Origin of the sequence: Dactylosporangium darangshiense (assembly GCF_039537565.1) — a bacterium.
GTDB classification, from domain to species: Bacteria; Actinomycetota; Actinomycetes; order Mycobacteriales; family Micromonosporaceae; genus Dactylosporangium; species Dactylosporangium darangshiense.
Genome location: NZ_BAABAT010000015.1, coordinates 1 through 55,901 on the forward strand (window position 1 = coordinate 1; position 55,901 = coordinate 55,901).

At 72.8% G+C, this 55,901-nt stretch carries 54 protein-coding genes, 3 pseudogenes and 2 riboswitches (1 of these 59 running past the window's edge); of the genes and pseudogenes, 26 read left to right on the forward strand and 31 right to left on the reverse strand.

What is annotated here, in order from left to right; translation table 11 throughout:
• A pseudogene (locus tag ABD901_RS26140) lies at positions 1–301 on the forward strand (discoidin domain-containing protein); the annotation flags it as partial.
• 53 nt (positions 302–354) lie between these two features.
• On the opposite strand, the gene ABD901_RS26145 reads toward ABD901_RS26140, so the two are convergent.
• Complete coding sequence (locus ABD901_RS26145) at positions 355–990, reverse strand: acVLRF1 family peptidyl-tRNA hydrolase (RefSeq protein ID WP_345130089.1); 636 nt, start codon at positions 988–990, stop codon at positions 355–357.
• A 23-nt stretch (positions 991–1,013) separates the two neighbouring features.
• Here ABD901_RS26145 and ABD901_RS26150 point away from each other — a divergent pair, with 23 nt between their 5' ends.
• Positions 1,014–1,340 (forward strand): TfoX/Sxy family protein, encoded by a 327-nt coding sequence (locus tag ABD901_RS26150; RefSeq protein ID WP_345130092.1) that lies wholly within the window; start codon positions 1,014–1,016, stop codon positions 1,338–1,340.
• 2 nt (positions 1,341–1,342) lie between these two features.
• On the opposite strand, the gene ABD901_RS26155 is transcribed toward ABD901_RS26150, so the two are convergent.
• The 8 genes and pseudogenes from ABD901_RS26155 to ABD901_RS59125 all read right to left on the reverse strand — a co-directional run bounded on the left by ABD901_RS26155 (position 1,343) and on the right by ABD901_RS59125 (position 7,309).
• A complete protein-coding gene (locus ABD901_RS26155) occupies positions 1,343–2,119 on the reverse strand; it encodes a hypothetical protein (protein WP_345130095.1) in 777 nt (258 codons plus the stop codon).
• 31 nt (positions 2,120–2,150) lie between these two features.
• Entirely contained in the window at positions 2,151–3,590 is a 1,440-nt protein-coding gene (tnpB, locus tag ABD901_RS26160; RefSeq protein ID WP_345130097.1) for an IS607 family element RNA-guided endonuclease TnpB, read from the reverse strand.
• Positions 3,530–4,027, reverse strand: a complete 498-nt coding sequence (locus ABD901_RS26165; protein WP_345130099.1) for a hypothetical protein — start codon at positions 4,025–4,027, stop codon at positions 3,530–3,532. Before ABD901_RS26165 ends, tnpB (ABD901_RS26160) begins: the two co-directional genes overlap by 61 nt.
• Positions 4,028–4,085: 58 nt before the next feature.
• On the reverse strand, positions 4,086–5,201 hold the full coding sequence (locus ABD901_RS26170; RefSeq protein WP_345130101.1) for a hypothetical protein: 1,116 nt from the start codon (positions 5,199–5,201) through the stop codon (positions 4,086–4,088).
• The gene (locus ABD901_RS26175) at positions 5,198–5,533 is read right to left on the reverse strand and encodes a PadR family transcriptional regulator (protein WP_345130481.1); all 336 of its coding nucleotides are present in this window, start codon (positions 5,531–5,533) and stop codon (positions 5,198–5,200) included. The genes ABD901_RS26170 and ABD901_RS26175 overlap by 4 nt, the downstream gene beginning before the upstream one ends.
• 103 nt (positions 5,534–5,636) lie before the next feature.
• Complete coding sequence (locus tag ABD901_RS26180; protein WP_345130103.1) at positions 5,637–6,083, reverse strand: Rieske (2Fe-2S) protein; 447 nt, start codon at positions 6,081–6,083, stop codon at positions 5,637–5,639.
• 227 nt (positions 6,084–6,310) lie between these two features.
• Positions 6,311–6,715: pseudogene (locus tag ABD901_RS59120) on the reverse strand (substrate-binding domain-containing protein); the annotation flags it as partial.
• A gap of 81 nt (positions 6,716–6,796) precedes the next feature.
• On the reverse strand, positions 6,797–7,309 hold the full coding sequence (locus tag ABD901_RS59125) for a LacI family DNA-binding transcriptional regulator (protein WP_380132074.1): 513 nt from the start codon (positions 7,307–7,309) through the stop codon (positions 6,797–6,799).
• A 134-nt stretch (positions 7,310–7,443) separates the two neighbouring features.
• Here ABD901_RS59125 and ABD901_RS26190 point away from each other — a divergent pair, with 134 nt between their 5' ends.
• The 5 genes and pseudogenes from ABD901_RS26190 (at position 7,444) to ABD901_RS26210 (ending at position 14,577) form a co-directional block, all read left to right on the forward strand.
• Positions 7,444–7,878, forward strand: a complete 435-nt coding sequence (locus tag ABD901_RS26190; protein ID WP_345130106.1) for an ABC transporter permease subunit — start codon at positions 7,444–7,446, stop codon at positions 7,876–7,878.
• A gap of 148 nt (positions 7,879–8,026) precedes the next feature.
• Positions 8,027–8,605, forward strand: a pseudogene (locus tag ABD901_RS26195) (IS607 family transposase).
• On the forward strand, positions 8,602–10,020 hold the full coding sequence (tnpB, locus tag ABD901_RS26200) for an IS607 family element RNA-guided endonuclease TnpB (RefSeq protein ID WP_345130108.1): 1,419 nt from the start codon (positions 8,602–8,604) through the stop codon (positions 10,018–10,020). The pseudogene ABD901_RS26195 and the gene tnpB (ABD901_RS26200) overlap by 4 nt, the downstream one beginning before the upstream one ends.
• Before the next feature lie 22 nt (positions 10,021–10,042).
• Positions 10,043–14,023: a glycoside hydrolase family 38 N-terminal domain-containing protein gene (locus tag ABD901_RS26205; protein ID WP_345130111.1), complete on the forward strand. Its 3,981-nt coding sequence runs from the start codon at positions 10,043–10,045 to the stop codon at positions 14,021–14,023.
• A complete protein-coding gene (locus ABD901_RS26210) occupies positions 14,020–14,577 on the forward strand; it encodes a DUF7158 domain-containing protein (protein WP_345130113.1) in 558 nt (185 codons plus the stop codon). Before ABD901_RS26205 ends, ABD901_RS26210 begins: the two co-directional genes overlap by 4 nt.
• A 355-nt stretch (positions 14,578–14,932) precedes the next feature.
• Here the strand turns inward: ABD901_RS26210 and tnpB (ABD901_RS26215) are convergent, their stop codons facing one another.
• From tnpB (ABD901_RS26215) to ABD901_RS26235, 5 genes are all read right to left on the reverse strand, one after another.
• The gene (tnpB, locus tag ABD901_RS26215; protein WP_345130115.1) at positions 14,933–16,390 is read right to left on the reverse strand and encodes an IS607 family element RNA-guided endonuclease TnpB; all 1,458 of its coding nucleotides are present in this window, start codon (positions 16,388–16,390) and stop codon (positions 14,933–14,935) included.
• Complete coding sequence (locus ABD901_RS26220) at positions 16,387–16,842, reverse strand: hypothetical protein (RefSeq protein WP_345130495.1); 456 nt, start codon at positions 16,840–16,842, stop codon at positions 16,387–16,389. Before ABD901_RS26220 ends, tnpB (ABD901_RS26215) begins: the two co-directional genes overlap by 4 nt.
• Before the next feature lie 77 nt (positions 16,843–16,919).
• Complete coding sequence (locus ABD901_RS26225) at positions 16,920–17,495, reverse strand: IS607 family transposase (protein ID WP_425556720.1); 576 nt, start codon at positions 17,493–17,495, stop codon at positions 16,920–16,922.
• Between the two features lie 59 nt (positions 17,496–17,554).
• Complete coding sequence (locus tag ABD901_RS26230; protein WP_345130117.1) at positions 17,555–18,064, reverse strand: hypothetical protein; 510 nt, start codon at positions 18,062–18,064, stop codon at positions 17,555–17,557.
• Positions 18,061–18,693, reverse strand: a complete 633-nt coding sequence (locus tag ABD901_RS26235; protein WP_345130119.1) for a LuxR C-terminal-related transcriptional regulator — start codon at positions 18,691–18,693, stop codon at positions 18,061–18,063. The genes ABD901_RS26230 and ABD901_RS26235 overlap by 4 nt, the downstream gene beginning before the upstream one ends.
• A gap of 35 nt (positions 18,694–18,728) precedes the next feature.
• Here ABD901_RS26235 and ABD901_RS59130 point away from each other — a divergent pair, with 35 nt between their 5' ends.
• The 3 genes from ABD901_RS59130 (at position 18,729) to ABD901_RS26250 (ending at position 20,631) form a co-directional block, all read left to right on the forward strand.
• Positions 18,729–19,136 carry an SDR family oxidoreductase gene (locus tag ABD901_RS59130; RefSeq protein WP_380132079.1) on the forward strand — a complete coding sequence of 136 codons (408 nt, stop codon included), beginning with the start codon at positions 18,729–18,731 and terminating at the stop codon, positions 19,134–19,136.
• A gap of 537 nt (positions 19,137–19,673) precedes the next feature.
• Positions 19,674–20,276 (forward strand): hypothetical protein, encoded by a 603-nt coding sequence (locus tag ABD901_RS26245; RefSeq protein WP_345130121.1) that lies wholly within the window; start codon positions 19,674–19,676, stop codon positions 20,274–20,276.
• Positions 20,260–20,631, forward strand: coding sequence for a polysaccharide deacetylase family protein (locus tag ABD901_RS26250; RefSeq protein WP_345130482.1), 372 nt, complete (start codon positions 20,260–20,262; stop codon positions 20,629–20,631). The genes ABD901_RS26245 and ABD901_RS26250 overlap by 17 nt, the downstream gene beginning before the upstream one ends.
• On the opposite strand, the gene ABD901_RS26255 is transcribed toward ABD901_RS26250, so the two are convergent.
• From ABD901_RS26255 to mmsA, 8 genes are all read right to left on the reverse strand, one after another.
• Positions 20,619–21,632 (reverse strand): sensor histidine kinase, encoded by a 1,014-nt coding sequence (locus tag ABD901_RS26255; RefSeq protein ID WP_345130123.1) that lies wholly within the window; start codon positions 21,630–21,632, stop codon positions 20,619–20,621. The two genes, ABD901_RS26250 and ABD901_RS26255, sit on opposite strands and share 13 nt — an antisense overlap.
• Entirely contained in the window at positions 21,629–22,261 is a 633-nt protein-coding gene (locus tag ABD901_RS26260) for a LuxR C-terminal-related transcriptional regulator (protein ID WP_345130125.1), read from the reverse strand. Before ABD901_RS26260 ends, ABD901_RS26255 begins: the two co-directional genes overlap by 4 nt.
• A 52-nt stretch (positions 22,262–22,313) precedes the next feature.
• Entirely contained in the window at positions 22,314–23,708 is a 1,395-nt protein-coding gene (locus tag ABD901_RS26265; RefSeq protein ID WP_345130127.1) for a hypothetical protein, read from the reverse strand.
• Positions 23,705–24,196: a SigE family RNA polymerase sigma factor gene (locus ABD901_RS26270; protein WP_345130129.1), complete on the reverse strand. Its 492-nt coding sequence runs from the start codon at positions 24,194–24,196 to the stop codon at positions 23,705–23,707. Before ABD901_RS26270 ends, ABD901_RS26265 begins: the two co-directional genes overlap by 4 nt.
• 156 nt (positions 24,197–24,352) lie before the next feature.
• A complete protein-coding gene (locus tag ABD901_RS26275) occupies positions 24,353–25,516 on the reverse strand; it encodes an ROK family protein (protein ID WP_345130130.1) in 1,164 nt (387 codons plus the stop codon).
• Positions 25,517–25,599: 83 nt separating this feature from the next.
• Positions 25,600–26,721, reverse strand: coding sequence for a substrate-binding domain-containing protein (locus ABD901_RS26280; RefSeq protein ID WP_345130132.1), 1,122 nt, complete (start codon positions 26,719–26,721; stop codon positions 25,600–25,602).
• Positions 26,722–26,791: 70 nt separating this feature from the next.
• Positions 26,792–28,087, reverse strand: a complete 1,296-nt coding sequence (gene mmsB, locus ABD901_RS26285) for a multiple monosaccharide ABC transporter permease (protein WP_345130135.1) — start codon at positions 28,085–28,087, stop codon at positions 26,792–26,794.
• Entirely contained in the window at positions 28,084–29,631 is a 1,548-nt protein-coding gene (gene mmsA / locus ABD901_RS26290; RefSeq protein WP_345130484.1) for a multiple monosaccharide ABC transporter ATP-binding protein, read from the reverse strand. The genes mmsB and mmsA overlap by 4 nt, the downstream gene beginning before the upstream one ends.
• A 294-nt stretch (positions 29,632–29,925) precedes the next feature.
• Here mmsA and ABD901_RS26295 point away from each other — a divergent pair, with 294 nt between their 5' ends.
• On the forward strand, positions 29,926–31,161 hold the full coding sequence (locus ABD901_RS26295) for an ROK family transcriptional regulator (protein WP_345130137.1): 1,236 nt from the start codon (positions 29,926–29,928) through the stop codon (positions 31,159–31,161).
• A 223-nt stretch (positions 31,162–31,384) separates the two neighbouring features.
• Here ABD901_RS26295 and ABD901_RS26300 read toward each other — a convergent pair whose 3' ends face one another.
• Positions 31,385–32,128 (reverse strand): IclR family transcriptional regulator, encoded by a 744-nt coding sequence (locus ABD901_RS26300; protein ID WP_345130139.1) that lies wholly within the window; start codon positions 32,126–32,128, stop codon positions 31,385–31,387.
• Between the two features lie 28 nt (positions 32,129–32,156).
• On the opposite strand from ABD901_RS26300, the gene eda reads away from it, so the two are divergent.
• The 6 genes from eda to ABD901_RS26330 all read left to right on the forward strand — a co-directional run bounded on the left by eda (position 32,157) and on the right by ABD901_RS26330 (position 39,367).
• On the forward strand, positions 32,157–32,804 hold the full coding sequence (gene eda, locus ABD901_RS26305; protein WP_345130141.1) for a bifunctional 4-hydroxy-2-oxoglutarate aldolase/2-dehydro-3-deoxy-phosphogluconate aldolase: 648 nt from the start codon (positions 32,157–32,159) through the stop codon (positions 32,802–32,804).
• A complete protein-coding gene (locus tag ABD901_RS26310; protein WP_345130143.1) occupies positions 32,801–33,895 on the forward strand; it encodes a sugar kinase in 1,095 nt (364 codons plus the stop codon). Before eda ends, ABD901_RS26310 begins: the two co-directional genes overlap by 4 nt.
• A gap of 1 nt (position 33,896) precedes the next feature.
• Positions 33,897–35,147, forward strand: a complete 1,251-nt coding sequence (locus ABD901_RS26315) for an FtsK/SpoIIIE domain-containing protein (protein WP_345130146.1) — start codon at positions 33,897–33,899, stop codon at positions 35,145–35,147.
• 39 nt (positions 35,148–35,186) lie between these two features.
• A riboswitch (glycine riboswitch) is annotated at positions 35,187–35,278 on the forward strand.
• Positions 35,279–35,380, forward strand: a riboswitch (glycine riboswitch). It begins immediately after the preceding riboswitch.
• Positions 35,381–35,412: 32 nt separating this feature from the next.
• Positions 35,413–36,777 (forward strand): L-serine ammonia-lyase, encoded by a 1,365-nt coding sequence (locus ABD901_RS26320; RefSeq protein WP_345130148.1) that lies wholly within the window; start codon positions 35,413–35,415, stop codon positions 36,775–36,777.
• A 24-nt stretch (positions 36,778–36,801) separates the two neighbouring features.
• Positions 36,802–39,003 (forward strand): MMPL family transporter, encoded by a 2,202-nt coding sequence (locus tag ABD901_RS26325; RefSeq protein ID WP_345130150.1) that lies wholly within the window; start codon positions 36,802–36,804, stop codon positions 39,001–39,003.
• 10 nt (positions 39,004–39,013) lie between these two features.
• Entirely contained in the window at positions 39,014–39,367 is a 354-nt protein-coding gene (locus tag ABD901_RS26330) for a low temperature requirement protein A (RefSeq protein ID WP_345130152.1), read from the forward strand.
• Here the strand turns inward: ABD901_RS26330 and ABD901_RS26335 are convergent.
• Together ABD901_RS26335 and ABD901_RS26340 are read right to left on the reverse strand one after the other, a co-directional pair.
• Positions 39,357–40,493, reverse strand: coding sequence for an SPFH domain-containing protein (locus tag ABD901_RS26335; RefSeq protein ID WP_345130154.1), 1,137 nt, complete (start codon positions 40,491–40,493; stop codon positions 39,357–39,359). The two genes, ABD901_RS26330 and ABD901_RS26335, sit on opposite strands and share 11 nt — an antisense overlap.
• A 13-nt stretch (positions 40,494–40,506) precedes the next feature.
• Positions 40,507–40,743 carry a hypothetical protein gene (locus ABD901_RS26340; protein ID WP_345130156.1) on the reverse strand — a complete coding sequence of 79 codons (237 nt, stop codon included), beginning with the start codon at positions 40,741–40,743 and terminating at the stop codon, positions 40,507–40,509.
• A 613-nt stretch (positions 40,744–41,356) separates the two neighbouring features.
• On the opposite strand from ABD901_RS26340, the gene ABD901_RS26345 reads away from it, so the two are divergent.
• Positions 41,357–42,241: an NYN domain-containing protein gene (locus ABD901_RS26345; protein WP_345130158.1), complete on the forward strand. Its 885-nt coding sequence runs from the start codon at positions 41,357–41,359 to the stop codon at positions 42,239–42,241.
• 57 nt (positions 42,242–42,298) lie between these two features.
• Here the strand turns inward: ABD901_RS26345 and ABD901_RS26350 are convergent, their stop codons facing one another.
• Entirely contained in the window at positions 42,299–43,057 is a 759-nt protein-coding gene (locus ABD901_RS26350) for a DUF6928 family protein (RefSeq protein ID WP_380132084.1), read from the reverse strand.
• Positions 43,058–43,242: 185 nt separating this feature from the next.
• Between ABD901_RS26350 and ABD901_RS26355 the strand changes: the two genes are divergently transcribed.
• Positions 43,243–44,610, forward strand: coding sequence for a M4 family metallopeptidase (locus ABD901_RS26355; protein ID WP_345130162.1), 1,368 nt, complete (start codon positions 43,243–43,245; stop codon positions 44,608–44,610).
• Positions 44,611–44,620: 10 nt separating this feature from the next.
• Here the strand turns inward: ABD901_RS26355 and ABD901_RS26360 are convergent, their stop codons facing one another.
• Both ABD901_RS26360 and ABD901_RS26365 read right to left on the reverse strand, forming a co-directional pair.
• Entirely contained in the window at positions 44,621–45,877 is a 1,257-nt protein-coding gene (locus tag ABD901_RS26360; RefSeq protein WP_345130165.1) for a helix-turn-helix domain-containing protein, read from the reverse strand.
• On the reverse strand, positions 45,874–47,172 hold the full coding sequence (locus ABD901_RS26365) for a helix-turn-helix domain-containing protein (RefSeq protein ID WP_345130167.1): 1,299 nt from the start codon (positions 47,170–47,172) through the stop codon (positions 45,874–45,876). The genes ABD901_RS26360 and ABD901_RS26365 overlap by 4 nt, the downstream gene beginning before the upstream one ends.
• A gap of 53 nt (positions 47,173–47,225) precedes the next feature.
• On the opposite strand from ABD901_RS26365, the gene ABD901_RS26370 reads away from it, so the two are divergent.
• On the forward strand, positions 47,226–47,654 hold the full coding sequence (locus ABD901_RS26370) for a hypothetical protein (protein WP_345130168.1): 429 nt from the start codon (positions 47,226–47,228) through the stop codon (positions 47,652–47,654).
• Here the strand turns inward: ABD901_RS26370 and ABD901_RS26375 are convergent.
• A complete protein-coding gene (locus tag ABD901_RS26375) occupies positions 47,627–48,574 on the reverse strand; it encodes a GlxA family transcriptional regulator (protein WP_345130169.1) in 948 nt (315 codons plus the stop codon). The two genes, ABD901_RS26370 and ABD901_RS26375, sit on opposite strands and share 28 nt — an antisense overlap.
• A 70-nt stretch (positions 48,575–48,644) precedes the next feature.
• On the opposite strand from ABD901_RS26375, the gene ABD901_RS26380 reads away from it, so the two are divergent.
• Together ABD901_RS26380 and ABD901_RS26385 are read left to right on the forward strand one after the other, a co-directional pair.
• Positions 48,645–49,355: an MBL fold metallo-hydrolase gene (locus ABD901_RS26380; protein ID WP_345130171.1), complete on the forward strand. Its 711-nt coding sequence runs from the start codon at positions 48,645–48,647 to the stop codon at positions 49,353–49,355.
• A gap of 147 nt (positions 49,356–49,502) precedes the next feature.
• Complete coding sequence (locus tag ABD901_RS26385) at positions 49,503–51,869, forward strand: Hsp70 family protein (protein WP_345130173.1); 2,367 nt, start codon at positions 49,503–49,505, stop codon at positions 51,867–51,869.
• A 61-nt stretch (positions 51,870–51,930) separates the two neighbouring features.
• On the opposite strand, the gene ABD901_RS26390 is transcribed toward ABD901_RS26385, so the two are convergent.
• Entirely contained in the window at positions 51,931–52,422 is a 492-nt protein-coding gene (locus ABD901_RS26390; protein WP_345130175.1) for a DinB family protein, read from the reverse strand.
• Between the two features lie 4 nt (positions 52,423–52,426).
• Complete coding sequence (locus tag ABD901_RS26395) at positions 52,427–52,993, reverse strand: class I SAM-dependent methyltransferase (RefSeq protein ID WP_345130177.1); 567 nt, start codon at positions 52,991–52,993, stop codon at positions 52,427–52,429.
• Between the two features lie 107 nt (positions 52,994–53,100).
• Between ABD901_RS26395 and ABD901_RS26400 the strand changes: the two genes are divergently transcribed.
• The 4 genes from ABD901_RS26400 to ABD901_RS26415 all read left to right on the forward strand — a co-directional run.
• Entirely contained in the window at positions 53,101–53,730 is a 630-nt protein-coding gene (locus tag ABD901_RS26400; RefSeq protein WP_345130179.1) for a TetR/AcrR family transcriptional regulator, read from the forward strand.
• Between the two features lie 4 nt (positions 53,731–53,734).
• Positions 53,735–55,102 (forward strand): ferredoxin reductase family protein, encoded by a 1,368-nt coding sequence (locus ABD901_RS26405; RefSeq protein ID WP_345130181.1) that lies wholly within the window; start codon positions 53,735–53,737, stop codon positions 55,100–55,102.
• A gap of 16 nt (positions 55,103–55,118) precedes the next feature.
• Complete coding sequence (locus ABD901_RS26410; protein WP_345130183.1) at positions 55,119–55,559, forward strand: FMN-binding protein; 441 nt, start codon at positions 55,119–55,121, stop codon at positions 55,557–55,559.
• 98 nt (positions 55,560–55,657) lie between these two features.
• Positions 55,658–55,901 carry the 5' portion of a type 1 glutamine amidotransferase gene (locus ABD901_RS26415; protein ID WP_345130185.1) on the forward strand. It continues 644 nt past the right edge of the window, so 244 of the gene's 888 nt are visible here — the first part of the coding sequence; it begins with the start codon at positions 55,658–55,660; its stop codon lies beyond the right edge, outside the window.

A 55,901-nucleotide genomic window follows, 5' to 3' on the forward strand; every position in this document is an offset into this window, starting at 1 on the left:
CGACCCGCCGTCCGCCGCCGCCTGGTCCCACGACGGGATCACCGGCTACGCCGCCTACAAGGTGTCCAACAACGTCACCTCCCACGAAGCGTGGGGCATGGGCAGCTACTGCGTCTTCACCACCGACGAATCCATCGCCGCCTACCACTCCTACGAGACCCCGGTTAACGCCAACGTGAAGTTCCACGACATCCTCACCGTGTCGCTGGGCAAGGGCTCGATCACCCACGTCATCAACGACACCGGCGACGCGGCACTGCCCAGCGCCGTCACCCCGCACAACGTCGTCAACTTCCCGTAACCCGACCCACTGCAAGGCGGGCCGTCCGGCGAAAGCCGGGCGGCCCGCGCCATTTACGGCACCAGGTGGATGCGCACCTTGCGCGCGGCGACGGCGGCCTCCTCCAGTACCGCCAGCCGCGGCTCGGCGACCTCGAGCAGGCGCGGATGGCGCAGCGCGGCGAGGCCGGCGAGGCGCCGGTCGGCGAGGATCGCATCGACGAGCCCGCGGTCGCCGCCGCACACGAGCGAGGCGAGGTCGCCGGTCTCGGGCAGCAGCACCCGCTCGGCGATGTCCGCGGCCTTGCCGGCGACGGCGTCGGCCTGGTTGTCGCGGCGGCGGGCGTACCGCTGCTGCGACCAGCCCCCGGCGGCCGTGCGCCCGTGGACGTGGAAGCGCTCCACCTTCGACGAGGTGATCTGCGTGCCGTCGGCGACGCCGGCCGCGAACGCACCCTTGCGGGCCAGCAGCAGGCCGATCCGCGGCGGCGCGGCGACCCCGGCGAGCAGCGCGTCGACGTCCGCCACCCCGTCGAGGCCGGGCGGCGGATGCAGGGTCGCCCGGTCGCCGTTGTTCGTCCCGGTGAGCACCAGGCCGCTCTCATCGGCGCCCTGGTGGCGCCCGTAGAAACCGTCGAGCCAGCCGCGGAGCCGCTCCGGCGAGATTTCCACCCAGCGCCCGCCGCCGGCGGCGGGCTTGGCCGTCACCATGACCCGATTCTAGATTCGATGCCATGCCCACCGATGACACCGCCACGCGGTTCGAACAACTGGTCGACGCTCTGGCCGGCGAGCCGGGGGTGACGGCCCCGGAAGGCGGCCGGGCCTTCGGCGGCAACGCGCTCAAGACCGGCGGCCGAATCTTCGCGATGTACGCCGGCGGCACGCTCGTGGTGAAACTCCCGGCGGCCCGGGTGGCGGCGGCGATCGCGGCCGGCGACGGCGGCCCGTTCACCGCGGGCAAGGACAGGCCGATGCGCGAGTGGCTGTCGGTCACACCCGACCGCCCGGCCGTCTGGGAGCCCCTCGCCCGCGAGGCCCTGGCCTTCGTGGCCCGCTGACCTCAACCGGCCGTGGCCGCTTCCTCGGCCTTCAGCGGGCCCTCGGCCGGCTTGGGACCGAGCAGCACCCGCAGCTCCAGGCCCTTCATCAGCCACGACGCGCCGAAGCTGAGGACCGCCAGGGTCTCACCGATGAGCAGCGCGTAGTCCTCGAGCCAGCCGGTGAACTTCGCGACGGCGATGAACACGACGGCCACGCCGATCCCGGCCGCGCACCCGAAGTGGAAGCGCCGCCAGAACATCGGCGACAGCTTGCCCTGCAGCTCGGTGCGCTTGCCCTCGCGGATCCCGAAGTACAGGCTGATGATCCCGAGGCTGATGATGAAGACCGCGGCGCCGACGTAATGCACGGTCGCCACCGTCGTCTCACCCATGCGCTCCTGCAGCGGGGTGAGCGCCAGCGTCGAGCCCCCCGGCCGGTCCGTGCTGAACAGCGCGACGGCGAGCGCCGCCACCCCGGCCACGGTGCTGAGCACGTTGTCCAGGTTGTGCTCGAACACCTTGTACGTCACCAGGAACAGGCCGGTGGCGAACAGCGCGCCGACGAAGACGTCGCGCAGGCCGGTGTAGAAGTACTCGCTGAGCGAGCCCCGGATCTTGCCGCGCTCCAGCGCCATGTCGCCGAGGACCAGCAGGAACGGCAGGGCCAGGCCGATGAAGCCGATCACCGCCCGCATCAGCAGGTAGGAGCGCAGGTACAGCACCCCGGCATCGGGGTGGGCCAGCCGCGCAGGGTCAGGGCGATTCGGCGCATCGGTCTGCGGGTCCAGGTAGCCCATGGTGTCCTCCCAGGGCGCTCACCGTTACCTCTCAGTGTGCTCTAGCGAGCGCACGATCGGTAGTTCTACCTTGCGGTGGAACGGTCCCGGTCTTGCCCGCGGTCGCGGTGCCGGGTTGACGTTTCGTCGCCTCCTGCCCGCGGGTGCGGGTCTTGTGGTTGGCTCCACGTCCTGCCACCGAGCCACTCCCGGCGGTTGGTTGCTCAGCCGCCGCAAGGGCAGCGAGGTTGCGTGCGGCGTTCACGTCCCGGTCGAGAGTCAGGCCGCAGGTCGCACAGCGGTATTCGCGTTCGGACAGGGCCAGTTTGGATTTCACTGTGCCGCAGCCCGAGCAGGTTTTCGAGGACGGATACCAGCGGTCGGCCACGAACAGCCGTCCGCCGTTCCAGGCGGTCTTGTACGCGAGTTGCCGCCGCAGTTCGGCGAAGCCGGCGTCGGCGATGTGCCGGGCAAGGCGCCGATGTTTGAGCATGCCGGACACGTTGAGGTTCTCGACCACGACCGTTCCGTGTTCGCGGGTCAGCCGGGTGGTGAGTTTGTGCAGGCCGTCACGGCGCTGGTTGGCTACCCGGGCGTGCGTACGTGCAAGTCGGGCGGATGCGCGCTGCCATCGCTTCGACGCACGGCGCCCGGTCCTGCGGTCGGGTCCGGTCTTACGCGACAGCGCCCGGCTCAGTCCGCGTAGCCGGTGTTGCGCCGCGGCGAGGTGGCGTGGGTTCGGCACCAGCTCACCGGTGGAGAGTACGGCGAGGTGTGTGATCCCGACGTCGACACCGACCACGGAGTCAGGTCGGTCGGGGCTGCGGTCGGCCCGCTCGATCTCGACGGTGAACGCCACGTGCCAGCGTCCGCCGTCCTGCCGCACTGTGGCGGACATGATCCGCGCCGTGCCGTTGGTGACGCGACGGGCGAGTTTGCGGGCGGACTCGTGCAGCTTCAGCCGGCCGAGCCGGGGCAGCACGACGTGCATGCGGTCCGGTTCGATCCGGATCGTGCCGGTGGTGAACCGCACGCTGGGGGTGCTGCGGTGCCGGGACTTGAACCGAGGGAACCCGACCGGCCGACCGGCTCGCTTCCCAGAACGGGAGTCGGACCAGTTCTGCAACCCGCGGGCCAGGGCGTCGAGGCCGGTGTTGAACGCCTCCTTCGAGCATTCGGCCCACCACGGCGCCACCTCGGCCTTCGCCGCGTTCCACGCCTTACGCAACGCGGGCAGCGACCACGACACGGCCGGGGTCAGCTGTGCGTCCGGGATACCGTAGGTGCGTTCTGCGGCACGTTGGTCCATGACTGCCCTGACCCTTGCCAACGCCCAGTTGTGCGCGACCCTCGCGGCCCCCGCATGCGCCAGCACCATCCGGGCCTGCGCCGGGGTGAGATCAAGCGCGAACCGGTACGCCTGGATCGTCTTCACGCCGCCCCGCCCGGGCCGTCCGGATGCGTGGCGGCGTCGATCACACGCTGGGCACATGACATCGACCGGGCGTAGTAGGTGATACCCGCAACGTGTTGAACCACCTGCCGGATCGGCCAGGTGTCCGAGTCCGGGCGGGCGTCGAGGACGTCGGCGCCCACCCCCGCGAGCCGGGCCCGGTAGCAGGCGGCGAGCCGGGTGAGGCGGCTGCGGGCCTCGTCGAGGTCGGTCTCGGTGAACCGGGCGAAGTCGGCGTGCGTGGTGACGGTCCGCCCGTGCCACTCGTCCGGCAGCGTCGGCAGACCGGCGAGGCGGCACTCGATCTCGGCGAGGTGGTCGAGCAGGTGGTCGGCGACCCGGCGCAGCGCCTTGTGCGGCGTCCAGGCGTTGCCGTCGTGCAGGACCGGCCGGCCGTCCCAACCCAGCCAGCCGGCGGCGATCTGCAGGACCTCGGCGACGGCGTCGTCGATGACGGTGGTGACTGCGTTCTCCATGCGGGCGACCGTAGCGACGGAACCGTTCGGCTACCGCCGAACGGTTCCGCGGCGGGGCTTACGTCGCTGCGGTGATGGCTTCGGTCTGGCGGCGGGGCAGGGCGGACAGTGCGAGCGCGAGCAGGAGGCACCCGCTACCCACGACGAAGAACAGCGAGAATGTCGGCTGCCCGAGCCACTCCCACATGGGATGCCAGGTGGGATGAGGCTCGCGGATGTGATGGAGGGTCATGAACGGCAGCGCGTACAGCGTCGGCGCCCACCACAGCACCATCGCCAGCCCGAACAGCCCCATGACCCACCCGCGCGCCGGATGCTCGCTGCTGGTTGCGGCCGGGCGGCTCGGGTAGTCGGCTTCGGTGCGCCGGCTGGCCCAGCCGAAGAGCAGCAGCGCCGCCAGGCTCGCGAGCAGGAAGCCGGCGATGCCGGCGGGCCACACCGCGAGCGGGGTGGTGCGCATGAACGAGGCCGAGAGGTGCGTGGTGTCCGGCGTGGACCAGGTGTAGACCTCGAGCGTGAGCGCGGTGTCGCCGCGGCGGGCGGCGATGGTGGCGTTCTGCGGGATCGTGGTCGGGTCGCAGGGCGGGCCTACGCAGGAGTATGCGTCGCTCCAGGCCGTGTTGTAGACGCGCCAGCCGTGGGACTCCAGGTTGGCGAGGGCCTCGTCGACCGTCCTGCGTGGATCGTCGCCGGGGTGGCCGTTGACGCCAGCGCCGATGGCGGCCTGGGAATACTCGCCGCCGTCGCCGAGCATCATCTCGCTCGCCATGTTCCAGCCCAGCGGCTGGTTGTAGATCGCGAACGTGGCCGGCGGGGGCGGGTACACCTGGTCCCACGGCTCGTTCGGGAGGATCTCCAGCAGCATCGCGCGGACCTGCGCCGCATCCGGCAGCGGGCGCACGGTCTCCCAGGCGGCGCGTGTGGCGAACGCGGCGCCGAACAGGCCGCTGATCACGGCCGCCAGGGTTGCCCACGCGACGACCGTGCGGCTCGCGGGGCGGCCCAGGCGGGCGCGCAGGCCGTGCCTGAGCAGGTCGGACGCCTCGCGCAGGGTGGGGCGGGTGCGGTCGGGTGGTGCGGCGTCCAGGAGGGTGGCCAGGAGCTCGTCGCGGCGGTGGGTGCGGGGGTAGCACAGCAGCAGGCGGCGGTAGCGGCGGGCCAGTGGGGTCGTCACGCGGGCCTCGGCTTCGGGGTCGCGGGGTTCGGGGTGCGCAGGCGCGCCTCGGCTGCGGTGGCCAGGTCGCGCAGGCGCGCGGTCTCCGCGGTCAGCGCCGTCAGGCCCGGTGAGGTCAGGCGGTAGTAGCGGCGGGCGCGGCCGTCGACCAGTTCCTCGTGGTCGGGCTCGACCAGGCCCTCGGCGCAGAGGCGGTCCAGGGCGGTGTAGAGGGTGCCGGTGAGCAGGCTGACCCGGCCGCCGGACAGGGCGTTGACCTCCTGCAGGATGCCGTACCCGTGGCGGGGGGCGTCGGCGAGCGCGGTCAGGATCAGGAACGTCGGTTCCCGCATCGGCTTCACGGGTGGCAGCATAAGTAAGTGATCAAGCTATCGTCAACGGGGTCCGGAGGGCGGCCGCCGGGGATCGGCCGCCCGTCGCGCGGACGTGCAACCGCTACTCGGTGCGCTCGATCTTCGTGCCGTCGACGTGGACCTTGATCTCCTTCAGGCCGGTCGGCGTCGGGCCGCTGATGCGCGCGCCGTCGGTGATGCTGAACGTCGACGCGTGGGCCGGGCAGGTGGCCACGCCGTTCTGGGGCGCGCCCACCAGGATGCCCTTGTGCGGGCACGCGGCGTCGTACACCTTGAAACTTCCACTCACCGGCTGCACGATGAGCAGCCCGTTCGTGACGATCCCGCCGCCGACCGGCACCTGCTCGGTGTCGGCCAGCGGGGCGTTGCCGGGCGCGGATGACGGTGCCGCGGCTGCCGTGTTGGCGGTCGCGTCGTCGCCGCAGGCCGACAGGACGGCGGCGGCGCCGATGCCGCCGAGGCCTGCCAGGAGAACCCGCCGATTGGCGCACCACGCCTGCGGTTGCGCCGGTTCTTCGCTCGTTGCCACGATGTTCCCCTTCGGACGGCGGCCCGTGCCGGGGCGCGACGCAAGCCACCGCTCTGTGGCGCGCCGGGCGCGGGGTGAAGCCGGCATGGGCCGGAGGGACGGCCGCCCGCCGAGGCGGCCGTGGTTGAAGCTGGTAATGGTATACGTAGATATAGAAGATCGTCAGTGGCTGCGCGGGTGACGATGTGCGTGGGAGGGACGATCCGGCGCGGCGGGCCGGCGGCGCCGGCGATGCGGGCGAAGAGCAGCTCCGCCGCGTGCGCGCCCAGCGCCGTGGCGTCGTAGGTGACGGGCGTGACCGGGTTCGGCAGCAGGTCGGCCAGCTCCAGGTCGTCGAATGCCGCCACGCTCGCGCCGCCGCCGTGCACGCAGGCCGCGTGCAACGCCCCGACCGCCATCCGGTTGTTGTCGGCGAAGAGCGCGTCCGCACCGGTGCGCAGCAGCTCGAGGGCGGTAGCGTGCGCCGCGGCGACCGTGTGCACGCCTCCGTGTACCAGCGACGGGTCCACGGGCACGCCGGCGTCCTGCAGCGCGCGGCGGTACCCGGCCAGGCGGCGGGCGCCGGTGCTGACCGACGGGTCGCCGCCGATGTACGCAATGCGGCGGAACCCGACCTCCAGCAGGCGTGCCACCGCGGGCGCGGGCGCCGCCGTGGTTGTCCAGCACGACCGAGTCGGCGGCGACGCGGGACGGCACGCGGTCGATGAAGACGATCAGGGTGAAGGCGGCCGGCTCGTCGTGCAGGGCCCGCTGCGAGTGCGCCGTCGGCACCACCAGCAGGCCGTCGACCCGGCGGCGCAGGACCAGGTCGCGCAGCAGCTCGCGCTCGGTGTCGAAGCTCTGGCGGGTGCTACCGACGACGAGCATGTGCTCGTGGCGGCGGGCCACGTCCTCGGCGCCCTGGGTGATGGCGGACCAGAACGGTTGGCCACGTCCTCGATCACCAGCGCGACCGTGTCGGTGTTCTGGCCCGAGCGCAGCGTGCGGGCGGGACTCGTTGCGCCGGAACCCGAGGCTCGCGATGGCCTGCTCGACGGCCTCCGGGTCTGCGCGCTGATGTACCGCTCGTTGTTGACCACCCGCGACACCGTCGCGACGCTCACCCCGGCCCTCCCGGGCGACGTCGTGCATCGTCGGCCGACGCATCGACATCCGTCCTCCTCGCTTGACCGGCGCCACGGTACAATAAGAACCTCTTCCGCCCGGCGTACCGCGAGTATCCGCACGTCTCCGACGCGATCCAGGTGACGATGGAGTCGGTGATGACCGGGCAGGCGGCCGCGAAGACTCTCGCCGACCAGGTGAAGGCGGTCGGCTGCGACAGCAACGTAACGACCTCGCGACGAGCGCGGCGGCGCGGATGTTCGCGGCGCGGGCCGTGGCCATCGCCTCCGCGCTGCCGCTGCTCGGAGTGTTCCTCGCCGGGCCGATCCTGTGGAGCGTGTACAGCGCCTTCACCGACGTCGCGCTCAGCGGCTTGCCGTCGGACCTGCACGAGGTGGCCCAGATCGACGGCGCCTCGCTCTGGCAGCGCCTGCGCTACGTCACGCTGCCGCTCATCCGCCGCTCGATCGTGAGCAACCTGATGCTCCTCACGCTGCAGACCCTGGCGTCGTTCGAGCTCACCGACTCGGTGCCGGCGCTCATACTGTTCATGGCCGCGTCGTCGCTGCCGTTCGGCATCTGGACAATGAAGAACTGCATGGACGCGGTCCCGGTCGAGTTCGAGACGCCGCGTGGACCGACTGCGCCGGCTGGGCGCAGCCGCTGCGCCGGATCGTGCTGCCGCCCATGATGCCCGGGTTGACCGTGGTCGTGCTGCTGTACTCGGTGCTGTCGTCGGTGTTCGGCGGGGCGTTCAGCCGTACCGGTGCGGTAAGGGCTGGCAACAGTTCGCACTTTCGCGAGTGAACGTACGGTTATGCGAGCTTTAGTATCGTCGGGTGAGGCTTGCCGAGTGGGCGCGACGCAACGGTGTGCATACGCAGACCGCGTACCGCTGGTTTCGTGAGGGGACCGCGGCGGTGCCCGCTCGACGGCTTCCGTCCGGCACGATCATGGTTGATGTGGCCGAGACCGTCCCGCAGGGTCAGGTGGTCGTCTATGCCCGGGTGTCGTCGTCCGACCAGCGAGCCGACCTGGACCGGCAGGTCGGCCGAGTGACCGGCTGGGCCACCGGGCAGGACAGCTGGTCTCGCGCGTGGTCGTTGAGGTCGGCTCGGTGCTGAACGGACAGCGCAGAAAAGTTCCTCGGGTTGCCCCGCGACCCTGGCGTGTCGACGATCGTGGTCGAGCACCGGGACCGGTTCGCCTGGTTCGGCGCTGACTCCGTCGAGGCCGCGCTCGCGGCGCAGGTCCGGCGGCTGCTGGTTGTCGACCCGGCCGAGGTGGACGACGACCTGGTCCGTGCCGTCACCGAGATCCTGACCAGCCGATGTGCCCGGCGGTATGACCGCCGGTCGGCGGCGAACCGAGCCGGCCGCGCCGTCGCGGCGGCGACCGTGGACGAGGACCGGTCGTGAAGCGGTACGAGCCGCCCGCTGGTTGGGTCGTGCAGGCGTACAAGTTCGCCCTCGACCCGGGCGACACGCAGACCGGGAGCCTGCGCCGCAACACCGGCGCGGCCCGGTTTGCCTACAACCACATGCTGCGGCGGGTCGGCGCAGTGCAGGCGCAGCGCGCCGCTGAGGCCAGCTACGGGGTGTCCGAGGCGGATCTGACGCCGTGGCAGGGCTGGTCGCTGCCGGATCTGCGTCGCACCTGGAACGAGATCAAACAGTGGGTGGCGCCCTGGTGGGCGGCATGCTCCAAGGAGGCGTTCAACACCGGCCTGGCGAACCTGTCCGCCGCCCTGGGCAACTGGCACGCCTCCCGCACCGGTGCCCGTAAGGGCCGCCGGATGGGCTGGCCGCGTCCCAAGAGGAAGCAGGCCCAGCGGTCGGCCCGGTTCACCACCGGCGCGATCCGGGTCGACCCCGGCTATCGGCATGTGGTGCTGCCCCGGCTCGGCCGCATCCGCACCCACGAGTCCACCCGCAAGCTGGCCCGCCGGATACGGGCAGGCACCGCGCAGATCCTGTCCGCCACCGTCAGCGAGACCGCCGGCCGGTGGTTCTGCTCGTTCCAGGTCGCCGTGCGCCGCGACCACAACCGGCCGGCGCACGCGCCGAGGGCTGGCCGGGTCGTCGGGGTGGACGCCGGGGTCAAGCACCTGGCGGTGCTGTCCACCGGCGAACTCGTGCCCAATCCGAAGCCGTTCAACGCCGCGCTGAAGAAACTCGGGAAAGCGCAACGCCGTGCCGCGCGCCGGATCGGACCGTACGACCCGGCCACCAGGAGCAAGCGCACGGCGTCGAAGCGGTGGCAGCGGGCACAGGACGCGGTGACCCGACTGCACGCCACGGTCGCGGCTGTCCGCGCGGACTCGTGGCACCGGCTCACCACCCGGCTGGCGCAGCAGTTCGACACGGTCGTGGTCGAGCACCTGCACGTGGCCGGCATGATCCGCAACCGCAAGCTGGCCAGATCCTTGGCCGACGCCGCTCCGGCGACGCTGCGCCGGCACCTCGGCTACAAGACCGGCTGGTACGGCAGCATCCTGTACGTCGCCGACCGGTGGTACCCCAGCTCCAAGACGTGCTCGGCCTGTAAGACGGCGAAACCCAAGCTGTCGCTGGCCGAGCGCACCTTCAACTGCACCACGTGCGGGCTGTCCTTGGATCGGGACGTCAACGCCGCACGGAATCTTGCCGACCTCGTGCGGCACGTCGACCTGGAGTTGCCGGGCGACGCAAAAACAGGACGTGGAGCCTACGTAAGATCCGTAAGACCTGCACCCGCAGGCTGGGCAGCGGGCGACGAAGCGTCTAGGCCCTCAGGGGTCAACGCCGGCCGGCAACGGACGGCTGCCGACCGTGAGTTCACATTTACTCACTGATAGGTAACGGTTAGGGAGCAGCATGCGCATCGAGGGCACCGAGCTCTTCGTCGGCGACCGGCAGGTCGTGCGGGTCGACGGCGTCTCCGGCACCGTCGAGGTCCGCGGCGACGGCGTCGCCGGGCGGGCTGAGGGCGACGGCCTGGTCGAGGTACCGGTCACCGTGGACCGCCCACCGGGGACGATCGTGCCGATCGAGGTCACGGCCGGCGGCGCGACCGGGCGCGGCGAGCTCGTCGTGGCCGAGCCCGGGTGGACGGTGTGGATGGTCTCGCACTTCCACTACGACCCGGTGTGGTGGAGCACGCAGGCCGCCTACACCGCCACGTGGGGCGCGCCCGGGCAGACCGGCACCGAGTTCCGCGGCGACTACCAGCGCACCGGCTTCGAGCTCGTCCGGCTGCACCTGGAGACCGCGCGGCTCTACCCGGAGTACAAGTTCGTCCTCGCCGAGCTCGACTACCTCAAGCCCTACTGGGACTCCCGCCCGCAGGAGCGCGCCTACATCCGCCGGCTGCTGCGCGAGGGCCGCCTCGAGCTCGTCGGCGGCACCTACAACGAGCCCAACACCAACCTGACCCTCGCCGAGACCACGATCCGCAACTTCCGCTACGGCATCGGCTTCCAGCGCGACGTCGTCGGCGGCGACCCGCGCACCGCCTGGCAGCTCGACGCGTTCGGCCACGACCCCAACTTCCCGGGCCTGGCCGCCGCGGCCGGGCTGGACTCCTCGTCGTGGGCGCGCGGGCCGTTCCACCAGTGGGGGCCGATGCTCAGCACGTACACGCCGGGGGAGCGCGGCTGGGGCGACCCGTCGACGATGCAGTTCGCCGCCGAGTTCGAGTGGCTCTCGCCCAACGGCCTCGGCGTGCTCACCCACTACATGCCGGCGCACTACGGCGCCGGCTGGCACATCGACGCGCAGCCGACCCTGGCCGCCGCCGAGGAGAACGTGTACCGGCTGTTCCTGCTGCTCAAGAAGGTCGCCCGCACGCGCAACGTGCTGCTGCCCGTCGGCACCGACTACAGCCCGCCGGCCAAGTGGGTCGTCGACATCCACCGCGACTGGAACGCCCGCTACACCTGGCCGCGCTTCGTGTGCGGCCTGCCGCGCGAGTTCTTCGCCGCCGTGCGCGAACAGGCCGACGGGTTCGCGCCGCAGACCCGCGACATGAACCCGATCTACACCGGCAAGGACGTGTCGTTCATCGACACCAAGCAGGCACAGCGCCACGCCGAGGCGCTGCTCACCGACGCGGAGATGTTCGCGACCCTGGCCGCGCTCGAGGGCGCGCCCTACCCGCACGAGGAGGTCGACCTCGCCTGGCGGCAGCTCGTCTTCGGCGCCCACCACGACGGCATCACCGGGTCGGAGTCCGACCAGGTGTACCTCGACCTGCTCACCGGCTGGCGCGAGGCGCACGACCTGGCCGCCGGCGTCCTCGACGGCGCCCTGTCCGCCCTCGCCGACCGGCTGCCCGCCGGCGACGGGCCGGCGCGGGCGGTCGTGTTCAACCCGTCGTCGTGGGCCCGCACCGACATCGTCCGGCTGCCCTTCGCCGGCCCCGGCGCGACCGTCGACGGCGAGCCCGCGCTCGTCGAGGACGGGGAGCTGGTGTTCCTGGCCCGCGACGTGCCCGGCGTCGGGTACCGCACGGTCGAGGTCGCGGCGGGCGACGGCGGCGGCTGGCGGGCCCGGCCCGGCGAGCCCGCGATCGAGAACGAGACGTTCCGGCTCACCGTCGACCCGGCCCGCGGCGGCGCCGTGACGTCGCTGGTCGACCGGCGCACCGGGCGGGAGCTGCTCGCCGCCGGAAGGGCCGGCAACGAGCTGCTGGTGTACGACGAGTATCCGGCGCACCCGCAGGTCCACGAGGGGCCGTGGCACCTGCTGCCCAAGGGCCCCGCGACGGCGGGCTCCGCGGACCGGCCGGCGGACTCCGTCGTCGTCGAGGCGTGCGCGCTCGGCGAGCGGGTGACCGTCACCGGATCGGTCGGGCCCGCGCGGTACACCCAGACGCTCACCCTGTGGCGCGGCGTCGGCCGCGTCGACGCCCGCACGGTGCTCGACGAGTTCGACGGCGCCGACCACCTCGTCCGGGTCCGCTGGCCCGCCGCCATTCCCGGCGCCCTGCCGGTCAGCGAGGTCGGCAACGCCGTCGTCGGGCGCGGCTTCGGCATCGTCGACGTCGACGCCGACCCGGCGCCGTGGACCCTCGACAACCCGGCGCAGCACTGGTTCGCCCTGTCCTCGACGGCCCGCATCCGCGTCGGCGCGCACACCCGCGCGATCGGCGTCGCCGAGATCGTCGGCGGCGGCCCGGGCGCGCGCGACCTCGCCCTCGCCCTGGTCCGCCAGGGCGTCACCGCCACCTGCTCCGAGCCGGCCGGGCCCCGCTACGGCGCGCTCGCCGTGGACTCCAACCTGCCCGACGTGCGGATCGCGATCGGCGGGCCCGACGACAACGCGTTCACCGCCGCGCTGCTCGACGGCCTCGGCGAGCGCGGCGACGCCGTGCGCCGCCGGCTGGCCGAGGACGGGCGGGCGTGGATCCCGGCAGAGCGGCCGCTGACCGAGGTGTGGGTGCCCAACGCCGACCTCACCGGCGCTCGCGCGCTGCCGGTCCTCGTCGTCGCCGCCGACGCCGTCGCCCGGCTCTGCGCCGACCTCGACGCCGGCGACGTCCGCGCCGAGCCCGTGCTCGACGACCCGGATCCGGGCCTGGACGAGTACACCGTCGGCATCCTGAACCGCGGCATGCCCGGCTTCGCGGTGGACGGCACCGGCGCGCTGCACCTGTCGCTCGTGCGCTCCTGCACCGGCTGGCCGTCCGGCGTGTGGATCGACCCGCCGCGGCGCACCGCACCGGACGGGTCCAACTTCCAGCAGCAGCACTGGACGCACGCCTTCGACTACGCGATCGCCGCCGGCGACGGCGACTGGCGCGCCGCCGGCCTCGTCGCCGCCGGGCACGCCCTCAACCACCCGATGCACGCCCGGCCGCTGCCGCCCGGCCCGCCCGCGTCCGCGCGGCTCGTCCACACCGAACCGTCCACCGTGGTCCTCACCGCGCTGAAGCCGGCCGGCGACCCGATCGCCTCCGGCGGCGTGCCCGAGCCGGTCTCGGCGGTGACGGCCCGCTACTACGAGTCGGCCGGCCGCCCCGCGGAGGTCCACATCGCACTGCCGGTGCCGGTCCTCGAGCGCAGCGCGGCCGACCTGCTCGAACGCCCGGTCCCCGGCGGCACCGGCCTGCCGGCGTCCGGCACCGGCCAGGCGCTGCTCGGCGTCGCGCGCCCGCTGCCCGCCGCGTCCCGGCCCGCCGAGGCCGCCTACTCGCGCTACTGGCTGCACAACACCGGCCCCGCACCACTGGGGAACATGCCGGTTTCGGTACACCTGGACCCGCCGAACGTTGCCGTGACCGGTCCGGTCGAGCTCACCGCGACGGTGTCCTCGGCCCTGACCGGCGCCCGCGCGACCGGCACCCTGACCCTGGCCGCCCCCGACGGCTGGACGGTCGAGCCTCCTTCGGTCCCGTACGACCTGGAGCCCGGCGGCTTCGCCGAGCTCCCCGTGCGCGTGACACCGCCGCAGCGCCCGGCGCCGGGCGCGCACTGGCTGCGCGCGTCGATCTCGCAGGGCGCCTACGACGTCGCCCGCCTGCTCGCCGGTGCCGCCGGCCCGGAGACGGTCACCGCCGAGCTCACCCCGGGAGAGCTGACCCTGCGGCCGGGCGACGAGGCGGTCCTCGCCCTGGCGCTGTCGAGCGACGCGCCGGGGGAGGTGCTGGTGGACGTACACCTCATCGGACCCTGGCACACGTGGGAGCTTCTGGCGTCACCCCGGCGCACGGTCGCGCTGCGCGGATCGTCCACAGTGGAGTTCCCGGTGCGCGTGCCGGACCGGCACCCGGCCGGTCGCTGGTGGGTCCTCGCGCGCCTCGCGCACGCCGGGCAGCTGCACTACACCGCGCCCGTGTCCGTGACGGTACAGCGGTGACGGCCCCGGTCGCCGCGTACGTGGCCGGCCGCCCCGTCCTCGTCGCCGAGGTCGAGGCGCGCCTGGCGGCGCTGCGCTCCGGCCCGTACGCGGCGCGGCTGCCGCACCCCGCCACCGCCGAGGGCCGCAACCTGCGGCGGTGGCTGGTCCAGGTCCTCACCACCGAGGCCGTCCTCGACCACGAGGCCCGGTCGCGCGGCCTCACCGCGCAGGGCGGGACGCCGCCGCCGGCAACGCTCGGCGCCGCCCTGCGAATGGGCGGCGTCACCGCGGCCGTGCTGGCCGTGCACCCCCTCGCCGCCGCGGTGCGCGCCGAGGTCACCGCCGCCGTGACGGTGCCCGAGGCCGAGGCGCGGTCCTACTGGGAGCACAACCGCGACCGGTACCCGGGCCCGTTCGCTCCCGCCGAGGTGGCCCCGGTGCTGCTGGAGGCGGCGCGGGAGCGGGCGTTCGGCCGGTGGCTGGACGAGCGGTGCGCGGCCCTGGTCCGGCTGGAGCCCGGCTTCGAGCACCCCGGCAACCCGGTCCAGCCCGACTACGCCCACCACCACTGACTGCGGCAAACCCGCAACGGCTCTGCGGGCGCGCACCGAACCGGGCCGGGCGCGGGCGCGGCAAGCTGGTCCTCGTCGCAGTGCCGCGCCGTTGGAAACCCGGAGCCGGAACGCACCTTGGGGGGAAACGCCGTCACCGGCGCCGGGTGCTCCGGCGATGGGGTCCGGGCCGGCGGCGACCTGCGGATCCGGGCTCAGCTCGGCGTGGCTGGCCCGGATACCGCACTGTCCGGCGGCCGCGCCAGGTCGAGCCGGACCTCGGGCGCGCGCGCCGCGGGGCCGTGCCACCCGTTACTGAGTCTGTAGTCAGACATCAGCATTTCGTGCGTTTCCGCGCGGAAGGTCCTTAACGGTGTCACCACAGTCCGAGTTGGGTTGTGGTGTCCTGATGAAGGTCTCGCGTTTCTGTCCGACTGTGGGTCGGTTTTGCGCCACCTGCCCGCCCCGCCGGGTCCTTGCGGGCCTGGCGGGTGGTGCGGGTCTTCTGGTCGGCTCCACGCGGTTTCGGCACTCGCGTGCCCAGGTCTCCGGCCACTCCGGTACCTGTACTGCAAGCCGCAGCGAGGGCGGCGAGGTTGCGGGCTGCGTTCTCGTCCCGGTCCATGACGAGGCCACAGTCGAGGCCGTCGCAGCGGAATACTCGGATGTGCAGCGGCAGCTTGGCTTTCACCGCGCCGCAGTTCGAGCAGGTTTTTGAGGACGGGTACCAGCGCGAGGCGACGACGGTGCGGTAGCGGTTCCACTCGCTTTTGTAGGTGAGCTGGCGCCGGATCTCCCCGAACCCGGCATCGGCGATCCTCCTCGCGAGGCGCCGGTTCTTCAGCATCCCGGCGACATTGAGGTCTTCCATCACTACCGTGCCGTACTCGCTGCCGATCGTGGTGGTCAGTTTGTGCAGCGCATCAGCCCGCAGGTTCGCGACCCGGTGATGGATGCGGGTACGTTCGGCGTTGGCCTTGAGCCATCGCTTCGATGGTTTCTGCCCAGTACGGCGATCCGGCCCCTGACGGCGGCAGACGCGGCGGGAGAGCCGTTTGATCACCTTGAGCGCGCTGTCGTAGTGGGCCGGGTTCGGGATGTAGCGGATCTCACCAGCCGAGTCGGCCATGACCGCGAGTACCTTCACCCCGAGGTCCACGCCGACCGTCACATCGCAACGGGCGACCTTGGTGGTCTCGCGCTTGACCTCCACCTGGAAGGAGACGAACCATCGGCCACGGTCGTGCCGCACGGTGGCGGACAGGACACGAGCCGTCCCGTTCACGATGCGACGCTGGAGCTTGCGGGTCTTCTCGTGCGTGCGGATCGTGCCCAGCCGGGGCAGGGTGACGTGCCGGCGGTCGGGCTCGACGCGGATGGTTCCGGTGGTGAACCTGCAGGCGAGCCTTGCATGGTGCTTCGACTTCCGGCGCGGCATACCCATACGGGCGCCCTTGCGCTTGCCGTTGTTCGACTTCGCGTAGTTGTCGAACGCCGCCGCAGCGTTGGCAAGGCCGGTGTTGTACGCCTCCTTGGAGTTCTCCTGCCACCAGTCCGCGAAGCGCGGGTCGGTCTTCTTGACCTCATTGAACGTTTTCCGCAGCGCAGGCAAGCTCCAGGGCCGCCAAGGCGTCAGCTCGGCTTCGGGGATGCCGTAGGACTCCTCCGCCTTCCGCTGCCACCACGCCGCCGTCACCCAGCCAACAGCCCAGTTGTACGCGGCCCTGGCAGCACCGCAATGCGAACGCAGCGCGGCCTCCTGGGTCACGTTCGGGTCCAAGGCAAACTGGTACGCCTGGACCACGAAACCGGGCTGCGGCTGGAACGTCTTCACGCTGCGCAGTCCCCCCGGTGCACGATCCACGTGGAGTGGTCGTGCGGGTCGATCCCGGCCCACCGCAGGGCGGCGATGTCGAGGTCAGAGAGGAGTTCGGGGATGATCTTGCCGCACGCCTCGGTGTGGGCGCGGCACAGTTCCTTGCTGGCACGCAACGCCATGTCCTGAGCGATCAGCTCGGCATCCGGGTTGCGGAAGTGCTTCGCCCCGGCCAACAGCCGCTTGGTGACCTTCTCCGTCAGGTTGAGCATTCGGTGCTCGTACTCGAGGTCAGCCTGGCGCTCACGGTACTCACGCTCGGCGGCGCAAGATGCGTTCTCGGCAAGCAGATCGGTGAACCACTCCGGCGCGTTGCGCGGGTCGACCTTCCACGCCGTGGCCTGCTGTGGAGTCAGCGTCTCGGTCACGCCAGCGCCACGCATCCACCGGGCTATCTCGTGGACCTTCATGTGCATGACGTTCGCCGTGGGCACGGGACACAGGGCACGGTCCGCCGTCTTCTGCAGGCTGAGGGGCTTCTTCGGCACTACTGGTCTTCCTTTTGCGGTCGCCGCGGCGATGGCACGGGCGGCGCGGTTCTTCGTGGCCGCTGCCCGTATCGGCGGGCACACATTGAGGTGAGCACGTCGGTCATGTCCTTGACCAGGTCGTCGGTGGTCTCCTCCGGGTCGAGGACCACCAGCTCGCGGCCGGTCGCCGATAGGGCGGCTTGCAGGTGCTCGACGCCAAACCGGGCGAGGCGGTTCCTGTGCTCTACGACGACCACGGCAACGTGCGGGTCGGCGAGCACGCGGTGCAACGTACGATGCTTGCCGTTCAAGCCCGAGCCAACTTCGGTCACAACCTCGCTCACGGCCAGGCCGCGCTTACCGGCTTCGGTGACGACACGGGCGACCTGCCGGTCAAGGTCCGGCTTCTGATCCGCCGACGACACCCGGCAGTACGCGACAACACAGCCGGAAACCTGCTTGCGCGGCTCCTCCACGATCCACGTGCCGGAGGGTGCCTGGCGGACTGGGACGGGCAACTTCCCATCCTTCACCCACCGCCAGGCGGTCTGATAGCTCACACCTTGCCGGCGTTCCCACTCCGCGAGTTTCACCCCGGGCCAGTATATACGACTACAGATGACTATGTTTGCCAACAAATCCGGAGCAGTTGTTACCCCCACGTACAGCTGCGCGCCGAGCAGCTCGGCCCGCTCGCGCATGCCGTGCAGGCCGTGCCCCGCGGCGAACCCGCCCGGCGGCGTTCGGCCTCGGCGCCGTCGAGCCGCGACCGGGCCCGGTCGAGGCGGGCGCGGTGGCGCTCGACGGCGGCCTCGCGCAGGGCCAGGCCCGCGGTCGCGAACAGCAGGGCGACGGGGATGAGCAGCAGCAGTACCGAGGGATCCGGCCGGACGCTGGCCTGCCAGAGCGCGGCGACGGCGATGAGCGCCGAGAAGCCCGTCGCGGCCAGCAGCCCCGCCCGCCCGGCGAAGCGCCGCGCAGCCGGTGCCGGCGGCCCCGCGAGGGCGAGCAGGAACGCGGCGCCGGCCCCGGCGGCGCTCCACAGCTCGGCCCGCGGGCTGATACCGCCGAGCTCGAGCACGATCGCGGCGGTGAGCAGCGCGGCCCCGGCGGCGGTCAACCCCGCCGCGACGCTCTCGGCGACCCGCTCGGCCCGGCTCACGGCAGCAGGCCCAGGCGGTGGGCGGCGGCGACGAGCTCGGCGCGGCTCGCCGTGCCCAGGCGGGTCCGCAGGCCGGCGCGGTGGGTCTCGACGGTGCGCAGGCTGATCGAGAGCCGCCGGGCGATCTCGGCGTTGGTGTGGCCCGCGGCCAGCAGCGCCAGCACGTCGCGCTCCCGCGGGCTCAGCGCGTCCGCCGGCGCCGGGCGGCTGCGGGCCAGGCGGGCGCCGAGCTCGGCGTCGACGTAGACCGAGCCGGCCATCACGGTCTCCACGGCGCGCAGCAGATCGTCGGCGGCGGCCTCCTTGAGGACGTAGGCGTGTACCCCGGCCGCGAACGCCTCCCGCGCGAACGACAGGTCGTCGTGCATCGTGAGCACCACGATCCGCGGCGGTGGGTCGGCGGCCAGCAGGCCGGGCAGGGCCGGCAGCGCGCTGTCCGGGCCGAAGCTCAGGTCCAGCACGATGAGGTCGGGGCGCAGCCGGTGCGCCACCGTGCGCAGCTCGTCGAGGCCGGCCGCCTCGCCCTCCACGCGGCAGCGCGGGTCGGCGGCGAGCAGCGCGCGCAGGCCGGCGCGCACCACGAGATGGTCATCGGCCAGCAGGATGCGCCAGGCCCGGTTGTCGCCCATGACGCCGTTGTATCTCGGGTCCGGCGCGGGTACCAATGAAGATCTGCACGGGGAGGAATGCGCATGTTTCTGGTCACCGGGGCCACCGGAACGTCGGGCGGGAGATCGTGGCGGCGCTGGCCGCGGCCGGGGAGCCGGTCCGCGCGCTCGTGCGCGATCCCGCGAAGGCGGCGCTGCCGGCCGGCGCCGAGGACGTCGAGGGCGACCTCAACAAGCCGGAGACGTTCGCCGATGCGCTGACGGGTGCTCGGGGGATGTTTCTGCTGCCGGGGTACGACAACATCGAAGGACTGCAGCAGCGGTACGTCGACGCCTTCTTCAGCTTCTATGTCGACCGCACGCTGGACGAGGCGACGGTGCACCCCGCGGTCGCCGAGGTGGCCGGCCGGGCGCCCCGCACCTTCCGCGACTGGGCCGAGGCGCACCGGACGGACTTCGAATAGGCACGTCCGCCCGGGTGCCCGGGCCGGCCGCCGGGGGACCGGGCGGACGTGCAGGCGTGATCAGGCGGTGGCGCGGACGCTGCCTTCGTCGGGGTCAGAGGAGCGCGGCCGGTGACGGTGTACCGGGTGTGGGTCACCTGCGTGTGTGCACCAGCCGGGTCGGTGAGAGCTCGATCGGGTCGCCGAGCGGTCGTCCGGGGCGAGCAGCTGCATCCCGCCGCCGGCCACCGCGACGTTGCGCCCGCAGCGGCATCGCCTGCCCGCTGCCACGGCCGTGCCGATCGCGACGAGCGTGGTGGCCGCTGTCCTGGACGGCGTCGTGCCCGGGCCCCGAGCACATCGACGAACCAGTACTGTGTCAGCGTGCAACCGACCCAGGGACCCGGAGGCTGGCCGCCCCCGCAACGCGGGCCGGTGCCCGGTCCCGCGCCTGCACCGGCATTCGGACCTCCGGCACCCAGTCCATGGCGGCCGCCCGGGCCACCGCCGTTTCCGCCTCCACCCGCCCCGAAGCGCCGCGGACGCTGGGCGCCGCTCGTGGTCGTGCTGGTCCTCGTCGCGCTGGTGTGCCTGGGCCTGCCCGGCGCCGGTGCGATCTGGTACGTCATGCAGAACAACGGCCCGTATCACACCGTCGACGTGGTGTGCGGTGTCGTCAACAGCCCGGCCAGCAAGCAGTACACCGGCGGCCTGGCCGGCGAGCCGACAACCGGCGCCTGGACGAGCGGCTGCAACTGGACGAAGGACGCGGACTTCCTCTTCACCGTGCAGGTGTCGGTGGAGCACAAGCACGGGTTCCATGACAGCATCGATGAAGCCAAAACCTGGTACAACATGATGAAGGACCAGGCTGCTTCCGCGACCGGCGACCTGGATACGTCGTTCGCGGGTGAAAATACGTGGGGCATCGGCGATGAGGCATACCTGTCGTTCACGTCCAAGCTGACGGCGTCGGGCAAGTCCCGCGCCGACAAGCAGTTGGTGGTCGCCCGGACCGGCAACGTGGTCATCGAGGTGCAGTACCTCAAGGTCGTGCCGGCCACGCAGACCGCGAGCTACTCCGAGGCGAACGACCAGGCCCGCGGGTTCCGCGACCCTGCGCTCGCGCTGTTCAAGGACGTCACTGAAGACCTTCACTGAGCCGGACCGAGCTTCCGGCAAGTCGTACGCGTTCCAGAAGAACGAGATCTGCGGCGGCGCCGATCAGCTCGGCCAGATGTACGGCCGCCGCCCCGTGCTCTTCCGCCCGCCCTTCGGCGAGAAGGACGCCACCACGCTCAAGGTCGTGCACGACTGCGGGATGAAGGCGGCGTTCTTCTGGAAGGAGACCACGGACAAGGGCATCGTGCGCTACCAGGCCGGCAACACCGTGAAGGCCGGCGACATCATCCTCATGCACTTCCGGCCCGCGTTCGTCGACGACTTCCTCGCCGTGCTGCAGGCGATCTCCCAGGCCGGCCTCACCCCAGCCCGCCTGGAGGACTACATCGCCTGAACCGGCAGGTCCAGGCGTACCTCGGTACCGCGAGGGGCGGCCGCGCCGACGTGCAGGCCGGCGCCGAGCAGCTCGGCGCGCTCGCGCATGCCGTGCAGGCCGTGCCCCGCGGCGAATCCGCCCGGCGGCGGCCCGCCCCCGTCGTCGCGCACCACGACCCGCACCCCCGGCCCGTGCGGCCCGGCCTCGATGCGCACCCGCGCGGCGCCCGCGTGGCGCAGGGCGTTGGTCAGCGCTTCCTGGACGATGCGGTACACCCCGATCTCCGCCGCCGCCGGCAACCGTGGCAGCGCGTCGACCGCCGCCTCGACGTCGAGCCCGTCGCGGTCCCGGGCGCGCCGGGCGAGATCCTCCAGCGCCGCGGCGAGGCCGAGGGCGTCCAGGGCGAGGGGCCGCATCTGCGCGATGATCCGCCGCAGCGACTGGATCTGGCGCCCCACGATCTCGCGCGCGTCCGCGATCGCGGCCGTTTGCGCTGTCGCGTTGGCCGCGCCCGCTGTTGCCGCCGCGGCCAGCAGGACCTGGACGGCGGCGAGGTCCTGCAGCGCGTCGTCGTGCAGCTCGCGGGCCCAGCGGCGGCGTTCGGCCTCGGCGCCGTCCAGGCGCGACCGGGCCCGGTCGAGCCGGGCGCGGCGGCGCTCGACGGCGGCCTCGCGCAGGGCCAGGCCCGCGGTCGCGAACAGCAGGGCGACGGGGATGAGCAGCAGCAGTACCGAGGGATCCGGCCGGACGCTGCCCTGCCAGAGCGCGGCGACGGCGATGAGCGCCGAGAAGCCCGTCGCGGCCAGCAGCCCCGCCCGCCCCGCGAAGCGCCGCGCAGCCGGCGCCGGCGGCCCCGCGAGGGCGAGCAGGAACGCGGCGCCGGCCCCGGCGGCGCTCCACAGCTCGGCCCGCGAGCTGATACCGCCGAGCTCGAGCACGATCGCGGCGGTGAGCAGCGCGGCCCCGGCGACGGTCGACCCCGCCGCGACGACCCCGGCGAACCGCTCGACCCGGGTCATGCCAGCAGTCCGAGGCGGTGTGCGGCGGCGACGAGCTCGGCGCGGCTCGCCGTGCCCAAGCGGGTCCGCAGGCCGGCGCGGTGGGTCTCGACGGTGCGCAGGCTGATCGAGAGCCGCCGGGCGATCTCGGCGTTGGTGTGGCCCGCGGCCAGCAGCGCCAGCACGTCGCGCTCCCGCGGGCTCAGCGCGTCCGCCGGTGCCGGGCGGCTGCGGGCCAGGCGGGCGCCGAGCTCGGCGTCGACGTACACCGAGCCGGCCATCACGGTCTCCACCGCGCGCAGCAGATCGTCGGCGGCGGCCTCCTTGAGGACGTAGGCGTGTACCCCGGCCGCGAACGCCTCCCGCGCGAACGACAGGTCGTCGTGCATCGTGAGCACCACGATCCGCGGCGGCGGATCGGCGGCCAGCAGGCCGGGCAGGGCCGGCAGCGCACTGTCCGGGCCGAAGCTCAGGTCCAGCACGATGAGGTCGGGCCGCAGGCGGTGCGCCACCGTGCGCAGCTCGTCGAGGCCGGCCGCCTCGCCCTCCACGCGGCAGCGCGGGTCGGCGGCGAGCAGCGCGCGCAGGCCGGCGCGCACCACGAGATGGTCATCGGCCAGCAGGATGCGCCAGGCCCGGTTGTCGCCCATGGTGCCGTTCTATCTCGCGTTCCTGTGAATGTGATAGGTCGGGCCGGTGCGCTTAGTCCCAGTTCCGCATGAGGCCCTGCCCGGCCAGGATCTGGGTCGTGTTGCGCGGCTCGGACACCGTCAGCTCGGCCACCGTGCGGCCCTGCGCGTCGACCGCCCGGATGATCACCTTCGCGGGGACCGGCACGTGGAGGACGCCGACGCCGTCGGCCAGGGTCACCTTGGTCTCCGCGCCCGGGCCCGAACCGGCGCGCAGCTCGACGGCGCCCGGCGGGGCGAGCACCAGCAGGCGGTCGGACAGGGAGCGGTGGTCCTCGGCGGGGAGCCGGACGGCGACGAAGTCGGACCGGGGCGAGACCGCGGTGGTGACTTGGGCCGACGGCATCGCACCCTGCTCCAGGTCGGTGTCGGGTTTGACGGACGTGACGAGGTACCCGTCGCCCTTGCCGGTGGCCGCGACCACGACGGCCGAACCGTCGCCGAGCTCGCCGACGCCGACGGCGACGGACCGGCTCTCGCCCTCCACGGTGCCGCCCCACACGATCCTTCGGTCGCGCACGTCGAGGCCGGGCAGCGGCGGCCAGTACCGCAGCAGCTGCGCGACCACCTCGGGGTCGGCGTGGCCGCGTTCGGCCGGCGGAGGGGTCCCGGGCCCGTGCGGCCCGTCGAGCGAGCCCGCGACGAGGACCTCGCGGACCACGCCGTCGCAGCTGATCTTCCACCAGCGCTGCAGGGCCGGCCTGTCCTCGACGACGAACGCGGCGCCCTGGGCCCAGGTCTGCTGCAGCGACGAGTCGGGCCCGACCTTGGTCGCGGCCGACGGCGCGGCGAGGCACCCCGGCGGCACCATGGCGATGGTGTACTTCCCCGCGTCCCCGCCCAGCGTGAACGGCTCGAGCGCGCCGGTCTGCATCCCGTGGTCGGTGGACACGAGCGCGTCGGCGCCGCTGCCGGCGGGTGCGGCCGCGGCGACGAACTGAACCCGCTCGTTGTTGTAGTAGGCGGCGGCGTACGCGCGGGACCCGCCGACGTCGACGATGTACAAGACCTTGATCCGGTCCAGGGCGGGGTTGATGGCCCACGAGCGGCGGACCCGGTCCAGGGCCTGGCGCAGGGCCTCGACCAGCGCCGGGTCCGCCTGTGCGGCGTTGCCGCGGGTCGACGCCGCGATGATGTCGCGGCCCCAGTGGTCCAGCGCCACGTCGTTGGACTCTCGGAAGTATGGCGGCGGCTCCGGCGTCGGGTTGGGCGACGGGTTTGACGGCGCGACGAGCGCCTGCGCGCCCAGCACCGCGGCGACGACCGCCGCGGCCAGCGCCGTGCTGCCCCACCGCCAGCCCCGCCGGCGGCGACGGCGCAGCAGCCGGGCGTACGGGTCGGGCTCGGGCCGGACCGGGGCGACCGCGCGCGCCATCTCCTCGCGGAGCCGCTCCTCCAGCGTGCTCATCGTCCGCTCCTCTGCGTGTCGCCCGACTCCAGCACCGTGCGCAGCCGCGCCAGCCCGCGCGACGCCTGGCTCTTGACCGTGCCGACCGAGCACCCCAGGATCTCGGCGGTGTCGGCCTCGGAGAGGTCCTCCCAGTACCGCAGCACGAGCACGGCCCGCATCCGCTCCGGCAGCCGGGACAGCTCGGTGACGAGCATCGAGCGCTCCGCGAAGCCCCACGACGGGTCGTCGGGGTCGTCCGGCTCCGGCGGGGAGGCGCTGAGCAGCTCCCGCCGCACCGCCCGCCACCAGCTGGTGCGCTGGTTCACCATCGCCCGCCGCAGGTAGGGCATCGGCTCGGCGATCCGCTCGAACCGCGGCATGATCTTCAACAGGCAGCTCTGCACCAGATCCTCGGCCGTCGCGACCGAGCCGGTCAGCAGGTACGCGGTTTGCAGCAGCTCGGTGTACCGAAGCCGCACGAACTGCTCGAAGCCCTCACCCGCCACGCTGTCGCCTTCCGTTCGAGGCCGTCACAGCATGCACGCCGCCGGCCCGCGAAAGGTTGCGAGCCTATTGCGCGCCCTCGATGCCATCGCGCAGCCGCCGCGCCGCGGGCGACGTCGGCCAGCACCGTTGCGGTTCGCCCCGGCGGTGCCGAGTGGCTAGGGCGTGGTGTCGAGAGGGTCGGACAGGAGCCGTTCGAAGGCGAGTTCGGCGGCGCCGACCAGCGGGGCGTCGTTGCCGAGCAGCGGGGTGCGCAGGCCGACGTGGTCGCGGCAGGCCGGTAGGGCCATGGCTGTCAGGCGCGTGCGGACGTGGTCGGCGCCGGCGAGGTACAACTCCCGCAGCGTGCCGCCGAAGACCACCACGGTGGGGTTGAAGATGTTCACCAGGTTGGCCACGCCGAAGCCGAGCCAGCCGGCGGCGTGCTCGACCGCGGCCACGGCGTCGGGGTCGCCGGAGCGTGCGGCGCGGACGGCGGCGGCCACGGCGGCGCCGGGGGTGGGCACGGCACGGCCGGCGAGGTGGAGCAGGGCGCGCTCGCCGATTTCCGTTTCCCAGCAGCCGCGGGAGCCGCAGCCGCACAGGCGGCCGGAGGGGTTGACGACCATGTGGCCGACCTCGCCGCCGTGGCCGCCGTAGCCGGTGATGCGGCGGCCGCCGGCGATGATGCCGGCGCTGATGCCGGCGTCGCCGTGCAGGTAGATGACGTTGTCGACGCCTACTGCGGCGCCGCGGGTGTGCTCGGCCAGTGCTGCCAGGTCGGCGGAGCCGCCGATGATGGGGCGATGCGGCAGGTGCAGGGCGTCCAGGGCCGCGGTCAGGGCGGGCTCGATCGCGTCGTCGGTCCAGCCGAGGTGGTGGCGGACGGAGCCGGAGACGGCGAGGCCAGAGCCGACGAAGACGGCGCCGGCGGGGGCGGTGCGCTGCATGTCGGCGACGAGCGCGGCGAGGCCGGCGACGGCCGGTGCGGCGTCGGTGCCGGGCGGGCGGGCGGCGGCGCGGTCGTCGAGGACCTTGCCGCCGAGGCCGATCCGCGCGGCCCGGATGGCGTCGAGCTCCAGGCTCAGGGCGTACCCGTAGACGCGCGACGAGCGAGGGCTGACGACGATCGAGGGCCGGCCGGCGCGACCGGTCTCGTGCGGTACACCTTCGTCGATGAGACCGGCGGTGGCCAGGTCGGCGGTGAGTGCGCCGATGGTGCTGCGGTTGAGGCCGAGCCGGCTGGTCAGCTCGGCGCGGGACGTCGCGCCGCGGACGTGGACGTAGCGGAGCAGGGCCCCGAGGTTCTGCCTGCGCACCGACTCCTGCGGGCTGGTGGACACGCGCGTCCCTTCCGCCTGGAGAAAGACCGTGGGTCCCCGGAAAAACCGCTCCGGGGACCCACGATGCTGTGTTACCGGTTGGCTCAGCCCTTGGTGAGCGGCGAGAGCTTCGGGTCGTTGGCGTAGGCCTCGGCCGCGTTGGCCTTGGTGACGATCACCGGGGCGAGCAGGTACGCCGGGACAACCTTGACGCCGTTGTCGTACGACTTGGTGTCGTTGATCTCCGGCTCGCCGCCGCCCTGCAGGGCCTGGACCATCTTGATGGTCTGGGCAACCAGCTTGCGGGTGTCCTTGTTGATGGTCGAGTACTGCTCGCCGGCCATGATCGACTTGACCGACTCAACCTCGGAGTCCTGGCCGGTGACGACCGGGACGGGCTTGCCGGCGGCCTTCACCGAGGTGATGATCGCGCGGGCCAGGGTGTCGTTCGGGGAGAGCACGCCGTCGAGGGTCTTGTCACCCTTGGCGTAGGTCGAGTTCATGATGGCGTCCATGCGGGCCTGCGCACCCTCGGCCTTCCAGCCCTGGATCGCGGTCTGCTTGACGTCCTTCTGGCCGGAGCCGACGATGACGTCGCCCTTGTCGATGGCCGGCTTGAGCACGTCCATCGCGCCGTTGAAGAAGACACCGGCGTTGTTGTCGTCCGGCGAGCCGGAGAACAGCTCGATGGTCCACGGGCCGGTCGGCTTCTTGGCCTTCATGCCGTCCAGCAGGGCCTGACCCTGCAGCTGGCCGACCTTGAAGTTGTCGAACGCGACGTAGTAGTCGAGGTCCTTGGTGCCGGTGATGAGGCGGTCGTAGGCGATAACCACGGCGCCGGCGTCCTTGGCCTGCTTGACCTGGGTGCCGAGCTGCGCGGCGTCGGTCGCGCCGATGACGATGACCTTCGCGCCCTTGGTGATCATGGACGAGATCTGCGACTGCTGGTCGGCGACCGTGGTCGACGCACCGGCGTACTGCACGTCGGACTTGAAGCCGGCGTCCTTGAGGCCGTTGGTGAAGAGGTCACCGGCCAGGACCCAGTTCTCCGAGGTCTTCGACGGCAGGGCCACGCCGATCAGCGCGTCCTTGGCGAAGCCCTTGGCGGCCGCGCCGCCCGACGGGTTGCTGGAGGTGGTGCGGTCGCTGTTGCCGCACGCGGCGGTGCTCAGCGCCACCAGCGCCACGGCGCTGACCGCGAGGCTCCGGGTGAGGAACTTGCGCATGGCTAGGAAAGCCTTTCTTTCGGGATGTTACTGGGGATGGGGGCGTCTGCCGCGGTAGCGGCGGGGTGGGTCAGCCGGCGACCGGGGTCTTGATCGATTCCTGTCCGGCTTGGTTGGGCGCATCCGGCGGGGTGGGTTCCTGCCGGCGGAAGGGCTTCGTAATCGATCCGATGATCGAGAATCGGCCCTGGCTCTTGTTGTAGACATCCAGCGCGACGGCCGCGAGGAGGAACAGACCCTTGATGATCTGCACGCGGTCGGTTGCGACGCCGAGCAGCAGCAGGCCGTTGTTCAGCACGGCCATGACCAGACCACCGACGATGGAGCCCATGACGGTACCGATACCGCCGGACACCGCGGCGCCACCGACGAAGACGGCGGCGATCGCGTCGAGCTCCCAGCCGTTGCCGTCCTGCGGCCCGGAGGCGCCGGAGCGGGCCACGAAGATCATGCCGGCCAGGGCGGCCAGGATCGACATGTTCATCATGACGAAGAAGTTGACCTGGCGCAGCTTCACACCGGACAGCTCCGCGGCGCGGGCGTTGCCGCCGACCGCGTAGATGTGCCGACCGCCCGCGGTGTTGCGGGTGTAGAAGGAGTACGCGATGACCAGCCCGGCGAGGATGCAGCCCGAGATCGGGAAGCTCGTGCCGGGGCGGCCGCTGCCGTAGAGCAGCGTCGCGTAGACGATGACGCCGATCATGATGGCCAGTCGCAGGATCGAGATCCACATCGGGGCCGGCTCGGTGCCCATCTCGCGGCGCGTCTTGCGGGACCGCAGCTCGCGCCAGACGATCGCGAGGCAGGCGACGAGGCCGAGTAGCAGCGTGGAGTTGTTGTAGTTGGTGTTCGGTCCCCACTCGGGCAGGTAGCCGGCGCCGATCTGCTTGAAGCCCTCGGGCACCTGGATCGTCTCGGCGCTGCCGATGAACTGGTTGCCGCCGCGGAACAGCAGCATGCCGGCCAAGGTGACGATGAATGCCGGCACCCCGATATAGGCGACCCAGAAGCCCTGCCAGGCGCCGATGACCGCGCCGACGACGAGGCCCAGCACGATGCCGAGCTCCCACGGCAGGCCGGCCTTGATCGCCTTGGCCACGATGATGCCGACGAACGCCGCGATTGAGCCCACCGACAGGTCGATGTGGCCGGCGACGATGACCATCAGCATGCCGATGGAGAGCACGGAGATGTACGCGTACTGCTGGGTGAGGGCGATCAGGTTGCCCGGCTGGAGCGTCAGCCCGTCGGTCAGCCACTGGAACAGCACGACGATCGCCACGAGCGTGAAGATCATCGAGAACTGGCGGGCGTTCGAGGTGGTGCCTCCGAAGAGGTTCTTCTGCAGGTCCTTGAATCGGCTCATCGCGTCGGCATCTTCTTCGTAGAGGTCATCTGCTTCATGAGGATTTCCGGGTTGGCCTCGGCGCGCGGGAGCACGCCCGTGATGGTGCCTTCGAACACCGTGTAGATCCGGTCGCAAATTCCGAGCAGCTCGGGCAGCTCGGACGAGATCACGATGACGCCCTTACCCTGGTCGGCGAGGCGCTGGATGATGCCGTAGATCTCGTACTTCGCGCCGACGTCGATGCCCCGGGTGGGCTCGTCCAGGATCAGCAGGTCGGGGTCGGTGAACATCCACTTCGCCAGGACGACCTTCTGCTGGTTGCCGCCGGAGAGCTTGCTGACGCCCTCGTCGACGGTCGGCGCCTTGACGCGCAGCGCCTGGCGATACTCCTCGGCGACCTTGTGCTCGGCGACCGGGTCCAGCACGCCGTGCCGCGAGATCTTCGACAGCTTCGCGGCGACCGTGGAGGTCTTGATGTCGTCCAGCAGGTTGAGGCCGATCGACTTGCGGTCCTCGCTCACATACGCCAGGCCGTGCTTGATGGCCTCGGCGACCGACTTGAGCTGGATCTCCTCGCCGTCCTTGTAGATGTGGCCGGACAGGTACACCCCGTAGGAGCGGCCGAACAGGCTCATCGCCAGCTCGGTGCGCCCGGCGCCCATCAGGCCGGCGAAGCCGACGATCTCGCCGCGGCGGACGTTGAAGCTCGAGTTCTTGCAGACCAGCCGGTCCGCCGCGATCGGGTGGCGGACGGTCCAGTCGCGGACCTCGAAGAACACCTCGCCGATGTTCGGGGTGTGCTCGGGGTAGCGGCTGTCGAGGTCGCGGCCGACCATGCCGCGCACGATGCGGTCCTCGTCGACGCCGTCGGGGCCGACCTCGAGGGTCTCCACCGTCTTGCCGTCGCGCAGGATCGTGATCGAGTCGGCGATCGCCCCGATCTCGTTGAGCTTGTGCGAGATCATGATCGAGGTGATGCCCTGCCGCTTGAACTCACGCAGCAGGTCGAGCAGGTGCCGCGAGTCGTTCTCGTTGAGCGCGGCGGTCGGCTCGTCGAGGATCAGCAGCTTGACGTCCTTGGCGAACGCCTTGGCGATCTCGACCAGCTGCTGCTTGCCGACGCCGATGTCCTTGATGAGCGTGTCCGGGTCATCCTGCAGGCCGACCTGGGCCAGCAGCTCGATGGCCTTGCGGTTGGCGCCCTTCCAGTCGTACGAGCCGTTGCGGCGCGGCTCGTTGCCCAGGAACAGGTTCTCCGTGATCGACATGTGCGGCACCAGGGCGAGCTCCTGGTGGATGATCACGATGCCGGCCTTCTCGCTGGCCCGGATGTCGCCGAAGCGGCTCTCCGAACCCTGGTAGAAGATCTGGCCTTCATATGAGCCATACGGGTAGACGCCGCTGAGCACCTTCATCAGCGTCGACTTGCCCGCACCGTTCTCGCCGCAGATCGCATGGATCTCGCCCTGCCGCACCACAAGGTTGACGTCGCTGAGCGCCTTGACGCCCGGGAACTCCTTTGTGATCGACCGCATCTCGAGCAGGATCGGTGCGCTGCTCATCATGCGAGCCGCCTTGTCACCGACATCATGTTGCCTCCGAGGGGCGTTGCCGCCAGCCAGTTTTGTTGTGACGACCAACTTATTCCAGTGTGGCGATCCTGCCCAGACCCGTCCGCTGTTTCTCGGTAACAATCTGGCAATGATCTAGCGCCTGGAAGGTCACCGCGGCTACCGGGGAAGCGCTCTCACATGTCCGGGGTGTTAGCCGCGCGTGTCGGACTCTAAATCCAATTGCTTTACTAAGTCAACGGCGCAGGGCATCATGTAGGTAACGGTACGTAGGCGGGAGGCTGGGTGCGGCAGGTCGGGACAAATCTCCCAAAAGTCGGGCAATACAACCGGGCCGTCGTCCTGGATCAGATCCAGCTGGCCGACGGCACGAGCCGCGTGGAGATCGCTGAGCAGACCGGCCTGACCCCGCAGACGGTCTCCGGCATCGTGCGCCGGCTCATCGACGAGGGGATCGTGCGCGAGGACGGCGCGCGCTCCTCCAGCGGCGGCAAGCCGCGCACCGTGCTGCGCATCAACCCCGAGGCCGGGCGGGCCGTCGGCCTGCACTTCGACCCGGTGGAGCTCGCCTGCGTGGTGGTCGACCTGCTGGGCCGGCCGCTGGTCACGGCGCGCCGCCCGACCCCCGCCGACGTGGACCCGGCCAAGGTCACGGCGGCGATGGCCGGCCTGGTCGACGAGGTGCTCGCCGCGGCCGGGGTGGGCCGCGACCGGGTGCTGGGCGTAGGGCTGGCCACGCCCGGGCCGATCGACCAGTCGCTCGGCGAGGTCATCTCGCCGCCGCAGCTGTCGGACTGGACGCGGGTGCCGCTCAAGCAGATGGTGGCCGACGCCACCGGCCTGCCGGTCACGCTGGACAACGACGCCACGGCGGCGGCGATCGGCGAGCGGTGGGCGGGCGCGGGACGGGGCATCGCCAACTTCGCGTACTTCTTCCTCGGCACCGGCGTCGGCGGCGGGCTCGTCCTCGGTCACCAGGTGCACCGGGGCGGTTCGATGAACGCCGCGGAGTTCGGGCACACGTCGATTACGGAGAGTGGTCCCGCCTGCTACTGCGGCAACCGGGGCTGCCTCGAAAGCCTGATAAATCCGGCGGCGCTCGTCGCCGACGCGCACCGACTTTTGGCCGCCGGCGGTGAGAGCGCTCTCACGGCGGCCTTCCGCAGGCGACCGTCCACTGTGGACCACGGGGCCCTGTGCCGGGCCGCTGCGGCGGGCGACGCGCTCGCCGCCGGGGTGATCGGCCGGGCCGCCGAACGCCTCGCGGCCGTGGTCGTGAACGTCGTCAACATCGTCGACGTGGAGCTGGTCATCCTCGGCGGGCACGGCATTCGGCACGTCGAGGAACATTTCCGGCGGGCGGTGGTGTCGGCGCTGGAGGAGCGGGCCATCGCGCGGCGCATCCGGCGGGTGGAGGTGGCGCTCTCGCCGCTGGGCGACGACGCCGCCGTGGTGGGTGGCGCGGCCCTGGTGCTGCATTCCACGTTTTCACCGCAAGTCTCGGCGCTGCTGGCCGGCTGACGGCGCTTCGACATTCGCCACGAGAAATCGGATATATCCGTTATGTCCAAGAGAAGCGGGTTTGTGTCGCCGAAGGCGCCCTTTGGCGGGCGGCAATCGGCATGATCGCGCAGACATAGTGCCGCCCGCAATCCACCCGCGGCGCTGAATAGGGCATATACGAAATGTCGGATATGTCGTGGCGCGCCAGCGCCCGACATATCCGGAAAACGCCGGCAAAGGGTCAGAGAAAGCGGCGGGCGCTCGCTGCCTTTTCCACCGCCGCCGACAGCGCCGCCGCCACCTCGTCGATCGTGGACGGGCCGACGCGGGTGCGGGGAATGGACAGGCTGATCGCGTCGGCGGCCGGGTCGCGGGCCGGTACCGTGCGGGCCACACACACGATGCCCTCCGTGTTCTCCTCGCGATCCACCGCGTAGCCGCGCTCCCGGATCGCCGCCAGCTCGGCGTGCAGCGCCGCCCGGTCGACGATCGTGTGCGGGGTCAGCGCGGGGAGCGGGTCGGGGAGCAGGGCGTCCACTTCGGACGGTGGGCGCGCGGCCAGCAGGGCCTTACCCAGGGCCGTGGCGTGCGCGGGCAGGCGGCGGCCGATCGCGGAGTACAGGCGCAGGGGGTGCACCGACTCGCGCTTGGCGACGTAGGTGATGTCGGGGCCGTCCAGGCGGCCCAGGTGCGTGGTCTCGCCGAAGCGCGCGGCCAGCTCGTCCAGGATGCCCGACAGCAGGCCGACGGTGTCGTCGGCGTCGAGGTACGCCGCGCCGACCTGCAACGCGCGCAGGCCCAGGCGGAAGCGAGTCTCCTCGGCCTCGATCCACCCGCGCGCGGCCATCGTGCGCAGGATGCCGTGCAGGCTGCTCTTCGGGATGTCCAGCAGGCGCGTGAGCTCGGCCAGCGTCGACGGGCCCGCGGCGGCCAGGGTCTCGAGGATGTCGAGCGTCCGGTCGGCGGACTTCACAGGGTTGGTCACGCGACTCCCATGCACTATGGTCACGTACGTGACCGACGTTCAGCATACTGAACACACCCCAGTTCTCGAAACCATTGCCGCCGGGAAGATCGTGCCGGTGGTCGTCCTCGAGGAGGCCGCCTTCGCCGGGCGGCTGGCCGACGCCCTCGTCGAGGGCGGGCTGCACTGCGCCGAGGTGACGTTCCGGACCGCCGCCGCGGCCGACGCCATCCGGCGCATGGCCGACCGGCCGGGCATGCTCGTGGGCGCGGGCACCGTACTCACCGCCGCGCAGGTCGACCAGGCCGTCGACGCGGGCGCCCGGTTCGTCGTCAGCCCGGGCTTCAGCGCCGCCGTCGTCGCGCGCTGCGGTGAGCACGGCGTGCCGGTGTTCCCCGGCGTCGCCTCGCCGACCGAGATCATGCAGGCCCTCGACGCCGGCCTGGACACCGTGAAGTTCTTCCCCGCTGAGCAGCTGGGTGGGGTACCGATGGTGAAGGCGCTTGCGGCCCCCTTCCGCTCGGTGCGGTTCATACCCACCGGCGGCGTCAGCGCCGGCAACATCGCCGACTACCTGGCGCTGCCGTCCGTGCTCGCCGTGGGCGGCACCTGGATGGTCGCGCCCGATCTGCTCGCCGCCCGCGACTGGGACGCCGTGACCAGCCGCACGAAGACCGCATTGGAGAAGATCTCGTGATCCAGCTGCGCCCGGCGGCCGAGTGCCGCTACGACCTCGTCTCGCTCGGGGAGGTCATGCTCCGGCTCGACCCGGGCGAGGGGCGGATCCGCACCGCGCGGCAGTTCCGGGCGTGGGAGGGCGGCGGGGAGTACAACGTGGCCCGCGGGCTGCGCCGCTGCTTCGGGCTGCGCACCGGGCTCGTCAGCGCCTTCGCGGACAACGACGTCGGCCGGCTGCTGGAGGACCTGATCCTGCAGGGCGGGGTCGACACCACGTTCGTCAAGTGGGTCAAGTACGACGGGATCGGCCGCACCGTGCGCAACGGCCTCAACTTCACCGAGCGCGGCTTCGGGGTGCGCGGCGCCGTCGGGGTCTCCGACCGCGGGCACACCGCCGCGGGGCAGCTGCGCCCCGAGGACGTGGACTGGGAGCACCTCTTCGGCGAGCTCGGCGTGCGCTGGCTGCACACCGGCGGCATCTACGCGGCCCTGTCCGAGACCACGCCGGAGACCATCGAGGCCTGCCTGAGCGCCGCCCGCCGGCACGGCACCGTCATCTCCTACGACCTCAACTACCGGCCCAGCCTGTGGAAGGCGATCGGTGGGCAGGAGCGGGCCCGGGAGGTCAACCGGCGCCTGGCCGGGTTCGTCGACGTGATGATCGGCAACGAGGAGGACTTCACCGCCTGCCTCGGGCTCGAGGTGCCCGGCACCGACATCCACGCCGGCGCGCTGGAGGCCGAGAACTTCCGCACGATGATCTCGGCGGCCGTCGCGGCGTACCCCAACTTCGCAGTCGTCGCGACCACCCTGCGCGGCGTGCATACGGCGACCGTCAACGACTGGGGCGCCATCGCCTGGGCCGACGGAGACTTCGCCGAGGCGACGCACCGCCCGGGCCTGGAGATCCTCGACCGGGTCGGCGGCGGCGACAGCTTCGCCTCCGGCCTCATCTACGGGCTCATGACCTTCGGCGACCTCAAGACCGCCGTCGAGTACGGCGCGGCGCACGGCGCGCTGGCGATGACCACGCCCGGCGACACGTCGATGGCGAGCCTCAAGGAGGTCGAGGCGCTGGTGGCCGGCGCCGGCGCTCGCGTACAACGGTGAGATGCAGGCGACCTGGGGAACTGTCCGCATCGATCTGGACGCGACACCACACGTACTGATCGGCGGCACCGACGGGGCCGGGCTCGAGGGGGCCGTGCGGGGCTTCATCGCCGCGCTGCGCCGCGAGCACCCGCCGCAGGAGCTGCGGCTCCTGCTCGCCGACCCGCACGGGCACCAGTTCGGGCGGCTCGGCGACACCGTCGTGGCGAGCACGCCGTACCTCGTCGGCCGCCTCAACGAGGTCCTGCTCGGCGAGCTCGCGCGCCGCACCCGCGACCCGCTGGCCCGGCGTCCCCGGCTGCTCGTCGCGCTGTGGACGCTGGCCGGCGACACCGGGCTCGCGCCCGCCCTCGCGCGGATCGCCCGCGACGGCGCCGCGCTCGGCGTGCACCTGCTGGTGAGCGACAACCGCTACGTGCCGATCCCGATCGACCCCTACCTGACCTTGCGCGCGTCGATGCGCTCCATCAGCGAGCGCCAGTCGCGCGACCTCGTCGGCGTGCCCGACGCCTACCGGCTCGGGCTCGTCGGCGAGGCGCTGCTGCGCGCCGGCGACGGCCCGCCCGTGTGGCTGCGGCCCGAGCGCGCGGACGAGCCGATCCCGGTCGAGGCCGCCGGCACGCCGCCGCTGTGGACACCGCCGCCCGGCGCGCCGCCGATCCCGGACGCCGGGTCCGAGGGCAGGCGGCGGGTCCGGCTCGGCGTCGTCGACCGGCCCTTCGAGCACCGCCGCGACCCCCTCGTCTGCGACCTGGCCGAAAGCCTCGCCATCGTCGGCGGCCCGCAGTCGGGCAAGACGACCGCGGTGCGCAACCTGGTGACCGCGCTCGCGCCGGCCCGGGTGCGGGTCGCCGTGCTCGACCTGACCGGCCGGCTCGCCGACCTCGCCGGGCTGCCGCACGTCGCGGCCGTCGCCGGTGGCCGGGACCGGGATGCGGTACGCCGCACCGCACAGCTCGCCGCCGGCGACCCCGGCGGCATGCTCCTGGTCGTCGACGACGCCTCGCGGCTGCGCGACCACGACGACGCGTACGACATCGTGCGCCTCATGGCGCGGCGCGAACTGCCGTTCGTGGTCACCGCGCACCGCTGGAGCGAGCCCGGCCGGCGCATCGAGCTGCGCCTCGACCCCCGCGACTCCGCGATCTCGCCGTCCGCCGCGGCGCTCGTGCCCCACGAGCCCGGCCACGGCATCGTCGCCGGCGACGGGCCTGGCAGCGCGCTGCACGTGTACCTCGCACCCGCGCCCTGAACGCCGTAGGATACGCACCCGACAACCGCATACGCCGTTCGAACCGCGACGGGAGAGCCCCCGCACCTCGGGGCGCCGAAGGAGCAACTCCTCCCCGGGAATCTCTCAGGCCCACGTACCGCCGCGGCCAGGCGACTCTGAAAAGCCGGGACGCCGCGTCCCGCGCCCACGGTGCAACCCGCCCGCGTCCCGGGCGGCGAAGCTCTCAGGCATTCGATGACAGAGCGGGGAGGCCCACCCTCCGTCCTCGACCAGGGAGCCTCTCGTGACGGCGCTCAGCGCGTTCGACCTGTACTCGATCGGCATCGGCCCCTCCTCCTCACACACCGTGGGCCCGATGCGCGCCGCCCGCCGCTTCGTCGCCGGCCTCGCCGACGACGGGCTCCTGCCGCAGGTCGGGCGCATCCGGGCCGAGCTGTTCGGCTCCCTCGGCGCCACCGGGCACGGCCACGGCTCGGCGCCCGCCGTGGTCCTGGGCCTGCAGGGCGAGGACCCCGCCACCGTGGACACCGACACGACCGGCGCCCGGTTCGCCGCGGTCCGCGACTCGGGACGGATCGGCCTGCTGTCCGGCACCCGGACGATCCCGTTCGACCTGGATGCCGATCTGGTACTCCACCGTCGCCGCAGCCTCCCCGAGCACCCGAACGGCATGCGCTTCCACGCCTGGACGCCCGCGGGGGAGCCCGTCGCCGAGCGCACGTACTTCTCCGTCGGCGGCGGCTTCGTCGTCGGCCCCGGCGGCGCCGTCGTGCCCGGCGACGCTCCCGTCAAGTTCCCGTTCGGCACCGGCGCCGAGCTGCTCGCGCACTGCGACGGCCGGTCAATCAGCGACGTGATGCTCGCCAACGAGCAGGCCTGGCGCTCCGAGGCCGACGTCCGCGCCGGCCTGCTGCACATCTGGTCGGTCATGCAGGAGTGCGTGCAGCGCGGCTGCACCCGCCCCGAGGGCGTCCTGCCCGGCGGCCTGAAGGTCCGCCGCCGCGCACCCGCCCTGCACGCCGACCTGTCCGCAGAGCCCGGCACGCACGACCCGCTGCACGTCCTTGACTGGGTCAACCTCTACGCCCTGGCCGTCAACGAGGAGAACGCCTCCGGCGGCCGGGTCGTCACCGCGCCCACCAACGGCGCCGCCGGCATCATCCCCGCCGTCCTGCACTACTACACCCGGTTCGTCCCGGGCGCCGACGACGACGGCGTCGTGCGCTTCCTGCTCGCCGCGGCCGCCGTCGCCATCATCATCAAGGGCGGCGCCTCGATCTCCGGCGCCGAGGTCGGCTGCCAGGGCGAGGTCGGCTCGGCGTGCGCCATGGCCGCGGCCGGGCTGTGCGAGGTCCTCGGCGGCGACCCGCGCCAGGTCGAGAACGCCGCCGAGATCGGCCTCGAGCACAACCTCGGCCTGACCTGCGACCCGGTCGGCGGCCTGGTGCAGATCCCCTGCATCGAACGCAACGCCATCGCCAGCGTCAAGGCCATCAACGCCGCCCGCCTGGCCCTCAACGGCGACGGCGCGCACCACGTCACCCTGGACAAGGCCGTGCGCACCATGCGCGAGACCGGCCGCGACATGTCGATCAAGTACAAGGAAACCGCCCGCGGCGGGCTTGCGGTGACTGTCATCGAGTGCTGAGCCCGCCGTGAGAAGCTGTGCCTCATGGCGCAGGGCGTGGTGGCGAGGATCGGGCGGTTCTGCTTCCGGCACCGCTGGTCGGTGATCGGCCTCTGGCTGGTCGTGGTCGTGCTCGGCGGCCTCGCCTTCGGGCCGGTCTTCGGCGCGATCGCGGACCCGAGCAACCCCAAGCACGTCGAGGCGATCGACGGCCTCGATGCGGTCGCGACCGGCAATGACTCCAGCGGTACCGTCATCGGCCTCGTGAATGGCGTCGACCCCGGCGCCGATGCGGTGCGCGCCACCATCACCTCGGCGGCGCAGGACCTCCAGCAGGCCCCCGGCGTGCGCTCGGTCGCCACGCCCTACTCGGTGCCGCAGGCGCAGGCGCCGGCCTTCCGCGCGACCGACGGGCGCGGGCTGCTCGTCGTAGTCACGCTCGCCAAGCTCGAGCCGGCCGACAGCGACACGATCGTCGCCGACCTGCGCACCCGGCTGCACCGGCTCGACGACGAGCTTTCCGCCGCGGGTGTACCGCAGGCCACGGTCGAGGTCGGCGGCAACCCGGTGCTCAACGCCGAGGTGCGCGGGGTGCAGAAGGCGGACCTCGGGCGGGCCGAGGTGATCTCGCTGCCGCTCACGCTCGTCGTGCTCGTGTTCGTCTTCGGCGGGCTGGTCGCGGCCGGGCTGCCGGTGCTCGCCGCGTTCGTGTCCGTCGCCGCCGCCATGCCGCTGCTGTGGCTGTTCTCCCGCGTCACCGACCTGGACCAGAACGTCGTCACCGTGTGCACGCTGCTCGGCCTCGGGCTGTCGGTCGACTACGGGCTGCTGCTCGTCGCGCGGTACCGCGAGGAGGTCGCCGCCGGATTCGAACCGCAGGAGGCGGTCGGTCGGGCGTGGGCGACGGCCGGGCGCACGATCTTCTTCAGCGCGCTCACCGTCGCCGCCGCGCTGTCCGGGCTCATGATGTTCTCGATCCACCAGCTCAGCGCGCTCGGCGCCGGCGGCGTGTCGATCGCCGTCGTGGCCATGCTCGCCGCGCTCACGTTCACCAGCGCGCTCATCGGCCTGCTGCACCGGCGCATCCGGCCCTCGAAGCACGCGACGGCCCGGGCCGCCGCGCCCGGCGACGACCGCGGGTTCTTCGCCGCCCTGTCCCGCGGCGTGCAGCGCCGGCCGGTGCTCATCGTCGTCGGCACCGCCGCGCTGCTGCTGGCCGCCGGCTCGCCGCTGGTGGGCGCCACGATCAAACTGCCGCGGCTGGAGGGCGTGCCGCGCAGCGTCGAGTCGGCCCGGGTCTCCGACGAGCTCGCCGCGCGGTTCGGCCGGGCCTACCTGCCCGTCGTCACCGTCGTGGCGCGCACCGACGCGGCGAGCCTCGACGCCTACGCCGCGAAGTGGGCCCACGACCCGGCCGTCGCCGGGCTGCAGCCGGCCGCGGCGACCGCCAACGGCGTGGCCACCGTCGACCTGGTGCTGCGCGGCGGCGCGCAGGACGAGGCCGCGCAGGGCCTCGTACACCGGCTGCGCGCCGACCGGCCCGCCGGCGTGCAGTCCTGGGTCGTCGGGGACGCCGCGACGCTCGTCGACGTCGTCGGGCTGATCACCGACGACCTGCCCGCCGCGGTGACCGTGACCCTCGTCGCGATGATGGTGCTGCTGTTCGCGATGACGGGCTCGCTGGTCGTACCCGTGAAGGCCATCCTCGCCAACGTCGTCTCGCTCGGCGCCACGATGGGGGTGATGGTCGCCGTCTTCGAGCACGGCTGGGGCTCCGGAGTGCTGCACACGCTCACCGTCGGCGGCCTGGCCCCGTTCGTCGTCGTGATCGTGTTCGCCTTCGCCTTCGGCCTGTCGATGGACTACGAGGTGTTCCTGCTCGGCCGGATCAAGGAGTACGTCGAGCGCGGCGACGACACCGACACCGCCGTGCGCCGCGGCCTGCAGCACACCGGCCGGATCATCACCTCCGCCGCCCTGCTCATGGTCGTCGTCTTCGGCTGCTTCGCCGCCGCCGACCTCGGCACGATCGAGCAGATCGGCGTCGGCCTGCTCACCGCCGTGGTCATCGACGCCACCGTGGTGCGCTGCCTGCTCGTACCGGCGACGATGACGCTGCTCGGGCGCTTCAACTGGTGGGCGCCGGCCCCGCTGCGCCGCCTGCACGAGCGCATCGGCCTGCGCGAGCACACCCTTCCCGGCCCATCCTCGGCACGCGAGTCGGAGCCGGCCGCCGCATCGCGTTAGATTGGCGATCATGGCTACGCCCGCCGCCGAGGAGCGCCACGCGACCTGGCTGGAGCTGTTCTTCGGCCTCGTCATCGTCGCCGCCGTCGCGCAGCTGGCACACCTGCTGCACGACGGCGTGACGTTCGAGAAGGTGCTGATCTTCGCGTTCGCGTACTACGCGATGTGGAGCATCTGGACCGCGTTCACGCTCTACGCCAACGTCACCGGCACGCGCACCCGCCAGCGGGCCATGCTCGCCGCGATGTTCGGCATCGCCGTGATGGCCTCGTCGAGCGCGGCACGCCGGACCGCCGACACCAGAGCCGCACCGCGTTGCGGTCGCCGGCGTTCCCGCCGGCGACGCGCTCTCGCTACTCCTTGACGTGATCGGCTCGGTCGCCGGCCGTGATGGGCTCGATGACCGGCGCCGGACCCATGCCTTTACGCACCGCTTCCAACAGCGCCATTCCCTGCGCGGCAAGCGACGCGACGACGCTGTTGAGCCCCTCGGCACCGTCCAGCACCGTGAGGTTGGCGCCCTGCAGGCCCTGCGCGGCGGCTCGGATCAGCTCTGGCAGTTGCTGGATGACGAGCTGATCCAGCGCGATCCGGTCCTGCGCAGCGGCGGCCTCGGCGGACAGCTTGGTGGCATCGGCCTGCGCGCGGGCCAGCGTGGTGATGCGTTCGGCCTCGGCCTGCGCGGGTCGGACGACCTCCGCGACCAGCTCGGCCTGGCGCAGCTCGGCGTTCTTTTGCGCGACGAGGGATCGTTCGACCAGAACGCTCTGCTGGGCCTTGGCGGCGGCCAGCGGACCGGACTGGGCGGCCGTTTGCTGGGCCTGATCGATCTCGGCCTGGTACTGCGCCTGGGCGATGGCGGTCTGGCGGGCGTACTCGGCCTGGTTGCGCATGCTCTCCTGCTGCGCCATTGCGCTCGCCTGGTCGGCGATCGCCTGCGCCACCTTGGCTTCCTGGTTGACCCGGGCCTGGTGGGGCGCAGCCAGTGCCCGGATGTACCCCGCGCCCTTGTCGTCGATGCTGCTGATCTGGAGCGAGTCGATGTCCAGGCCGATGCGGGCCATCTCAATCTTGCTCGCATCCACGATAGCGTCCGCCAGGGTCTGCTGCTCGCGGATGATCGCCTCGACCGTCATGCTGCCGATGATGCTTCGCAGGTGACCGCTGAAGATCCGGCCGACGAGGATGGACATTTGTGACTGGTCGCCCTGAAACCGGCGAGCCGCGGCGGCGATCGACTCGTGGTCGTCGCCGACCTTGAAGGCGATGACGGCCCGCACCGCCAGCGTCAGGCCCTGCTTGGTGTAACAGTCCTCCTCGACCTCCGCCTCTTGCATCGCCAGGGTCAGTCGAGAAGCCTTGGAGAACACCGGGATCACGAAGGCGCCGTGTCCGGTCACGATCTTGAACGGGAGTGCGTCCGTGCCTCGCTGCTTGCGCCCACTGATCAGAAGAGCCTCGTTGGGAGCGGGCACGCGGTAACCGAACATTGCGGTGGCCTCTCTAGCCGGTGATGGGGTGGTCCCCGGGCATCGGCGACCACGGTTCGACGTCAACCTGGCGCGCGCCGCGGTAATGGACGACGAGTACGTGGGCCCCGATGGGTATCGGCTCGGCGGCATAGGCGAGGTAGTGATGGGGAATGCCCTGCGCCACGACCCGGATCTCCCCGGCCCGATCGCCTCCGCGTACCGCAGTGACCACCACACCGAGCTTGCCCACCAGTGCCTGACCGTGCACCGCTGCTCCCTACCAGTCGTCCACTCCGTGCGGGACCGCGCGTCGTGACGTGTGCGTTCCAGATTGTGCACCCGCGCCGCCAGCGCGCGTGTCCCGGTAGGGCTCAGGAACGGGTACGGCCCGGCCGCAGCGCCAAGGCCCGACGGGCCCATCCCGAGCGGCGGGGCACTCGTCGGGCGCGGTAGCAGCGAGGATCCTGTGCCAGGTCTCGGAATTCGATCTTTTTGATCAGCGACGTGAACTCGTCAAACGCTTGGCCAGCGTGGCGCCGACGATCATGATCGTGCGGTCCGCATGGTGCATCGTCCGGTCCACCATCTCGAGCGGTCTGTCCGGTTCGCTGAGCGTCGGCACAGGTGCGCACAGGGCGGCCACAGCGATCGTTGTCGATGATGGCGGCGTGAGGGCAGCCGTCGATGTCGTACGAACGGGGCGGGCTCGTCGTGGTGCCGCCTGGGCGGGGTGCGCCGCGGCCTGCTGGTCACTGGGGTACGCGATCCTTGGCCTGTACTGGTGGTCGGGCGGAGCGGGGTTCCCGTTTGCGCGAATCGACGACAACCACCGGTCCGGGTCGATTCTCGAGGGCAGTGACGTCGCTGTGGTGGCGCCGCTCATGGCCCTACTCGGACTGGGCGGCGCGGCAGTCGCGGTGTACATGGCGCTTGCGCGGCGAGCCGTGCGGGGCTCGTGGGCGGTCATCGGCTTCGGCTGGGCGATGGCGGCCGGGCTCGCACTGGTGTTGCCCGACTACTCGCTGCTGGCGTTCGTGGCGTTCGCGCCGCTGTTGCTGGTCTTCGTCTTCACCGGCGTGCCGGGCCCGCAGGACGGCATCGGCGACATCATGTACTGGCACCGCACCAACCTGATGATCCTGTTCGCCGGCGGGCTGCTGTGGGCTTGGGCGGCGGTGACGTACCGGCGCCGGATACGCGGCGCCTGCGTGCGCTGCGGCCGCGTCGAGGGCCACGCCAGCGGGCCGGAGCGCGTGGACCTGCTGCGCTGGGGCCGAAGAGCGGTACTCGTGGCGGTACTCGCCCCGGTGCCGTACGAGATTACTCGGATCGCCTGGTTCTTCGGTCTGCCGCTGGGCATCCCGCACGACTTCCTGACGATGATGCAGGACACGCCCGGAATGCTGGAGGTCGGCCTCGGCTGCGCGCTCGCCTCCATCGGCGGCGGAATCCTCACCCGTGGACTGGTGAGCCGATGGGGCGAGTTCTACCCACGCTGGATGTTCTGGCGGGCGGGACGCCGGGTGCCGCCCATGCTCGCGGTGGTCCCGGCGGCGGTGGTCGCCGTCGCACTCGTCCCAGCAGGGTTGATGAACCTGCGCCTGCCGACCACCGCCGACACCTGGGCGGTCAGCGCGCCAGGCGTCCTGTGGACCGTATGGGGCGTGGCGCTCGGCGCCGCCACACTCGCCTACCATCTGCGCCGTCGGCCCCCGTGCCGCCGCTGTGGCCGCGGCCGGCTCGACCCCGGCGAGCACAAGACCTGAGCAAACTCGCCCGTACCGCAAGCAAGGCCGGCCGGGTCAGCGCTGCGCGGCGGTTCGTCAGAGATCGTCGAGGCTGACCTCGACCATGCGGCCGTCGCGGTACTGGAAGAACCGCGGTTGTCCCATGGTTTCGCGGGCGGCCTGCAGCGAGGCCTCGCGTTGGGCCTGTTCGGCGCCGGTGGGGTCGGTGACGCGGAAGCCCGGTAGCCCGATCTGATGCGCCGGCACGTCGTTGGGCTCGGGCCGGCCTTCGAGGACGAAGCCGAAAAGGTGACGCAGTGCTTCCTCACCCAGATCCAGGGGATGGAACGGCAGCGGGTACGGACCTTCCGCGGGCCAGCCCGGCATGGGTTCCACCGGGTGGGCTCCGGCCCAATAGGACTCCTCGAACGGCAGCGGCGCTCCGATGTTCTCCATGATCCCTTCCCCCGGGGAAAGGCTCAGGGACCGGACGAGTACACCGTCGTCCCAGATCGCGAAGGCCAGCCAGTCGACGACGGAGTGCATTGCGTGGAGCAACATGCGGCGCCCAGCGCCCAGCTGCAGTAGGTGTGCCGGTAACTCTGACGGACGGTCCACCATGAAACGCCGGTCACAGGCGAGGTCCAGGCCGGGAACGCTCAATGCGTACACCATGTCGTCCGGCGGATAGACGGCTTCCCACAAGTCGCGTTGGCCGTCCGGCTCGATCCGATAACCGGGATACAGGCGCTCGATCAGCGCGGGCGTCAACTCTGCGCTGGCCACTGGACGTTGCCTGAGGAGTGGACCAGCATCACCGTCGACAAACGCCAGGACACCCGTCTTTGCGCCCATGCCTGCCCCCGCTCGCACCGTTGCTTGCGCAGCACCCTACCGACTGTCCTGTCGGCGCTTGCGCAGCAGATCTCCTTCGGACTCCAGGCCACGCGGAGCGTCCGCTGGTCGGTGACTCGCAGTGGAGTGCAGCATGAATGTCCGGGAGTGGGTGGCGTATCGACGGTGGTCTTTACGTTCGGGGCGTGACACATCAGATGGGCCACGCGATCGACCAGTACACGGGCGCGGGCACCGCGGCGGAGAACGGGCTCGGGGAGGGCACCGGCGACATCTTCGGTGCGCTCACCGAGTGGTACGCCAACAACCCGAACGACCCGCCGGACTACACCGTCGGCGAGGAGGTCAACCTCGTCGGCAGCGGTCCGATCCGGTACATGTACCGGCCCTCGACCAACGGCGACCCCGACTGCTACTCCTCGGCGATCCCGCGCACCGAGGTGCACAGCGCCGCCGGACCGCTCAACCACTGGTTCTACCTCGTCGCCGAGGGCACCAACCCGGGCGACGGGCAGCCGACCAGCCCCACCTGCAACGGCACGACCGTTCCCGGCGTGGGCATCCAGAAGGCCGGGCAGATCTTCCTGGGCGCGATGAACATGAAGACCTCCGGCTGGTCCTACGCCAAGTACCGCGGCGCGACCCTGCGCGCCGCCGTCAACCTCTTCGGCGCGAACTCCCAGGAGTGCAACACGGTCAAGGCGGCCTGGAGCGCCGTCAGCGTTCCCGCCCAGTCGGGGGAGCCGGCCTGCGGTACCGCGCAGCAGAACGACTTCTCGCTGAACCTCTCGCCGTCGTCGGGCTCCGTCGCGCAGGGCGGCACCGTGAGCGCGACGGTCGCCACGCAGGTCACGTCGGGCACCGCGCAGACGGTCGGCCTGAGCGCGTCCGGGCTGGGCACCGGCGTCACCGGCACGTTCAGCCCGGCCTCGGTCACGGCGGGCGGCTCGTCGACGCTGACGTTCACGGCGAGCTCGAACGCCACCGCCGGCACCCGCACGGTGACGGTGACCGGCACCGGCGCGTCCGGCAGCCACACCGCCACGTACGCGCTGACGGTCACCACCACCCAGCCGGGCAACAGCTTCTCGCTGTCGCTGTCGCCGTCCTCGGCGACCGTGGCGCCCGGCGCCTCCACCACCTCGACGGTCGCGACCGCGACCACGCAGGGCAGCCCGCAGCCGGTGACGCTGTCGGTGAGCGGGGCCCCGGCCGGCGTCACGGCGACGGTCAGCCCGTCGTCGGTCACGTCCGGCGGCTCGGCGACGCTGACGGTCTCGGCCGCCTCGACGGCCGCCGCCGGCACCTACACGCTCACCGTCACCGGCGCCGGCACCTCGTCGACGCAGGCGGCGACGTTCACGCTCACCGTGTCCGGCGGCACCCCGCCCGGCTGCGGCGGCGTGGCGGCCTGGAGCGCCACGAAGCCGTACGTGCCCGGTGACCGGGTGTCGTACAACGGCCACCTGTGGAACTCCACCTGGTACTCCACCGGCGCCGAGCCCGGCGCGCCCGGATCCTGGGCGGTCTGGACCGACGCCGGTAGCTGCTGACTCCGGGGAGTCAGCGGTGCGGTGCGGGCGCAGTACCGGTGGTGGCCGGTGCCCGCGCCGCGGAGATCTGCTCCACGTCGCGTAGCCCGGCGTGGAGCAGGTCCGCGGCCTCCTCGGCGCGCCCACCCGCGTCGAGGAGGTCCGCGAGCGCCAGCACGACGGTCGCGAGCTCCCGCCCGTCCGCGGCGGCCCGGTAGCCGTCCACGGCGGCGCGCAGGTGCCGCTCGGCACCCGTCGCGTCGCCGTCGTCGAGCGCGAGCCGCGCCCGCGCGTGCGCGACGGCCGGGCCGTCCACTGTGGACTCAGCCAGCAGGAGGGCCGCCTCCGGGCCGCGCCGCAGCGCCCGTCGGACGAGCGCGAGGTCGGCCACGACCGCGCCGTCGCCGGGCAGCGCCCGGTGCGCGGCCGCCAGATCCGCCTCCGCCGCCCCCGGGTCGTCCTGCGCCCGTCCGCGCAGCCACCGGCACCGGGCCAGGGCCGGGGCCAGCCGGGCCGCCCCGATCGCGTCGAAGGCGCGTGCGAGCGCCGTTTCGGCGCCGGGCTCGTCGCCGCCGGCCAGCAGCGTCCCGGCCACGGCCAGGTGTCCGCGGGCCGCCGCGACGGGGTCCTCCGGGCCGGCGAATGCCAGTGCGGCCTGCGCCGAGCGTGCCGCCGCCGCCCACTCGCCGGCCTCCGCGTTGCACACCGCGAGGTCCGCGTGCAGCGCCAGCAGCGCCGCCGGGTCGGGCAGCCCGGACGCGTGCAGCTCCTCGACGGCCCGCGACAGCAGGTAGGCGGCGTAGCGAACGTCGCCCTGCGCCCGCACGCACGCCGCCCGGCCGGCGACCGCCCCGATCCGCAGGTGGGCCGGGCGGCCGGCGCCCGCCTCCTCGGCCGCCGCGAAGTGCGCCAGCGCCGCGCCGACGTCGCCCGCGCCGAGGTTGAGCCGGCCGAGGCCCTCGTGTGCGCCGGCCGCGACCGCCGGCTCCGATGCCAGGGCGGCATAGGCCGACCGGGCACCCTCCACATCGGACAGGGCGGCGAGGTCGGCCTCGGCGAGGGCGCGCACCAGCAGTACTGCCGCGGCATCCTCCTGACCGGTCACGAGGCGCTGGCGGCTGACGCCCAGGCGCTGGGCGAAGTGGATGAGGGCGTCGGTGCTCGGGGTGCGGCGGCCGGCCTCGACGGAGGAGACGTAGGCCGCCGTGTAGCGCGGCTCGGCCAGCTGGCGCTGCGTGAGGCCCCGCGCGGTCCGCAACTCGAAGACGCGCCGGCCGATGTCCGTCATCGCAGCACCCGGGCGGCCTCGAGGCCGCGGCGGAAGCTGGCCGCCGCATCCGACGTGGCGCCGCGGGACAGCTGCAGCTCGCCGAGGGCGCGGCAGGTCGCCATCACCTCGGCCATCAGGCCGATGCGGGCGTAGCGGTCCGCGGCGCGGGTGAGCAGGGCCTCGGCGCCGTCCTCGGACCGGGCGGCGGCGACGAGGCCGAGCAGGCGGTCGGCCTCGGCCATGCACTCCAGGTGCTGCGAGCGGGCGCAGACCTCGGCGGCCTCCCGCGCCAGGCGCGCGGCCTCGGCGAGGTCGCCCTGGCGGCGGCGCACCTCGGCGAGCTCGAGCGCGGCGCCGGCGAGGTCCTGTGCGGCGCCGACCCGGTCGAGCACCGAGCAGGCGGCGCCGAACGCCTCCGCGGCGCCGTCGAGGCGGCCGACCCGGCGCAGCACGTAGCCGTGCGCCCAGCGGCACAGGCCGACCTCGCGGGTCAGGCCGAGCTCCTCGTAGAGGCGGCCGGCCTCGGTGAACATCCGCTCCGCCTCGGCCAGCTCGTCCTCGCCGCGGCGCAGCTGGCCGGCGATGGTGAGGAACTGGGCCAGCCACTCGCGGTTGGTGTGCCGGGCGAGCAGCGGCTGGGCTTGCGCCTCGACCTGGCGGGCGCGGTCGCGCCAGTCGAGCTCCAGGTAGGCGTACATCAGGGCGCTGGACAGCCGCAGCTGCGCATCCGGGTCGCCGTCGGCGCGGCGGCGCTCGGCGGTCAGCGCCGCCTCGATGCTCGCGACCGCGCCGGCCGCGTCGCCGCCGGCGAACTGGCAGTAGGCGCGGCGGGCGAGCACCGCGGCGCGCGGTGCCGGGCCGGCCGCGGGGAGCAGGCCGGCGAGGTCGTCGAAGGCGGCCATCGCGGCCGTCAGCTCGCCGCGCTGCAGGCGGGCCTCGCCGACGAGGTAGCCGGCCCAGGTCGCGAGGTCGGGCAGGGCGTAGCGGGTGGCGTCGCGGCGGACGCGCTCGAACACGGCCTCGGCGGCGTCGGCCTCGCCCCGGCCCAGCGCCTGGCGGGCCTCGCGCAGCGCCGCGTCCAGCTCGGCGGCGGCGCCCGGCGGGCGGGCGAAGCGCAGGTCGTCCAGCTCCACGTCGAGGCGGCGGGCCACGTGCCGGAGCAGGTCGTCGGTCGGCGAGCGGATGCCGGCCTCGACGGCCGCGAGCAGCGCACGGCTGTACTCCGGCTGCGCGAGGTCGCGCTGCGTGAGCCCGCGGGCGGTCCGCAGCCGGCGGATGCCCGCCCCGACGGACTCCACTGCCTCGGCACTCACGCAGACCACTGTAGCTTCGGCCTCGGTTGACCCCGGTTGGTACGTTGCGCCGCATGCCCGGCCGCCGCATCGCCCTCGTCGTCGCCGCGATCGTCTTCGCGGTGCCCGCGGTTCTGGTGCTCGGCGCGCCGGCCCTGGCCCTGCGGATCGCGCTGCGCGACTCGCCGGGCCTGCGCGAGTTCCTCGCACCGTGGCTGTGGGCGTCGGCCGCCGCGCTGCCGCTGGCGGTGCTGGTCGTCCGCCTGGGCTCGGCCGGCGCCGGTCGCTGGCCGGCGTATGCGCTGCGCGCCGTGCTGCTGCTGGCGGTGCTCAACGGCATCGCGTACGTGCAGCTGGTGCGCCACGAACTGCCGGGCGTCGTGCTGCCGCACGTGCAGTTCGTCTACGGGCCGGCCGCGCTCGCCGCGATCGCGGTGCTGGTCGGAGCGCGGCTGTGGGACCGGCGGCGAGCGGATCAGGCCGCGCGGAAGCTCGCCCGGTAGGTCTGCGGCGGCACGCCGACGACCCGGCGGAAGTGCGGGCGCAGGGCCACGCCGTCGGCGAAGCCGCTGGCCCGCGCGACCGCGTCGACGGCGGCGTCGGTGGTGCTGAGCAGGTGCTGGGCGCGCAGGACGCGCTGGGTGAGCAGCCACTGCAACGGCGAGCAGCCCGTGGCCTGCCGGAAGCGGCGGTCGAACGTGCGGCGGCTCAGGTGTACCGCGCCGGCCAGGGCAGCGACGTCCAGCTCCGCGCTGTCGAGGCGGTCCAGCGCGAACCGCATCGCGTCGGCGACCGCGTCGCCGGCCGGCAGCCGCGGGACCGGGTGCTCGACGAACTGCGCCTGCCCGCCGGCACGCTGCGGCGCGACGACGAGCGCCCGGGCGGCCGCATTGGCGACCTCAGGCCCGTGGTCGCGGCGCAGCAGGTGCAGGCACGCGTCCAGGCCGGCGGCGCTGCCCGCGCTGGTGACGATCGGGCCCTCGTCGACGTAGAGCACGTCGCCGACCACCGACACGTCCGGGAACCGGGCGGCGAAGCGGTCCAGGTGCCGCCAGTGCGTCGTGGCCCGCCGCCCGTCGAGCAGTCCCGCCTCGGCCAGCACGAATGCGCCCAGGCACAGCCCGACGACCGTCGCGCCGTCGTCGTGTGCGCGGCGCACCGCGTCGAGGACCCCGGCGCCGACCGGCGGGCCGCCGGGCGCCCGCCAGCCGGGGACGATCACGACGCCGGCCTCGTCGAGCGCGTCGAGGGGGTGGGGCGCGGTGATCGCGATGCCGGCCGTGGTGGTCAGCGGGCCGGGGCGCTCGCCGGCGGTGCGCACCTCGAAGCCCGCGACGCCGAACACCCGGGGCGCGACGGCGATCTCCAGCATCGGGGCGCCGTCGCCGATGAGGACGCCGATCACGGTACCGCTGCGGCTCATGGCTTGAATGTATCGGACGACGGCTTTCCAGCCACTGTCGGTCCCGTCGCGAGGCGGGGAGGCTTGAAGCATGAAATTCGAGCGCTTCGGCGGGCCCACCGTCTCGTTCACCTACGGCGGCCTGCGCTTCGTGACCGACCCGACCTTCGACGAGCCCGGCGAGTACCCGATCGGCGAACGGAAGCTGGTCAAGACCGCCGCGCCGCTCGCGCCGGCGCCGTCGAGGTCCGACGTCGTGCTGCTCTCGCACGACCAGCACCCCGACAACCTGGACCACTCCGGTCGCACCTTCCTGTCGTCGGTACCCGTGGTGCTCACCACCCCCACGGCCGCCGGACGCCTGGGAGGCACCGCGCGCGGCCTCGAACCGTGGGCGGACGCGACGGTCGGCGCCGTCACGGTCACCGCCGTGCCCGCGCAGCACGGCCCCGACGGCACCGAGCACCTGACCGGCCCCGTCACCGGCTTCGTGCTGGCCGCCGCGGGGGAGCCTACGGTGTACGTCAGCGGCGACAACGCCTCCCTGCGCGTCGTGCGCGAGGTAGCGGACCGCTTCCCCGGCGTCGACGTGGCCGTGCTCTTCGGCGGGGCGGCCCGCACCGCGCTGCTGGGCGAGGCGAACCTCACCCTCGACGCGGCCGGGATGGTCGAGGCGGCACGCATCCTCGGCGTGCGCGAGGTCGTGGCCGCGCACGTCGACTCGTGGGGCCACTTCACCGAGGGCCCCGACGACGTCCGCGCGGCCTTCGACCGGGCAGACCTCGGCGGGCTGCTGCTCTAGCCGCCCAGGTGTAGTACATCCGTGTCCAGGTCCGCTCGGGCCGCGTTTCGCGCCCGGCCTCGCGGCGTTGCGTTGCGGCGACCCGGCAACCCGACACCATCTGTTCGGACAGTGCCACTCCGCGACAGAGATCCATAAGGTGTGCGCGTGACTGCGGGCGGGGATCGGCTGGGCATCGACTTCGGTACCTCGTCGACCGTCGCCGTGCTCCGGGGGCCGGACGGGCGGGTGCGGCCATTGCTGTTCGACGCCTCGCCGCTGCTGTCCTCCGCCGTATCCATCGTCGCCGGCACGCAGCTGCTCACCGGGGCCGACGCCGAGCGGGCCGCGACCGCGTTCCCGGCGGGGCACGAGGCGAACCCGAAGCGGCGCATCGACGACGGGACCGTGTGGCTCGGAGAACGCGAGTACCCGGTCGTCGACCTCATGGCCGCAGTCCTCGCCCGGGCCGCTGCCGAGGCGAGCCGGGTCGCCGGCGGGCCGACCGAGCGAACCGTGCTCACCCACCCGGCGGCGTGGAGCCGGCCCCGGCTGAGTGCGCTCGTCGAGGCGGCGGGCCGGGCCGGGCTTGGGGCTGTCGACCTGGTGGCCGAGCCGGTCGCGGCCGCCGCGTACTTCGTCGAAGTGCTGGGTGGCGCGCTGCCGGCCGGGCGGGCGCTGATCGTGTACGACCTCGGCGCTGGCACGTTCGACGTGAGTATCGTGCGGCGGGCCGGCAAAGACCTCGAGGTCGTGGCGGCCGCCGGGCTCCCCGACGTCGGTGGGCTGGACCTCGACGCCGTGGTGGTCGCACACGCGCGCAGCCTCACAGCGGGCGCGGCCGAGGCGTGGGGGCGGCTCAGCTGGCCGCAGACACCGATCGACCGGCAAGCCCGGTACACACTGTGGCGGGCCGCCCGGGCGGTCAAGGAGCAGCTGTCGCGGCATTCGGCGGCGCAACTGTACGTGCCGATCGTCGACGTCGAGCTACACCTGACCCGGGAGGAGTTCGAGAAGGCGGCCCGGCCGCATGTCGAGCGGACGATCGAGCTGACGCTGCGGACGGTTCGCGAAGCGGGGCTGGCACCGGAGTTGGTCGCGGGCCTGTTCCTCGTGGGCGGGGCGTCGCGGCTGCCGCTGGTGGCGACCCTGCTGCACCGGACGCTGGGGATCGCACCGACCGTGACCGATCAGCCGGAGCTCGTGGTCGCCGAGGGCAGCCTTTCCGCCGGCCTCGCGGTGACGACGGCCCCGATGGTCGTCGCGCCGCCGCCTCCCGAAATTCTCGAAATGTCACCACCGCTTCGCGAACCGGCATCGCTGACAGCGCCGCAACCGGCCCCGCCGGCCACCGCGCAACCGGCCCCGCCGATCCCGGTGCAACCGTTCCAATCGGCGGCACAACCGGCGCCGGAGCCGCGGACGGAGCCGGTGGCGGCTGGGCCGCGGACGGAGCCGGTGGCAGCTGGGCCTGGGACGGAGCCGGTGGCGGCTGGGCCTGAGACAGCGCCGGAGCCCGCGATGCGGCGCGTGTCGCGCCGTGGCCTGCTGCTCGCGGCGGCGGCCGTTCCGGTGGCCGGCGCGGCGGCCGGTCTCGCCGTCTGGCGGCCGTGGCAAGCGAGGCCGGTGCGCAGCGCCAGCGCCGGCGGTGTGCTCACCGGCCACATCGGCACCGTGTCGGGCGTGGCGTTCCACCCGCGCGACAGCAGTACGCTCATCTCGGTGAGCCGGGACAACAGCGCCCGGATCTGGAACGCTGCCACCGGACTGCCGCTCGGCGACCCGATGGTGGGCCACAGCGCCTCGATCGTCGGGTTTGCGCTCAGCGCCGACGGCAAGACGCTCATTACCGGCGGCGTCGACGGTGCTGTCAACGCCTGGGACACCGCGACGCGCAAGCCGAGCAGCGCCGTCCCGCGCTCCTCCACGACGATCAGCGCCGTCGCGCTGAGCCGGGACGGCAAGACCCTCGCCGTTGTCGACAGCAATCGGCTGCGCCTGTGGCGGCTGACCGACCACACCCCGCTCGGCGAGCCGCTCAACGACGCCGACCACAAGGTCGACGCGGTGCGGTTCCACCCGAGCGACAACGGGGTGCTCGCCAGCGACTGGGCCGACGGCGTACGGCTGTGGGACCGCGGCACCCGCCGCGCGATCGGCGCCGACCTGACCGGCGCCGCACCCGACGGCAACGTCTTCGAGTTCAGCCCCGACGGCGACACGCTCGCCGTCGCCGGGCCCGACTACAGCATCATGCTCTGGGACACCGCCAACCACCGGCAGATCGGCAGCCTCGAGTACGGGCACGCCGGCGGCGTGGCCGGCCTGGCCTTCTCACCCGACGGCGCGACCCTGGCCACCTGCGCCACCGACCGGGCCATCCGGCTCTGGGACGTCGCCGGCCGCAAGGTCATCGGGCCCGCGCTCACAGGCCACATCGACAGCGTCACCAGCGTGGCGTTCTCACCGGACGGCAAGACCCTCGCCAGCGGCAGCGTCGACCGGACGATCCGGCTGTGGAACCTCCAGCACTGACCCGGGGTACCAGGTCGCGGCGGCCGGCGGCGAACGGCCGGACGCGAAGGTTTCCCGCTGGTTAGCCGCCGCGGCGGATGTCCATCAGGTGGTGCTCGCCCTCGTGGACGGTGTGCCGGCCGAGCCACAGCAGGGTGCGCTCGACCGGATCCGGCCACGGGTAGAGCCCGACCCGGTCGAGCTCGGCCGGGCCGAGGGCGCCGAACGCCGCCGCGAGCGCGGACGCGTTCGCACCGAGCGCGGCGACGACGTCCGCTGGGTCCTGCGCGTTGTACGCCCGCGTCACGACGAGGTCGTCGCGGCCCATCGGCACGAACTCGGGCGCCTCGGTGCGCAGCGCGAGCTCCAGGCGCTCGCGCTGCACGGCGAGGACGTCGCGGACGTGGCAGGCGTACTCCAGCGCCGACCACACCTCGGGCGCGGGCCGGCGCCGCAGGTCGGTCACGGCGCCCAGGGCCTGCGCGTAGCGCCCGGTGAAGCCCTCGAGCCGGGCGGGCACCTCGGCGGCGGCGACGCCGTCGTAGGCGAAGCCGCATTCGTCGCAGCGATCCACGCGATCACGGTACCGCCCCGAAGACCAGCCGGCCGACGAGGCGGACCGGCAGGCGGCCGGTGCGCACCGGCTCGCGGCGCGACGGGATGCCGGGCACCTCGCCGCGGCGCAGCGCCATCCGGGCGTCGTAGATCCACATCCGCCCGCCCGGACGCAGGACCCGGCGCAGCTCGCGCACGCCCGCGGCCGGCTCCGACCAGTGATGCAGGCTCATCGACGACACGATGAGGTCGAACTCGCCGTCCATGAACGGCAGCGCCGCCACGTCGGCGACGGTGAACGTCACCCGGTCGCCCACCCGGGCCGCCTCCGCGGCGTGCCGGGCCTCCTCGATCATCTCGGCCGACAGGTCCACGCCGTGGATCCGCACGCCCGGCACGGCCTTGGCCAGGGCCAGGGGCACCGTGCCCGGGCCGGTGCCGGCGTCGAGGATCCGGGCGCCCGCCGGCAGCCCGGCGTTCGCGACGTCGGCGGCGATCCGGCGGTACATCGGGGAGAAGAACGGCCGGACCAGCCCGTGGTAGATCCGGGCGTGCCCGGCCAGGCCGAACATGCGCTCGTGCAGCTTCATCAGGATCTCCTCTCGCCTGTTTCCGAACACCATGTTCGGTTACGCTGCGGAGGGCGGCGTCCGGTACCGAACGGATGCCGCAAACCGTCCGGAAACGGAGGGGTCACGTGGACCGCAGGGTGCGCCGCACGCGCCGGATCCTGGGCGAGGCGCTGGTCGAGCTGGTCATCGAGCAGGGGTACGAGGCCACGACCGTCCAGGACGTCCTCGACCGCGCCGACGTGGGCCGCTCCACCTTCTACGCGCACTTCCGCGACAAGGACGCGCTGCTCATGGCCGGCTTCGACGACCTCGCCGAGCGGCTGCGGGCCGACCTCGACGCGCTGGCACCCGGCGTGGCGCCCGAGCCGGGGCAGCCCGTCGTCGGGCTCTTCGCGCACGCGTACCGCAACCGCACCCTCTACGCCGCCCTGTTCGGCCGCCGGGGTGGCCCAGCCTTCCGCCGGCGCTTGCACGAGCTGCTCGCCGGGCTGCTGCGCCCGCACCTCGCGCCGCACCTGGCCGCCGCCGGGTCGGACCTGCCGGTCGACGGGGTTGTCGAGTTCGCAACGAGCGCCGCGATCGGGCTGCTCGTGTGGTGGATCGACGACGGGTTCCGGCACCCGCCGCGGCGGATGGCGCTGATGTACCAGCGGCTGGCCGCGCCCGGCATCTCCGCCGCGCTCGGCGGTCCGGCGGTTCCCAGCGAAATCTCAGGGACCGCACAGCACGCTGGCATTCGTGCCCCCGATCGTTGAGCGCATGACTACAGCAGCGGTGCTCGCACGGCGCCACGACACGCCGTGGTGGTGGGCGGACGCCGTCGGGATCGCGGCCGGGGTGAGCCTGCTCGTCGTCATCGCGCTGTGGATCAACGGCGGCGGCGCGGGCGAGGTCGCCGGCGGCGGCTGGGCGGCCGTCACCGCGATCGGGCGGCTGCCGGGGCTGCTCGCCGCCGACCTCATGCTCCTGCAGGTGCTGCTGCTGGCCCGGATCCCCGCCGTGGAGCGCGCCTTCGGCCAGGACCGCCTGGCCCGCTGGCACCGCTGGACCGGGTTCACCTCGTTCCACCTCATGGCCGCGCACGTCGTGCTCATCGTCCTGGGCTACGCCGGGCAGGCGCACGCCAACGCGTTCGCCGAGCTGTGGGACCTCGTCACGCAGTACCCGGGCATGCTGCTCGCCGCCGCCGGCACCGCCGCGCTCGTCATGGTCACCGTGACGTCCGTGCGGGCCGCGCGGCGCCGGCTGCGGTACGAGTCGTGGCACCTGCTGCACCTGTACGCGTACCTCGGCGTCGGGCTGGCCCTGCCGCACCAGCTGTGGACGGGCGCGGACTTCATCGGCTCGCCGGCCGCGCGCGCCTACTGGTGGACGCTCTACGCCGCCGCGGCCGGCGCGGTGCTGGTCTTCCGCGTCGGGATGCCGCTGTGGCGCAGCCGCTTGCACGCGCTGCGGGTCGGCGAGGTGCGCGCCGAGGGGCCGGGGCTGGTCTCGGTGTACCTGCGCGGGCGGCGCCTCGACCGGCTGCCGGTGCGGGCCGGGCAGTTCTTCCTGTGGCGCTTCCTCGACGGGCCCGGCTGGTCGCGCGCGCACCCGTACTCGCTGTCCGGCCCGCCGCGCGACGACCTGCTGCGCATCACCGTCAAGGACCTCGGCGACGGCAGCGCGCGGGTGGCGGGGCTGCGCCCGGGCACCCGGGTGCTCATCGAGGGCCCGTACGGCCGGCTCACCGGCGAGACGTACCGCGGCGGCCCGGTCACGATGCTGGCCTGCGGCGTCGGCGTCACGCCCCTGCTCGCGCTGCTGTGGGACCTGCCCTACGCGCCCGGCGAGGCGACGCTGGTCTACCGCGCCCGCACCGAGGCCGACCTCGCCTTCCGCGACGAGCTGGCCTGGCTGGCCCGCCACCGCGGGGTGCGCGTGGTGACCCTGCTCGGCCGCCGCGCCGGGGACTCGTGGCTGCCCCGCGACCTGGCCGGAGTCACCCTGGCGGCGGTCGTGCCGGGCGTGGCCGGGCATCACGTCTACGCCTGCGGTCCCGAGGGGTGGACGGATGCGGTACTGCGGGAGGCCCGCGCCGCCGGCGTCGCCCCCGGTCGCCTGCACACCGAACGCTTCGCCTGGTGACCCGGAGGACTCCCTGATGCGACGGATCGTGCTCTGGCTGGCCTCGACGACGGCGGCGCTGGTGCTGCTGTTCGGGTACCGCACCAGCACCATGGGCCCGGGCGGCGGCGCGTCGACGACGACCGCGGCAACGGCGCCGCCGGCCGCCGGGTCGGGCTCCGGCTCCGGTTCCGGTTCCGGCAAGACCTACGACGGCTCGGTCGCGCAGACCCGCTGGGGACCGGTGCAGGTGCGGATCACCGTCGACGGCGGGAAGATCACCGATGTGACCGCGGTCACCTACCCGAAGAGCAACCGGCGCGACCAGGAGATCAACGCCTACGCGCTGCCGCAGCTGCGCACCGAGGTGCTGCAGGCACAGAGCGCGGACATCGACAGCGTCTCCGGCGCGACCGTGACCAGCGACGGCTACCGCCAGTCCCTGCAGGCCGCCCTGGATGCGGCAAATATACGCTGATCCGTTATCGGGCATTTGTGGGATCAGGCGACCCGGACCGGGAGAAGGGCGCACAATCGGCCGGTCCGTGTCCGCCCGTCCCAGGAGCGTTGCGCAGCATGACCGCCCGTCCACCGTTGGCAGCGACCATCGACCATCGGGACGCCGAGCCGGGCGGGCTGCGGCGTCCCCTGCACGTGCGCCAGCGCTGCCGGCTGCTGTTCCTCAACATGCAGGAGCAGGACCCGATCCGGGACATGGGGCTGACGCCGTACCGGGACTGGATCGCCGAGGTCACCCGCCTCGACCCGGACCAGATCCAGGTCGTGCACGTCGCCGACGGCGAGCCGCTGCCGGCCACGA

Excerpts from the sequence above, each read along its gene's own strand:
- tnpB (WP_345130097.1), bottom strand. The coding sequence starts at position 3,590 with ATGTGCCCAGCGTGTGATCGACGCCGCCACGCATCCGGACGGCCCGGG.
- ABD901_RS26375 (WP_345130169.1), bottom strand. The coding sequence starts at position 48,574 with ATGAGCCGCAGCGGTACCGTGATCGGCGTCCTCATCGGCGACGGCGCC.
- ABD901_RS26370 (WP_345130168.1), top strand. The coding sequence starts at position 47,226 with ATGCCCGGCCGCCGCATCGCCCTCGTCGTCGCCGCGATCGTCTTCGCG.
- ABD901_RS26265 (WP_345130127.1), bottom strand. The coding sequence starts at position 23,708 with ATGAGCACGCTGGAGGAGCGGCTCCGCGAGGAGATGGCGCGCGCGGTC.
- ABD901_RS26405 (WP_345130181.1), top strand. The coding sequence starts at position 53,735 with ATGACTACAGCAGCGGTGCTCGCACGGCGCCACGACACGCCGTGGTGG.
- ABD901_RS26315 (WP_345130146.1), top strand. The coding sequence starts at position 33,897 with ATGCAGGCGACCTGGGGAACTGTCCGCATCGATCTGGACGCGACACCA.
- ABD901_RS26280 (WP_345130132.1), bottom strand. The coding sequence starts at position 26,721 with ATGCGCAAGTTCCTCACCCGGAGCCTCGCGGTCAGCGCCGTGGCGCTG.
- ABD901_RS26325 (WP_345130150.1), top strand. The coding sequence starts at position 36,802 with ATGGCGCAGGGCGTGGTGGCGAGGATCGGGCGGTTCTGCTTCCGGCAC.
- ABD901_RS26255 (WP_345130123.1), bottom strand. The coding sequence starts at position 21,632 with ATGACCCGGGTCGAGCGGTTCGCCGGGGTCGTCGCGGCGGGGTCGACC.
- ABD901_RS26155 (WP_345130095.1), bottom strand. The coding sequence starts at position 2,119 with ATGGGCTACCTGGACCCGCAGACCGATGCGCCGAATCGCCCTGACCCT.
- ABD901_RS26145 (WP_345130089.1), bottom strand. The coding sequence starts at position 990 with ATGGTGACGGCCAAGCCCGCCGCCGGCGGCGGGCGCTGGGTGGAAATC.
- ABD901_RS26190 (WP_345130106.1), top strand. The coding sequence starts at position 7,444 with ATGTTCGCGGCGCGGGCCGTGGCCATCGCCTCCGCGCTGCCGCTGCTC.
- mmsB (WP_345130135.1), bottom strand. The coding sequence starts at position 28,087 with ATGAGCCGATTCAAGGACCTGCAGAAGAACCTCTTCGGAGGCACCACC.
- ABD901_RS26175 (WP_345130481.1), bottom strand. The coding sequence starts at position 5,533 with ATGCGGGAACCGACGTTCCTGATCCTGACCGCGCTCGCCGACGCCCCC.
- ABD901_RS26395 (WP_345130177.1), bottom strand. The coding sequence starts at position 52,993 with ATGAAGCTGCACGAGCGCATGTTCGGCCTGGCCGGGCACGCCCGGATC.
- ABD901_RS26260 (WP_345130125.1), bottom strand. The coding sequence starts at position 22,261 with ATGGGCGACAACCGGGCCTGGCGCATCCTGCTGGCCGATGACCATCTC.
- ABD901_RS26330 (WP_345130152.1), top strand. The coding sequence starts at position 39,014 with ATGGCTACGCCCGCCGCCGAGGAGCGCCACGCGACCTGGCTGGAGCTG.
- ABD901_RS26205 (WP_345130111.1), top strand. The coding sequence starts at position 10,043 with ATGCGCATCGAGGGCACCGAGCTCTTCGTCGGCGACCGGCAGGTCGTG.
- ABD901_RS26220 (WP_345130495.1), bottom strand. The coding sequence starts at position 16,842 with ATGAAGGTCCACGAGATAGCCCGGTGGATGCGTGGCGCTGGCGTGACC.
- ABD901_RS26360 (WP_345130165.1), bottom strand. The coding sequence starts at position 45,877 with ATGACGGACATCGGCCGGCGCGTCTTCGAGTTGCGGACCGCGCGGGGC.
- ABD901_RS26165 (WP_345130099.1), bottom strand. The coding sequence starts at position 4,027 with ATGGAGAACGCAGTCACCACCGTCATCGACGACGCCGTCGCCGAGGTC.
- ABD901_RS26345 (WP_345130158.1), top strand. The coding sequence starts at position 41,357 with ATGGCCCTACTCGGACTGGGCGGCGCGGCAGTCGCGGTGTACATGGCG.
- mmsA (WP_345130484.1), bottom strand. The coding sequence starts at position 29,631 with ATGAGCAGCGCACCGATCCTGCTCGAGATGCGGTCGATCACAAAGGAG.
- ABD901_RS26235 (WP_345130119.1), bottom strand. The coding sequence starts at position 18,693 with ATGGGCGACAACCGGGCCTGGCGCATCCTGCTGGCCGATGACCATCTC.
- ABD901_RS59130 (WP_380132079.1), top strand. The coding sequence starts at position 18,729 with ATGAAGATCTGCACGGGGAGGAATGCGCATGTTTCTGGTCACCGGGGC.
- ABD901_RS26335 (WP_345130154.1), bottom strand. The coding sequence starts at position 40,493 with ATGTTCGGTTACCGCGTGCCCGCTCCCAACGAGGCTCTTCTGATCAGT.
- ABD901_RS26380 (WP_345130171.1), top strand. The coding sequence starts at position 48,645 with ATGAAATTCGAGCGCTTCGGCGGGCCCACCGTCTCGTTCACCTACGGC.
- ABD901_RS26150 (WP_345130092.1), top strand. The coding sequence starts at position 1,014 with ATGCCCACCGATGACACCGCCACGCGGTTCGAACAACTGGTCGACGCT.
- ABD901_RS26350 (WP_380132084.1), bottom strand. The coding sequence starts at position 43,057 with ATGGGCGCAAAGACGGGTGTCCTGGCGTTTGTCGACGGTGATGCTGGT.
- ABD901_RS26410 (WP_345130183.1), top strand. The coding sequence starts at position 55,119 with ATGCGACGGATCGTGCTCTGGCTGGCCTCGACGACGGCGGCGCTGGTG.